Consider the following 55,835-nt stretch of genomic DNA (forward strand, 5'->3'; position numbering starts at 1 on the left):
AGCTCGGCCAGGGGAGCGTACTGGAGGTTGGTCAGGCCGGCGCCGTAGCGCGGGTCGGGCAGGAAGAGGTTCCACAGGCCACGCTTGCGGGCCTCCGCCTTCAGCTCGGCCAACACCGGGGTACGCGACCACGGGTCCCCGGCGGCCACCTGCTCAGCGTGCACGGCCTCGGCCGGGTAGACGTGCTCGGTCAGGAACCGGGTCAGCTCGGCGCGCAGTTCCTCGGTCCGGCTGTCGTATGAGAAGTCCATCACCGCTCCCTGGCGGCGGTCAGCCCGTGCGCGACCAGCGGTGCCACCATCTCGCCGATCCGGTCGAAGCCCTCGCCGAGCGTCTGCCCGAGCGTGTGGCGGTAGTGGATTCCCTCGCAGATGACAGCGAGCTTGAAACAGCCCAGCGCCACGTGCCAGTGCAGCGGCCCGACGTCGACATCGCTGCGTCCGGCGTACCTGTCGATCAGCTCGCTGCCGGTGGGGAAGCCGGCGCGCGGGCCGAGCCCGTCGGCGACGGGGTTGCCGGCGGCGGTGTCGCTGCCGCCGAGCACGTCCCAGTACGTCAGCAGCAGCCCCAGGTCGGCGAGGGGGTCGCCGAGGGTTGCCATCTCCCAGTCGAGCACCGCGTGCACGGCGACCGGGTCGGCCGAGGCGAGGAGGTTGTCCAGCCGGTAGTCGCCGTGCACGATCCGGCCGGCGTTCGCGCCCTCCGGGGCGGTCGCCGCGAGCAGGTCACGCAGCTCGTCGATGCCGGGCAGCGGGCGGCTGCGGGAGCGGTCGAGCTGGCCGGCCCAGCGGCGGACCTGCCGGGCGAGGTAGCCCTCGGGGCGGCCGAAGTCAGCCAACCCGACGCTGGAAGGGTCGACGCTGTGCAACGCGGCGAGCGTGTCCATCATCGCCATGGCGAGGGCCCGGCGGCGTTCGTCGCCCAGCGGGTCGGTCTGCGCGCGGCTGCGGAACACCTCGCCGGGCATCCGCTCCATGAGGTAGAACGGCGCGCCGATCACCTCGGGGTCGGTGCAGAGCAGCAGCGCGCCCGGGACCGGCACCTCGGTCGGTGCCAGTGCCGAGATGACCCGGAACTCGCGCGCCATGTCGTGCGCGGTCGCCAGCACGTGCCCCAGCGGTGGGCGGCGCAGCACCACCTCGCGGTCGCCGAGGCGCAGCAGGTAGGTGAGGTTGGACTTGCCGCCCGCGATCAGCTGGGCACGCAGCGGCCCGACGGCCAGCTCGGGTCGGTGCGTTGCCAGGTGGTCGGCGAGACGGTCCAGGGCCAGCCCCGCCGGGGAGACGGGAACGGCCCCCGGCCGTGACTCGTCGACGGCCGGATCGCTCATCCGACTAGTTGATGGCAGCCCGCTCACGTTGTCAAGGTCAGAATTTCCGCTCGGGACATGCCCCTGCAACAGGGACGAAATGGTCAACTACCAGGCTGGGGTCAGCCTGCCGGCCGCTCTTTTGCCGGCCCGCCGAGCGGAGGGACAGACATGTTGCTGCGAGTTCGGGTCACCCTGCCGGACCGTCCGGGCACCCTCGGTCAGGTCGCCCGCACCTTGGGCGTCTCCGGGGCGGACATCGTCCAGGTGGTGGTCCTCGAACGGCTCGGCGGGCGCGCGGTGGACGACTTCACTGTCGTCTGGCCGGGCGCGGCGCGGGTGGAGCGGCTGCTGGCTGGCCTCGCGGCGATACCGGGGGTGCGGGTGGACGGTGTGTGGCGGGCGATCGGCGCGCCCACCACCACCGGCCAGGACGCGGAGCTGTTGGCCCAGGTCGCGGCCAACCCGGCGGACGGGTTGGCCACCCTGGTCGACGCGGTACCGGGCCTGCTGGCCGCCGACTGGGCAGTGGGCGCCGTGGTGCCGGTCGACTGGGCCTCGCGCAACGGGGGCGGCGGGGCGACAGTGGGGCACGCGAGCTGGCGTGCTCCCGTTCCCCTGCGGTTGCCGGAGGTGACGCCGCTGCGCGGACGGTCGATGACCACGCCCGACGGCACCCACCACGCGATCGCGCCGTTCGGCCGGGCGGGCCTGGTGCTGGTGGTGGCCCGCGAGCGCAGCGAGACCCTCTCCGCCGCGGCGTTCCACAGCACCGAGGTGGACCGGCTCACCCAGCTCGTCCGCGCCTGCGCGGTGATCCTCGGCGACCGACTCGATCTCGTCGGCGCGCCGCCGGTGGTCGCCGGCCCCTGAGCGGCCCGAGGAGTTCCCGGGCCGACACCGCCGGGCAACCGGGTGGCAACAGGCGGGGGTGAGGCTCTTACCGGGGAAGGGAGCCAACCATGACGTTGTGGCGGATCCGAGCGACTGTGGACGACCGACCGGGCTACCTGTCGGTGCTCACGGCGAGCCTCGCGCTGCGTGGGGTCAACATCCTCACCGTGCAGGTGCAGCCCACCGTGCAGGGCGCGGTGGACGATTTCCTGGTCGACGCGCCGGACGCGCTCGACGAGGCCGAGCTGATCGCCGCCGTCGAGCGGGGTCGGGGCCGGGACTGCTGGGTGGCGCGCAGCGAGGCGCGTGGTCTGGCCGACCAGCCCACCCGAGTGCTCGGGCTGGCCAACCGGCTGGTGCGTGACCCGGACGCGACGGGCGAGGCGTTGCGGACCCTGCTCGCCGTCGACGTCGTCAGGTGGCGACCAGCGTCGGTCGGCGTGGAACGGGGGATAACCGGCGCCAGCATGCTGTTGGCCGACCCGGCGGGTGGTTCGTTCGCGCTGCGCCGGGCCGCGCCCGACTTCACCCCGGCGGAGTACGCGCGGGCGCAGGCCCTGGTCGAGCTGGCCGCCACAGTGGCGCGCCGGGCCGCCGAACAGGTCACAGTGGTGCTGCCCGACGGCGCTGAGGTGGCCGTCCGGCCGGCCAGCGCCCACGACCTGTCCGGCGTGCTGGAGCTGCACGAGGCGTGCTCACCGCGCAGCCGGCAGCGGCGTTACCTGGGCGGGGCGGCGCTGCCGCAGCCGGCCCGGCTGCGTCGACTGCTGGAGCCGAGCCGAGGGCTGACGCTGATCGCCAGTACCACCGGCTCCGACGGCACGGCCGAGTCGGTGGTCGCCATGGCCAATCTGCTCGGCGAGGGCGACGAGGCCGAGGTGGCGCTGCTGGTGCGCGACGACTGGCAGCGGCGTGGGCTCGGCTCGGCGTTGCTGCGCCGGGTGGTTCAGCACGCCGACCGCGCCGGGTACGCGGCGCTGGTCCTGCACGTCCAGGCCACAAACGACCCGATGCTGCGTACGCTGCACCGGCTGGGCCGGCCCACTGTGGTGGAGCGCGACGGCGGGCTACTCACCCTCACCGTCCCGCTCGCCGTGGCCGCCGCGGCGGACCGGAAGGGCGCGCTGTCCACGCCGGGCGTCTAGGGGCCCGGCTCAGGGCCGGGACGGCTCTCGGCGGCCCGAGACGCAGAACCGGTTGCCCTCCGGGTCGGCGAGCACCACGTACGGCGGCTCGGTGGGGTGTGGATCGGTGGGATAGTGCCGCCAGTTGACGATCCGCGCACCGAGGGCGAGCAGTCGGTCGAGTTCCTCGTCGAGGGGTCGGTCGCCGGCGTCCAGATCCAGGTGGAGCCGGGGGAACTCCCGCACGGGGCTCTCGCTGAGGTCCATCGCGAGGGCCGCGCCCGACACCCCGGGCGGCGGCTCCAGCACGATCCACTCGTCGCCGGCGAATCGGGGCTCGCGGCGACGGTAGTTGAGGGCCGCGGCCCAGAACGTTCCTGCCCGCTCGGCGTCGGACACGCCCAGGGAGAGCTGCGCGATCAGTGCCATCTCCCGACGGTACGCGTCGACGGGGGCCCCTTGTGCGCGTCGCGCGTCCACAAGGGGGCCTCTCCCGCTCCGGTGCTCAGGTGGTGGGGTAGCTGTTGTAGTCGGGGAAGTTGCCGTAGAGCCGCCTGTCGCCGCCGACGGTGACGGCCTGCACCAGCAGGTCGCCGCCGACGAAGGCGCCCTTCCAGGAGGCGCCCCGGCCGCCGAACGGTTCGTCCCGGTCACCGCGTGAGCGCGGTTTGTTGATGCCCACCTTGAACGCCTGAAGGTCCACGGCGAGCTTGCCGGCCTCGTCGGTGTCGTCGCAGGCCAGCGAGGCCACCAGCGCGCCGTTGGAGGCGTTCATCGCGGCCAGCAGCTCGTCGGTGGTGTCCACCACGACGATCGTGTCGACCGGACCGAACGGCTCGGCGTGCATCAGCCGGGACCGCCCGGGCGGGGCGAGCAGCACCGATGGCGCCACGTACGCCGAGGTGTCCTGTCCGGGCAGGAACGGCGCGCCGGTGAGCTTGCCCCGGTGCAATGGGATCGCGCCGCCGCGGACCGCCTCGTCGACGGTGCGGCGTAGCTCGTCGGCCTTGGCCGCGCTGATCAGCGGCCCGAAGTCCAGCTCGGGCAGCGGGTCACCGGCGGCCCAGTCGTCGCCGACGGCGAGCGGGTGACCGAAGCGGACCGAGCGGACCACCGGCAGGTACATGTCGAGGAACTCGTCGACCAGGTCGCGCTGCACCACGAACCGGGGGTACGCGGTGCAGCGCTGCTTGCCGTACTCGAAGCCCTTCCTGAGGTGGGTGGCGAGCAGGTCCCACTGGGAGAAGTTCCAGATGCCCCAGGCGTTGAGACCCTCCTGCTCGATGAAGTGCCGCTTGTCGCTGTCGAGCAGCGCGGCGGCCACCTTGCCGCCGTTGGACCGGCCGCCGACAAACGCCACCGCGCCGATCTCGGGTGCCCGGACCAGCACCTCGGACAGCTCCCCGCCGCTGCCGGAGACGAGCGTGGCGGGCAGCCCGGCCCGGCGCATCAGCGCGTGCGCGACGGTCAGGCACACCGCGCCGCCCTGGGACGGTGTCTTGGCGATGACCGCGTTGCCGGCCAGGAGCTGCACCAGTTCGGCGTGCACCAGCACGCTCATCGGGTAGTTCCACGACGCGATGTTGCTGACCGGGCCGGGCAGCGGCTCGCGGCCGTCGGCGAGCATCCGGTCGATCTCGCCGGCGTACCAGCGGACGCCGTCGAGCGCCCGGTCCACGTCGGCGCAGGCCAGCCGCCACGGCTTGCCGATCTCCCAGACCAGCAGCAGGGCGAGCAGGTCGCGGTGGGCGGTGAGCGAGTCCACTGCCTCGGCGACCCGGGCCTTGCGGTCGGCCAGCGGGGTCCGGGCCCAGGTCCGGTGCGCGGCGGCGGCGTGGGCGACAGCGGTGCGCGCGGTGGTCGCGTCGAGGCGAGGCAGGTTGATGAGGACTGTGTTGTCCACCGGGGTGCGGACCGCGGTGGGCTGGCCGACCGCCCGCCATTCGCCCTCGACCAGGTTGTGCAGTGTGGTGACGCCGTCGACCTCGGCGCCGAACGCCTCCGGGGTGACGGCCACCGCGCGGGCCAGGATGTCGGTCCAGGCGGTGTCGTCGGCGAGTCGTAGTGCCATCGCTTCTCCTCAGGGTTGACCAGGGAGCGGCGGCGTCGACGGCACCGCTGGTGAGCGGTACTGTCTCGCGCTTCGTAGCGGGTCAGCAACAGTACGTTTGTCTGGCTGGCCGCCGAAGCGCTCGATCAGCGCGAGCATTTTTCCGGAGGCCTCCGCAGTGAGCTGCGCAAACGCCGGACATTGATCGAAGCATGTCGATGGTGTGAAATGCTCCGCATTGTTACTCATGAGTACGGGAGCGGGTCCCGCGCGCGTCGGCCCCGGGCGGCAGGCTTCCCAACCGACGACCCGGCCATTACATTGTCGTTTATCCATGGGAGCGCTTCCACGGCCCGTGGTCACACCGCCACCCCGCTGTCGCCGGTGGCCGTGCCGCCCGTACGCCGTCCCGCGTCGGTGCGACCGCCGGCGGCGCCTCCGACAGGAGTCCGCCATGCGTCACCTGACCCGGCCGTTCAGCGGCCAGCCCGGCCGGTCGCCGGCCGCCGACCAGCCCTGGCCGCGGCGGCTGCTGGCCCTCGGCGTCGCGCTGCTCACCGGCGCGTCCCTCGCGGTGACCGCGCCACCGTCCGCGCCCGCCTCCGCCGCGCCGGCGGCGACCTACAACTACGCCGAGGCGTTGCAGAAGTCGCTGCTCTTCTACGAGGCGCAGCAGTCCGGTCGACTGCCCGACTGGAACCGGGTCTCCTGGCGCGGCGACAGCGCGCTCGCCGACGGCGCCAGCGCGGGCGTGGACCTCACCGGCGGCTGGTACGACGCCGGCGACCACGTCAAGTTCGGTTTCCCGATGGCGTTCAGCGCCACAATGCTCGCCTGGGGCGCTGTCGAGTACCGCAGCGGCTACACCTCGTCCGGGCAACTGCCGCACCTGCTCAACAACCTGCGCTTCGTCAACGACTACTTCATCAAGGCGCACCCGTCGGCCAACGTCCTCTACGGACAGGTCGGCAAGGGCGACGACGACCACAAGTGGTGGGGTCCGGCCGAGGTGATGCCGATGGCGCGGCCCGCGTACAAGATCGATGCGAGCTGTGGCGGCGCGGACCTGGCGGGGGAGACGGCGGCCGCGATGGCCGCCTCCTCAATGGTGTTCCGGCCCACCGACGCGACCTACGCGGACAAGCTGCTCGGGCACGCCCGGCAGCTCTACACCTTCGCCGACACGGTGCGGAAGGCCTACCACGAGTGCATCACCGACGCCACGAGCTTCTACCGCTCGTGGAGCGGCTGGCAGGACGAGCTGGTCTGGGCCGCGATCTGGCTGCACCGGGCCACCGGCGAGGCCAGCTACCTGGCCAAGGCCGAGAGTGAGTACGACAAGCTCGGCACCGAAAACCAGTCCACCACCCGCTCCTACAAGTGGACGATCGCCTGGGACAACAAGCAGTTCGGCGCGTACGTGCTGCTGGCCAACCTGACCGGCAAGCAGAAGTACGTCGACGACGCCAACCGGTGGCTGGACTACTGGACCGTCGGGGTGAACGGGCAGCGGGTGCCGTACTCGCCGGGCGGGATGGCGGTGCTCGACTCCTGGGGCGCGCTGCGCTACGCCGCGAACACCTCCTTCGCCGCGCTGGTGTACAGCGACAAGACCACCGACACCACACGCAAGGCGCGCTACCACGACTTCGCCGTCCGACAGATCAACTACGCGCTCGGCGACAACCCCCGCAACTCCAGCTACGTCATCGGGTTCGGCGCCAACGCACCGAAGAACCCGCACCACCGCACCGCGCACGGCTCCTGGTGGGACAGCCAGACCGTGCCGGTGGAGACTCGGCACACCCTCTACGGCGCGCTGGTGGGCGGCCCGTCCTCGGCCAACGACGCGTACAGCGACAGCCGGTCGGACTACGTGATGAACGAGGTGGCCACCGACTACAACGCCGGCTTCACGTCCGCGCTGGTCCGGCTGACCTCCGAGTACGGCGGCACGCCACTGGCGAACTTCCCGGTCGCCGAGACGCCGGACATCGACGAGCTGACCGTCGAGACCACTGTGACGCAGGCCGAACCTCGGGCCACCGGGCTCAAGGTGATGGTCTACAACAAGTCCGCGTTCCCGGCCCGCGCGCTGACCGACGGCCGGTTCCGGTACTACTTCCGGCCCGACGGCACCGGCCCGGTGCAGGTCACCGCCGGCTACACCCAGGGCTGCCCGTCCCCGACCACCGCTAAGCAGTTCAGCGGCGACATCTGGTACGTCGAGGTGGACTGCGCCGGGCACACCATCGCCCCGGCGGGTCAGTCGCAGCACCGGATGGAGGTGCAGTTCAAGATCGGCGTGCCGGAGGGTGGCACCTGGGACCCGACCAACGACCCGTCGTACCAGACCACCGCCGGGCCCAACCGGAAGGTGCCGCTCTACTCCGGCGCCACCCGCGTCTGGGGCGAGGAGCCGGGCCCAGTCGTACCGGACACGACCCCGCCGACCGTCCCCGGTACCCCGGTGGCATCTGGCCTCACCCCCCGCGCGGTCACCTTGACCTGGGCGGCATCCACGGACAGCGGCGGCAGCGGCCTCGCCGGGTACGACGTCCGCGAGTTCATGGTCGGTAACGACGTGGTGGCGACCCGACGGGTCACCGAGAACTCGATCACCATCACCACGCTGTTGCCGGAGCGGACGTTCGAGTACACCATCGTGGCGCGCGACGGCGCGGGCAACGAGTCGGCCGCCTCGCCGAAGCTCAGCGTGACCACGCCACCGGCCGGCACCGCCGACACCACAGCGCCGAGCACCCCCGGCACGCCGGTCGCCTCGGCCGTCACCGCCACCGGGCTCACACTGGCCTGGACCCCGTCGACCGACAACGTGGGCGTCACCGGTTACCGGGTCTACCGCGAGGCCGGCGCCACCGACGTGCTGGTCGGCTCGCCGACCGGCACCACCCAGGCGGTGTCCGGGTTGACCGCCTCGACGGCGTACCAGTTCTACGTGGTGGCGGTGGACGCGGCGGGCAACACCTCCGCGGCGTCCACGCCGGTCGCGGTGACCACAGCGGCCCCGCCGGTCGGCGGCGCCTGCACCGTGGGGTACGCCACCACCGACTGGGGCAGCGGCTTCACCGCCAACGTGTCGATCACCAACACCGGCACCACAGCGATCAACGGCTGGACCCTGCGGTTCAGCTTCCCCGGTGGGCAGAGCGTCAGTCAGGGCTGGTCGGCGACGATCAGCCAGAGCGGTGCGGCGGTCACCGCCACGAACCTGTCCTACAACGGCACGATCGCGGCGGGCGCGTCGGTGAGCTTCGGCTTCAACGGCACGTACAGCGGCACCAACCCGAAACCGACAGCCTTCACCGTCAACAACACCCAGTGCACCATCGCCTGACCGGCACCGCGACGAGATCTTGGACAGTTGCCGTTCCGCGCGGACGGTAACTGTCCAAGATCTGCGGTGACCCAGGTGGAGCCGTGTCGAGCCGGGTGAGCCGCCCGCTCACTCCACGAGATCGTCGGCGAGCAGGTCCATCAGCAGGCCGTCGTGCCAGCGGCCGTCCGCGCCGCGCTCGTAGCGGCGCAGCACCCCGACCGGGCGGAAACCAACCTTCGCGTACGCCCGGATGGCGGCGCTGTTCGCCGCAGCCGGGTCGATGGTGAAGCGGTGGTGGCCGTACTCGTCGATCAGGTGTCGGGCCAGGGTGCGGATGGCGTCACCGCCGAGGCCGGCACCGCGCTCCGCCGGGTCGAGGAAGACGTCCAGGCTGGCGTGCCGGTAGTCCGGGTCCGCCTCGGCGTACCACTGGATCGCGCCGATCACCCTGCCGTCGTGCTCGATCGCGTACACGTGCAGGTCGTCGTCGGCGAGGTCGGCCCGCACGGAGTCGGCCAGGTCGTCGCCGCCCCGCCACCACCGGCGTACCTCCGGGTCGGCCCGGATCGCGGCGAGGGCCGGCACGTCCGCGACCGTCGCCGGTCGTAGTGACACCGCCCGCCCTCGCAGCACCGGCTCAGCCCCTGATCTCGCCGTGCTCGACGCAGACCGCCGACCAACCCACCGGCAGCACCTGCACCTTCATTCGGCGACGGCAGCGGGGGCAGAACCGGGGCGGCTCCAACTGGCGGGCCGACGCGCAGGCCGGGTGGGCGGTGGCCGTCGCCGACTCACCGCACCTGTCGCACCACAGCTCCGTCGTCGTCATGGTCGTCACAGCGTGGCGGAGAGCGCCTTGACCGGCATCTTCAACTCGTCCAGCAGCTCCAGGTCGGCCGTCGCCGGTCGACCCAGGGTGGTCAGGTAGTTGCCGACGATCACCGCGTTGATGCCGCCGAGCAGACCAGCGCGGGTGCCAAGGTCGCCGAGGGTGATCTCGCGACCACCGGCGTACCGCAGGATGGTGCGCGGCATGGCCAGCCGGAACGCGGCGATGGCCCGCAGCGCGTCCTTGCCCTCCACCACCGGACGGTCACCCAGCGGGGTGCCGGGACGCGGGTTGAGGAAGTTGAGCGGCACCTCGTGCGGGTTCAGCTCGGCGAGCTGCGCGGCGAACTCGGCCCGCTGCTCGACGGTCTCGCCGAGGCCGAGGATGCCGCCGCAGCACACCTCCATGCCGGAGTCGCGCACCATCCGCAGCGTCTCCCAGCGCTCCTCCCACGAGTGCGTGGTGACCACGTTGGGGAAGTACGACTTGCAGGTCTCCAGGTTGTGGTTGTAGCGGTGCACGCCCATGTCGACCAGGTCGTCGACCTGCTCCTTGCTGAGCATGCCCAGCGACGCGGCGACCTGGATGTCGACAGCCGCCTTGATGGCGGCGACGCCCTCGCGCATCTGCTTCATCAGCCGGTCGTCCGGACCGCGGACCGCGGCGACGATGCAGAACTCGGTCGCCCCGGTCGCGGCGGTCTGCTTCGCCGCCTCGACCAGCGACGGGATGTCCAGCCAGACCGAGCGAACCGGCGAGGTGAACAGGCCCGACTGCGAGCAGAAGTGGCAGTCTTCCGGGCAGCCGCCGGTCTTGAGCGAGACGATCCCCTCGACCTCGACCTCCGGGCCGCACCAGCGCATCCGCACGTCGTGAGCGAGCTGGAGGGCGGCGGGCAGGTGCTCGTCGGGCAGGTTCAGCACGGCGAGGATGCCGGCCTGATCGAGGCCGACACCGTCACCCAGGACCTGGGTCCGGGCCTGGTCGAGGATCTCTGGCATGGCTCGTACCCTACAAGGCCGCCCGATCAGCTGGAATGCCCTGGCAGTTCGTGGACAGCTCGCACCGAGTGGAATCGTCGGGCCGGTGGCGGCGGGTGGTAATTTCGCCCGGCGGGTGTCGGGCTGACCGGCACGCACAGCGGGGGAGGGTGACGGTGGCGGACTGGCTGGCGGCGCTCGACCGCCGCGCGGAGCTGCGGGCGAAGGCCGGGTTGACCAGGCGACTGCATCCGCGTCCGGCCGACGATCAGATGACCGATCTGGCCGGCAACGACTACCTCGGCCTGGCCACCCATCCGGATGTCATCGCCGCGGCCACGGCGGCCCTGTCGGCGTACGGGCTGGGGGCGACCGGGTCGCGCCTGGTTCGGGGCTCCACCGACGCGCACCGGGCCCTGGAGGAGGACCTGGCCCGCTGGCTGGGCACCGACGGCGCGCTGGTCTTCTCCTCCGGCTACCTGGCCAACCTCGGCGCGCTGCGGGCGCTCGTCCAACCTCGGACGCTGCTCGTCTCCGACGCGCACAACCACGCGTCGCTGATCGACGGCTGCCGCATCTCCGGTGCGGAGACGGTGGTCACCCCGCACGCCGACGTCGACGCGGTGGCCACCGCGCTCGCGGCCGCTCCCGGCCGCCCGGCGGTGGTGGTGACCGAGTCGGTCTTCTCGGTCGACGGTGACCTCGCCCCATTGGCTCGGCTGCACGCCGTGGCCCGCCGTCACGGCGCGCTGCTGCTTGTCGACGACGCGCACGCGCTCGGCCTGACCGGCCCGGCCGGCGCGGGCGCGGTGGCGGCCACCGGGCTGGCCGGCGAGCCGGACGTGGTGGTCACCGCCACCCTGTCCAAGGCCCTCGGTGGCGCGGGTGGCGTTGTCGCCGGCCCGGCCGAGTTCGTCCGGCACCTGGTCGAGACCGGGCGCACGTTCATCTTCGACACGGCACTGCCGCCGGCGGTCGCCGCCGGTGTGCACGCCGCGCTGCGGCTTGCCCAGGCCGGCGACGACCTGCGCGCCGAGCTGTCCGACCGGGTGGGGCTGGCGGTCGGTCGACTGCGGGCGGCCGGGTTGACCGTCTCCGCACCGGACGCGGCGGTGATCTCGGTGACCGCCCCGGGGCCGGAGGCGGCGACCGCCTGGGCCGCGGACTGCCGGGACCGGGGCGTCGCGGTGGGCTGTTTCCGTCCACCATCCACCCCGGACAGCCGCTCCCGCCTGCGCCTCACGGTCAGCGCGGGGGTGCCCCGGGCGGCGTTCGAGCGGGCGCTGGACGTCATCGTGGACTGCGCGCCGTGAGCGCGAGGAGTGAGCCGGGGTTGCGAGCCCCGCAGTCGCGAACCAAGGTGGCGCCGTGAGCGGGTGGGCGGGGTCGGTGCTGGTTACCGGGACGGACACCGAGGTCGGCAAGACGGTGGTGACCGCGGCGATCGCGGCCGCCGCGCAGGCGGCCGGGCTGCGGGTGGCGGTGGTCAAACCGGGCCAGACGGGTACGGCCGGGGGTGAGCCCGGCGACGTGGACGCGGTCAACCGGCTGGCTGCGCCGCTGACCGGTCGGACCTTGGCCAGCTATCCGGATCCGCTCGCCCCGTTGGCCGCCGCGCGGGTCGCCGACCTGCCGCCGCTGGAGTTGTACGCGGCGGTGGACGCCGTCCGGGCGGAGGCCGACAAGCACGACCTCGTGTTGATCGAGGGCGCGGGTGGGTTGCTGGTTCCGATGGGGCTGCGGCCGTCGGGGGAGCCGTGGACGATGGCCGACCTGGCGGTGTCGCTCGGCGCGCCCGCTGTGGTGGTCGCCCGCGCCGGGTTGGGCACGCTCAACCACACCGCGTTGACCCTGGAGGCGTTGGACCGTCGGGCGGTGCCGGCCGGTGTGGTGATTGGTGCCTGGCCGGCCCGGCCGGAGCTGGTGCACTGGACGAACCTCACCGATCTGGTGCCGAACCTGCTCGGCGCGTTGCCCGACGGTGCCGGCGCGATGGATCCGGGTGTTTTCCGGCGGTCCGCGCCGGGTTGGCTCACTCCGGCCCTGCACGGCGTGCTCGACGACTGGCGGGTCTGGGCCGAGGAGAGCGGCTGAACACCTGACTTTCGTCGGTGTCCGCGCAGGTCGGGCGTGGGTAGCCTGACCGCCGTGCGGATTCTCGACTTCGCGCCGCCGGATTGGCTGCACCGGCGGCGTCGCCTGCTGCTGGACGTGCTGCTCTGGGCGGTGGTGGCCGCCCCGGTGGGCTACGCCGAGGTCAGCCCGCCCTATTCGCGGTACACGTTGCCGCTGCTGGTCGGCAAGCTGCTGGTGCTGAGTGCGGCGGTGGTGGCGAGTCGACGGCAGCCGTTGGTCGCCCTGGTGCTGGCGGTGCTCGGGTCGTTGGTCGATGGCAACTTCGTGTTCGCCATTCCGGTGTTCAGTTATCTCGCCGGGCGGCGCAGCGCCACAGTGGGTCCGGCGATCATGGTCTTCGTGCTGATCACGGCCGGTGGTACGGCGCTCAACCTGGGGTTGCTCGGCGCCGGCGCGGCCACCTGGTTCCTGCTCGCCTCGGTGCTGCTCTTCGCCGCCGTGTTCCCCTGGTTGGTCGGCCGGTACCGCCGCCAGCAGCAGGAGTTGGCCGACGCCGGTCGTCGGCACGTCGACGCGCTGACCCGCGAACAGCGGGGTGCCGCCGAGCGGATCCGGCTGCGTGAGCGGGCCCGGATCGCCGGGGAGATGCACGACTCGCTTGGTCACGACCTCAGCCTGATCGCGTTGCGCGCCGCCGCCTTGGAGGTCGCCGCCGACCTGGACGACCGGCACCGGGCCGCGGCGGGGGAGTTGCGGGCCAGCGTCTCCGCCGCCACCGAGCGACTGCACGAGATCATCGGGGTGCTCCGCGAGGAGGCGGGCGCGTCGATGCGTCCGAGCGGGGAGAGCGTGGCCGACCTGGTCGACGGTGCCCGGGAGGCCGGCATGGCGGTACGGCTGGACGCCGCCCCGGCGGTCGCGGACCTGTCGGCGATGACCGGTCACGCGGCGCACCGGATCGTTCGGGAGGCGCTGACCAACGCGGCCCGGTACGCGCCGGGCGCCCCGGTCGATGTGCGCCTCACCCGCGACGGTGACCGGGTCGAGGTGGCCGTCGTCAACGACGCTCCGCCGGCCGGGCCGCTGCCCGCCCCGCCGTCGCAGGGCAGTGGGCTGCTCGCCCTCGCCGAACGGGTCCGCCTCGCCGGTGGGACGCTCGACGCCGGCCACCGGGCCGACGGCGGGTTCGCGGTACGGGCGGTGTTGCCGGCCACCGCGCCGCCGCCCGAGGCGATCGGGTCGGCGGCCGAGGCCGGGCCGACGCCTTGGTCCGACGAGCGGCCCGATCCGGCGGAGCGGCCGGTGGACGCCGAGCGGCGGCTGCACGACGCCCGGCGGCGGGTTCGGCGCAGCCTGCTGGTGGCGCTCGTCGCACCGGTCGGGTTCGCCCTGGTGCTCTCGTTCGTCTACTACCCGGTGGCGACAGCCGGGACGGTGCTGGACCGGGCCACCTTCGACCAAATGCGCGTCGGCACGGCCAGATCGGAGTTGACCGGCCTCCCCCGGCGGCAGCTGGAGCGCCCCAGCGTGGTCGACCGGGCCGACTGCGAGTACTACACCGACGGCAACTTTCCCCTCGCCGCGCCGACCTGGCGGCTCTGTTTCACCGATGGCCGGCTGGTCAGCAAGGAGTGGATCGCGTAATGAACACCGACATGGCCGGGGTACCGCCGATCCGGGTCGTCCTGGCCGACGACGAGGCGATGATCCGGGCCGGCGTCCGGGCCATCCTCGCCAGCGACCCCGGCATCGAGGTGGTCGCCGAGGCCGGCGACGGGCACGCGGCGGTGGAACTGGTCCGTGCCCACCGACCCCGGGTCGCGCTGCTGGACATCCGGATGCCGCGGCTGGACGGGTTGGCCGCCGCAGCCGAGATCCGCCGGGTGGTGCCGGAGACCGCGACGATCATGCTGACCACGTTCGGCGAGGACGACCACGTGGCCCGGGCGCTCGGGCACGGCGCCAACGGGTTCCTGCTCAAGGCCGGCGACCCGCGTGAGCTGATCGCCGGTGTGCACGCCGTCGCCGACGGTGGGGCGTACCTGTCGCCGAGGGTGGCCCGCCGGGTGATCGAGCTGGGGGCCGGCCGCCTGGCCCGCCGACCCGCCGCCCGGGAGCGTACGGCCGGGCTGACCGAGCGGGAACGGGAGGTGCTGGCCCTGGTCGGGGCGGGGCTCTCCAACGCCGAGATCGCCCGCCGGCTGCACCTGGTGGAGGGCACAGTGAAGAGCTATCTGACCAGCATCTTCACCCGGCTGGACGTACGCAACCGGGTGCAGGCGGCGATCCTCGCGTACGAGGCGGGGCTGGTCGACGGCTGAGCGGGGGCCCCGACGGGCCCCCGCTCAGTGCACGCTCTACGCGTCGCGGCGGCGCAAGGCGGCCCGGCCCAGCAGCAGCGCGGCGCCCGCCCATCCGGCGAGCAGGAGCAGCCCGACCAGGCTCGGATACGGCTCGGTGTCGCCGGCCAGGAAGTGCCCGCCGGCCACGCCGGGGAACACGTCGGCGATCCGGTTCAGCACGTCGATGTCCGGCTGCTGCAACGACAGCGGCACGATCATCAGGGTGGCGAGGAGCACGGTGATCGTGAGCACCGCACTCCGTAGCGCGGCGCCGAGGCCCAGGGCGAGCACCCCGATCAGCGCCAGGTAGATCGCCACCGCCACGATGTCGCCGATCGTGCCGGCGGCCGGTGCGCTGCCCCACTCACCGAGCACCGGCCGGGCGACCAGGGCACCGACACCGCCGAGCAGCAGGCCGAGGACGAAGGTGACAACGCCGGTCACCACGGCCTTGGCCAGCAGTACGCGGCCACGGGACGGGGTGCACTGCAACGTGGTGCGGATGGTGCCACTCGTGAACTCCGCGGTGATCGCGAGCAGGCCGAGCGCCAGCACCACGTACTGGGTCATTTCGACCGAGTCGATCAGCACGCTGCCGACGGTGACGATTCCCAGGTCGTCGGTCGGGTCGTCGTTGGTGTTGTCGTTCGCCGCGTAGATGGCCAGTTGGCCGGCGCTGGCGGCCATCACCAGCAGCCCGGCCAGCGCCGTCCACCAGGTGCTCCGCACCGAGGAGAGCTTGGTCCACTCGGCGGCCACGGCACCCCGGAAGGCGCCCGGCGCACCTGCGGCCGGCGCGATGGCGGGACGGCTGTCCGTGTCGGTCTGCGCGCTCATCGTTGCCCACCCTCGGTCGTTCCGCCGGCGTACTCGACGCTGTCGGCGGTGAGTTCCATGAACGCCTGTTCCAGCGACGCGGCGTGCGGGCTCAGCTCGTGCAGTCGTACCCCCAGCTCGTGGGCCAGGTCGCCGACCCGGTCGGCGGTGGTGCCGACGACGGTCAGCTCGTTGCGGTCGGCCGCCTCCACCGTCGCGCCGGCGGCGGTGAGGCGCGCGGCGAGGGCGGCCAGCCCGTCCGGGTGTGGGCTGCGGACCCGGACCGCGACAGTGCTGCGGGCGATCACGTCGCCGATCGGCGCGTCGGCGAGCAGTCGCCCCCGGCCGATCACCACGAGCTGGTCGGCGGTGAGCTGCATCTCGCTCATCAGGTGGCTGGAGACGAAGACCGTCCGCCCCTCGTCGGCCAGCGACCGCGTCAGCTGCCGCACCCAGCGCACCCCGTCCGGGTCGAGGCCGTTCACCGGCTCATCGAACATCAGCACCGGTGGGTCGCCGAGCAGCGCGCCGGCGATGCCGAGCCGTTGGCCCATCCCGAGGGAGAGCGTCCGCCCCGGCTTACCGGCGGCCCGTCCGTCCAGCCCGACGGTGTCCAGCACCTCGTCGACCCGGCGGATCGGGATGCCGTTGCTGTGTGCCATGGCCCGCAGGTGCGCCCGGCCGGACCGGGCGGGGTGGATGGCCCGGGCGTCGAGCAGCGCACCCACCTCGTGCAGCGGCCGGCGCAACTCCCGGTACGCGCGCCCGGCGACCAGGGCCTGCCCGGCGGTGGGACGGTCCAGCCCGAGGATCATCCGCATGGTGGTGGACTTGCCGGCGCCGTTGGGGCCGAGGAAGCCGGTGACCCGGCCGGGCGCGATGTCGACGGTCAGGGCGTCGACAGCGACTGTCGACCCGAACCGTTTCGTCAACCCACGTAATGTGATCATGCGCTGACGCTAGGCGAGTGGCCTGCTGCCGCACCGCGCCCGAACGGCACCACCCACCCCTGACTTTCGTCAGGTCGGTGGCGGGTTGCTCACCGTACGTACTGCTCCAACAGCGCGGGGGTGAGCCCGGCCCGGTGAATCGCCTTCAACGCCGCGAGAAGGTCGTCCATCAGCGCCGGTCGGAAGTGCATCAGCAGCACGTCGCCGGGTTGGACCACCTTCTCCGGGGTCTGGTAGCGCACCTTTCCCTCGTGGACGGTCTCGGTCCAGTGGAAGACCGCCTTCGCGCCGCAGTCGTGCGCGGCCTTCAGCGTGGTGCTGTCATGCTCGCCGAACGGTGGCCGGAACAGGGTGGGGCGCTTACCGAACAGTTGCTCCAACCTGTCGGCGGCACCGCAGATCTCCTGCTTCTGGTAGTCGTACGACCGGCCGGCCAGCGAGTTGTGCGTGATGGTGTGGTTCTCCACGGCCCCTCCCACCGCCTCGATCTGCCGGAAGTAGTCGGTGTTCTCCGCCGCCGCCGGCGAGTTGAGGAACATCGTCACCGGGATGCGCGCCTCCCAGATGAAGTCGATCACTTCCGGCGGGCGGGCCAGCCCACCGTCGTCGATGGTGATGAAGGCGACCTTCTGGTCGGTCGGCAGGCGGTGCCAGAACGCCGCCGAACCGGTCGTGGGCAGCACTACCGGTTGCGGCTGCGGCGCCTCGGGGAACGTCGGCACCTGGGACACGTACCAGGCCAGGCTCTTGAACGCCGGTTTCGCGGTCGAGGACGGCGAGGCCGAGGGGGTCGGCGCCGGTGCGGACGGAGTCGGCTGGGCCACGGTGATCTGCCGAGCGTGCGCCGGGTGACTGGGGCCGACTGTGCAGGCACTCAACGCCAGCAGGGCCAGAAGCGTTACGACGGCAGGGATCCGACGGGTGGGGATGGCTGACACGCCCGGAAACATACCGAGCGGATGTCAGGATCCGGTCAGCCCGGTGACCCCGGGGAAACGGCGGACCACGAACGCGTCCGGCATCCGGAAGGTGAGGTTGTCGGGGCACCAGGGCGGACGGAGCACTGTCACCCCGTCCAGCAGCGGCGCGGCCTCGGCCACCACCACGGCCGCCTCCATCCGGGCCAGCACGTCCCCGACGCAACGGTGCGCGCCCGCCCCGAACGCCAGGTGTCGGCGTGACCCACGCTGGCCCGGACGGAACTCGTCGGGCGACTCCACGACCGCCGGGTCCCGACCGGCACGGCCCAGCCACAGCACGATGCTGCTGCCCGCCGGCACCGGCGTGCCGCCCAGCGTGCTCTCGGTCGTCGCCACCCGCCGCCAGGTGACGATCGGCGGCTCCAGCCGTAACCCCTCCTCCACGACGTCGGCCACCGCGACCTCGCCGGTGCGCAGGCCGGCCCGGACCGCGGGCTCGCCGGCCAGCCGGTGCAGCAGCAGGGTGAGGAACTGCGAGGTGGTCTCCTGCCCGGCGACCAACAGGAAGAAGAGCGCGCCGACCACCACGTCCGGCGGGTGCCCGGCCGCGCGCAGCTCGGCGGCCAACCCGCCACCGACGGCCGCGAAGTCACGCAGTACCCGGTGGAACCGGCCCACCTCGGCGGCGAGCGCCACCTGCCGGTCGGCGTCCAGTGGTGCCCAGAACAGCTCCAGGGCGGCGCGGGCGAACTCCTTGACCGCGCCGACCGGCGCGTCCGGCAGCTCGACCAGCCGGGCCAGCGCCAGCAGCGGCAGGTCGGCGGCGAGGTCCGCGTACAGGTCGACCGGTTTGCCGGCGTCGAGCGCGGCGCCGATCCGGGCGACCCGGTCCCGGACCAGCGCGGTGAGCCACTGCTGCTGCGCGGCCACCCGGGCGGGGTGCAACGCCTCCGCCACGATCGCCCGGATCTGCGGATGGCTGACGCCCGAGTTGTTCGCCAGAGTCGGCGGCAGCCGGAACCGGTGCCCGGCGAGCACCCGCAGCGCGGCCGCCGGCATCGGTGTCACCGCGTCCAGCGCGTTGTCCGGCCGGTAGGTGACCGCGTCGGCGAGGACCTGGCGGACCAGGGCGTGCCGGGTCACGACCAGGTGGGTGCCGCCGACGTGGTCCGGCACCCGGGCCACGTCCGGCCATGCGGGGTCGGCCACCTGCGCCCAGCTGCGGAACAGCACCCGGACACGCTAGCCGGCAGCCCTCGGCAGCCCGGCCCGCAGCCGCCAGACGGTGGTGCGCTTCACCCGCACACTCTCCAGCGCCTCCGGCACCGGCACGTCGTACCCGGCCACCTCGTCGAAGCGGTCCCGGGGCAGGAACGCCCGGCCGGGGTCACCGACCAGCGCCGGCGCGCCGGCCCGGGCCGCGCGCAGCAGGAACCGCAGGACCCGGCGGGCCATCGCCTCGCTGTAGAAGACGTCGCCGGCGAGAACCACCTCGGCGTCCCCGGCGTCGCCGTCGAGGATGTCGCCGAACTCTGCGTCGACGCGTACCCCGTTGGCCTCGGCGTTGAGGGCGACCGCCGCCACCGCCAGCTCGTCCACCTCGACGGCCCGCACGGACGCCGCGCCGGCGCGGGCAGCGGCGATGGCCACCAGGCCGGAGCCGGAGGCGAGGTCCAGCACCCGCCGGCCCGCGACCAGCTCCGGGTGGTCGGTGACGTGGCGGGCGAGGGCCTGCCCGCCGGCCCAGGCGAACGCCCAGAACGGCGGCGGCCGGTCGCTGGAGAATTCGCCCTCGGTCAGCTCCCACAGGCCGATCGGCTCGTCCGCCTGGTGCAGCCGCACCTCGGGAACGAAGGGGACCGGGGCCAGCCGGGCGTGCAGCCGGACGAACGTGCTGGAGAGCTCGGACACGGCGTGATTCTCCCAGCGGCCCGACTTCCGGCGTGTCGCGGGGGAGCGGTGACCGGTTCACCACGGTCGGTGAAAAGCCACCCCGTCCTTGCCGTCCGGTGCGAACACACCCGTCTGGTCGGCGCGGTGCCCCGCTTCTAGCGTTGCGGGGTGGAGGCAACCGAACGGAGGACGGCGGTGGTGACGGTGTGGCGGTATGCGCTGAGGGCAGGGGTGGTGCTGGCCTGTCTGAGCGGGGTGGAGCTGGCGGTGGCCGCCCCGGCACAGGCGGCCTTCACCACCGAGATGAGCGGCCTGCCGGGACGGTTCACCGCCGGTGAGCAGGTGCGGACGATCTCCGCGGTGGTCTCCCAGACGGACCGGCGCGCCAGGTGCGCGAAGGTGCGCTGGTCGATGGTGCTCAGCGTGCAGGGCGGCCTCCGGCTCGACCAGGTGAAGATGGACCGGGTGGAGGAGAACGGCGACTTTCCGCTGGAGATCCGCACCGAGGGTGACGTGGCCCGGTTGACCGACCGGCAGCTCGACCCGGGCACGCTCTGCCCGGGCCGCACTGTCACGGCCCGCTACCGGGTGGCTTTCGCCGAGGACGTCACCCAGGGGCGGGTCACCCTCGCCGCCGAGGCGTACGACGCCAACCTGCGCCTGCTGGCCCGGCAGACCGCCACCCGTTCGGTGGTGGGAGCGGGCGGCACCCCGACCAGTACGCCGAAGCCGACGGCGACCCCGCCGGAGCCCACCGAATCCGCGAGCGCGCCGGCCGAGGGCGACAGCACGGCGACGGAGGAGCCGGCCGTGGAGTATCCGGCCGAGGCCGTGCCACCGGCGGCCAACCGCCCTGTTTCGCAGTCCGGCGCGTTCGGCGTGGTGCAGGTCGCCTTCCTGCTCGGCGGGCTGCTGCTCTTCCTCGGGGTGGGGCTGCTGCTGCGGCTGCGGCACCTGACCCGGGCCGCGGCCGGGGACGCCGACGGGGGCGACGACCCCCCGGTGGACCGGCGCTGGGAGCGCCCGGCCGTCGCCGACCCCTGGCGTCGGGCGCACCGCTGATCGAGGGCAGTGGGGCCGGCGGATGATCGAGGGCAGTGGGGCCGGCGGACGTCCGCCGGCCCCACTGTGTCACTTCGAGAACGCCTGGAACTCGGCGATCCTGACCTGGCTCCGGGCCGGGCTGGCGGTCGCGCAGTCCGTCGTCGTGGCCGGGTCGTCGTCCTGCTCGCCCGCGTAGTTCGGGCCACCGGTGCACTGGCTCGCCAGCACCTCGACGCGCAGGTGGGTGGCGAGGGTGGTGGGCACCGCGAACGTCCGGAGGTTGATGTCGCGGCTGTACGCCCGGTACGCCCCGCCGGGGAACGCGTCCCCCGCGCTGGTGTAGATGCGCTGCCAACGCGTCGGATCCGCGCAGTCGGTGGTCGTCGCGTTGCAGGCGGACACCGCGAACGAACGCAGCGCACTGAGCGCGTTCTGGGCGCCGGTGTCGGCGTCGCCGGTGATCGCCGGCCGCAGCATCGCGCTGACGTTCACCCGCTTGACCGTCTGCGGGGCGTCGCCCGGCAGCGCCACGGTGAGCTGCCGGCCGGCGACCCCGTCCAGGGACGCCCAGTTCGTCGCCTCGGTGTCGTCGACGACACGGTCCAGGTTGACCCCGTCGCCGGTGACTGTGGCGCCGGACGCGCTGGAGGCGAGGTTGCGGCTCATCCGCAGGTCGACGTACCCGTCCTGACCGGCCTTGGCGACCGCGCTGAGCCGCTGGTGCCCGAAGCCGGGGGCCACGGCGAGCAGGTCGTACGTGCCGGCGACCATCTCGACGGTGTCCGGGATCGGCGTCGCCGGGTCGGTGTCGGCCACCGGCACGGCCCGCGCCTCGTACGCCCCCACGTACACCCGGATCGGCGCGTTGGCGCTGTCCCCGCGCGGGCGCAGGGTGAGCGTCGCGTTGCCACCGCTCGGCGAGGCGAAACTCGGCGTCGGGTCGGTGTCGCCGGCACCGTTGGTGGCGGCGTCCCGGCCCATCCCGGAGCGGGCGAACTCGGCCCAGATCAGGTCCTGGTTCGCCCCGCCGAAGCGGAGCAGGTCGGCGGTGAGCATGTTGTCGCGCATGTCGAGCATGCTGACCTGGCTGGCGGCCTGGAGCAGGAACGAGTCGAAGACAAGCTGTGACCAGCGCCGGTTGCCCGGGCACTGATCGGCCGCGACCTTGCCCAGCGCGCAGTCGAGCTGCCGTTGCGGGGTGCCGAGGCCGTACCGCTTCACCAGGGCGGAGCGGACCCGGAAGTTGGTGGCACCCCAGATCTCCCCGTCGGCGTGCACGGCCGGGCCGGCGGTGTTGTAGCCGATGTCGGAGTAGTTGAGCGGGCTGCGGCTCAGGTCGTAGTTGCGGATGCCGCTGACCAGGTTGCCGGTGACGTAGCCGCCGGTGATGAAGGGCGTCTCGCCGGGCGCGCGCAGCCCGTGCTGGAAGAGGTACTCGGCGGCGAGCAGATCGCCCCAGGACTCACCCATCGACCCGCCCTGGTGGCCGCTGATCCCGCTGTCCGGGCCGGCGATCATCCGGTTGGTGATCGCGTGGGTGTACTCGTGACCGATCACGGTCATGTCGTAGTCGCCGTCCACACACGGCGGGTACGGCCCACCGGCCTGCGGCTGCCAGAGGTACATGTTGGTGGTCGGCGGCAGCCCGTCGCGCGGGGTGCCCTGGTTGGCGTTGTTCCGGTTGCCGGTCAGCGCGCCCTGCTGGGCGCGGCCCTGCTCGGCGTCACCGCCCAGGCCGGACGGGGTGAGGTTGACCGCCTGGAGGTTCCACGCCGACTCGGTGAAGCCCAGTTGGTACGACCAGTCGTGCATCCGGTTGTGCATGGCGAAGAGGTTGGCGATCGACGCGTCCGCGTCGTTGCGCTGGGCGGAGGTGAACACCCCCGGGTTGCACCGGGCCTGGTGCCACTGGTCGGTGAAGGGGTACTCGTAGCGGCGTTCCGGGCTGGTGGGTGCCGGCACGACCGGGGTGTTCGCACCCCAGGACAGCACAGTGTTGGCCGAGTTGCCGCGCGAGGTGAAGGTCGGCGTGCCGGTTGCCGCGTCGACGTCCCACTGTTGGCCGGTGGCCGGGTCGCGGAAGGCGGCCTGGCAGCCGGGGGTCGGGTCGCCGCACCAGCGCACCCGGGGGTCCTGCCCGGGGCCGAGGTCGCGGGGCGGGGTGGCCGGGAAGACCGCCCAGCTCGGGTTGTCGGAGTCGAAGTCGACGAGGTCCTCGCGGACCAGCACCTGGCCGGTGCTGCCGTCCACGTAGCTGGTGAACGCGGCCGGGTGCTCGGTGTCCGCGCCGATCATGGTCACCTCGTAGGCGGCCCGTGGCCCGTCCAGCGGGGTGGGCACGGCCACCGACCGGATGGTGTGGCTGGCCACCGCGTCGGCGGTCAGCTTGGCGTCGGCGAGCGCGGCAACGTACGCCTGCTCGGCGGTGCGGGTGGCCGGCGCTGGCGTGCCGGTGTTGCGGGCCAGCGAGGAGCTGACCGAGAGCACCGCGCCGTCGGCGACCGCGAGGGTGACGAGGCCGTCCGGCCCGGCGGGCAGGTCGCCGAAGCGTTGCCGGAGGGTGACAACTGTGCCGCTGCCGATCGGCCGGACCAGTACCCGTTCCATGCTGGCCACCGTGGCGGCGTCCATGCCGAACAGGTAGTGGTTGGCGGCCAGGTAGGCGCGGGCGGCGGCCTCCGGATCGGCGGGCAGCCCGGTGGCCAGCGGAGTGCGGCCGGGGCCGAGCGCCTGCGGGGTGCCGAGCCGGTTCCACCGGACGTCGGGGTCGACGGCGCGGGCCAGGCCGCGTTGGCGGGCGTCGGGTGCCGCCGTACCGGTGCGATTGTCGGCGTCGGCGGGCGTGTGTCCCTCGGCGAACGGCCCGGACCGGCGCTCGGCGGACGCCGCGCCGCCGGTGGGGGCCGCGGTGCTCACGCCGGTGGGGAGCAGCGCGGCGGCCGTCGCCGTCGTCGCCAGGATGGCGATGAGCCGGCGTCGACGCCGGCTCATCGGGGGTGACCACTCCGGTTGTGGCACGGGACCTCCTCGTGGGAGCGGGATGGCCGGCGAGTCGCCGGCCACAGATGCGCGGTGACGCATGCGCATCTGTGGATATCAGCCTCCCGAGGTCACGGCAAGGTCCGGAGCCGCTATCGCACCAACAGATCGAGATTTGCTCAGTCGCCTGGCGCCCAGTCGGGGTCACGGCCGAACGCGGCCAGTAGGTGGTCCTGCTCGTCGGCGTCGTCGGGCACCTGTACCCCGGTGTGGACCAGGTTGTTGCGCCGGTAGGCGTCGAGCTGGCCGGCGAACCACTGGGCGGCGGCGTGCACCGCGTCCGGGTCGAGCCGTGGCTGCGCGCCGATCGCCACCGCCACGTCCCAGCCGTGCACGAGGTGCTCGGCGAGGAGTTGCTGGAGGTACTCGGTGGCCGGGGTGTCGCCGGCGGAGAGGTGCACGGTGCGGTCGATGGTGCCGGGGTGGGTGGCGGCGATCTCGGCCTGCGCGGCGGCCTCCCGGGCCGTCGCGATCGGGTCGGCCCCGAGTTGGTCACCGTCGAGCCGGTTGCCGACCTCGTCGATGGTCCGGCCGGCGAGCAGCGGAACGCTCCACCGGTCCTCGGTCACCACGTGGTTGACCAGCGTGCGGACGTCCCAGTCCGAGCATGGTGTCGGGTCGGACCACTGGCCGGGCTCGATCTGGTCGACCCGGTCGATGAATTCGGCCAGGCTCCGGCGGTACGCCTCCAGGAGATCCATGCTGCCGATTGTTCCGGTCGGCGGGGCGGGCCGAGTCCGTTTTGCCCGGCCTGGTGTGGCGGATTGGGTGCTGCTTGCCCAGCTCAGTCCAGGTCGGCCGGGTCCAGGCCGAGCTCTCGGGCGGTGACCAGCCGGACCCACTCGCCGAACTGCCGGCGGGAGATCACCCGGTCGTGCACGGCGAGTTGGACGGCGAGGCCGTCCATCACCGCGCTGATCCGCCAGGCGGCTCCGTCGGCGTCGGCGCACTGGAAGGTGCCGTCGGCCACCCCGGCGGTGATCACCGCCGCCAGGTCCTGCCGCCAGCGCAGGTCGAGCCGGCGGGAGACCTTCTCCAACTCGGGGGTACGCAGCGACTCGGACCAGCCGTCGATCCACATCGACCAGGAGGTCGCGCGCCCCGCGGGGGTGTAGAGCTTGAGGATCCGTCGGAGCTTGGTCAGCGGTGCGGCCGAGGAGCGGGTGACCGCGTCCAGCCGGGCCAGATCCTGCTCGACCGCGTACGCGAAGGCCTGCGCCAGCAACCGCTCCTTGGTGGCGAAGTGGTAGAAAACCAACGCCTGACTCACGCCCGCGGCATTCGCCACGTCCGCCGTCCGGGTGTTGGCCAAACCGCGCTCCACGATCACGTCGCAGGCGGTGCGCAGCAGGGCATCCAGGCGGATCTCGGCCGCACGTCTCGTCACGACCGTTACCGTAGCCCATCCGACTGAACACGAACAGTTACCACTGCGTGCCGATTTACGCGGCGACAGTCGGAAGCCGGACACTTCTTTCGGGTGTCGTCGGTCGTTCCACGGAGAGTGTTCGTCGAGGTCCGCTGCCCGGTGTCGGGTCGCGGAGACGTTGATGGTCGGGCATGCGACGCGATGATGACGATCATTGCCGAGGAAGGTCGGAGTGTGACGGTCCGTGCTGGATCCAGGCGCCGGGTCAGCCCCCTAGGAAGCCCGCCGACAGTGGCTCCGGCCCAGCCCCAGCCACCCCTGACGCGCCGAGGCGACCCCGAGTTGGCAGTCCAACACCGGCTCGGCTAAAGTTCTCATCCGTCACCCGGGAACGTCCGGGGGCGTGCGGACGTAGCGCAGCTGGTAGCGCATCACCTTGCCAAGGTGAGGGTCGCGGGTTCGAATCCCGTCGTCCGCTCGGAGCTGCCGCCACGCATGACGGGGGCAACCTCGGTGGGGTGGCCGAGAGGCGAGGCAACGGCCTGCAAAGCCGTGTACGCGGGTTCAAATCCCGTCCCCACCTCGGCAACAAGCACGGGCGATTGGCGCAGTGGGAGCGCGCTTCCTTGACACGGAAGAGGTCACTGGTTCAAACCCAGTATCGCCCACCAAGAGAACGGCTCGTTACCGGGAAACCCGGTAACGAGCCGTTTCGCTTGTGGCGCCACGGTCATCAGTCGACGCTGAGCCGGTAGCCGATGCCTCGCACCGTGTGCACGCGCAGGGCGTCGTCGACGGCGTGCAGCTTGCGACGTAACCGCTTCACCGCCGAGTGCAGGGTCGACGTGTCGCCGAGGAACGCGCAGCCCCAGACCGATTCGAAGAGCCGCTGGTACGTCCAGACTCCGACCGGTGCGGTGGCGAGTTGGGTGAGCAGGTTGCGCTCGAGTCGGGTCAGGGCCAGCGGCTCTCCGCGCCACGTCACCCGATGGTCGAGCGGGTCGATGGTGAGGTCACCGAGGTTGATCTGGCCGGCCACGGCCACGGCTGGAGCGGCTGCGGCCACGGCTGAAGCGGCTGCGGCAGCGGCCGGAGCGGGGGCGGACGCCGTGGTGGGGATGGGGAGTCGCGCCGGCCCGCTGATGACCGGCCCGCCGATCATTGCCTGCAACTCCGCGAGGTCGGTGCAGATCACCAGGGTCCCGAGACCGTCCAGGCGCCGCACCATCCGTTCGCGCACCGACACGTCGGCGGTCACGCAGAACACGAGGGACACATCGTCGATCACTGTCGTACCTCCCCAGGGCGCCAGTAAAAGACAACGCTGTCTGCACCCCGTAGTCAATGGTTTCGGGCGGGCGGCCGCCCCGTGGTCCACTCGGGCTCGCCGGGCCGTGCGTTCGCCTTCAGAAGGTCAACAGGCGGAACTCGCCCACCGGCCGGAAGCCGAGGCCGCGGTAGATCGACTCGCCGACGGCCGAGGAGGTGAGGGCGGCGGTGTGGGCCCCACGCTCGCCAGCCGACTCGAGGGCGGCCCTGGTCATGGCCGCGCCGATGCCCCGGCGGCGCTGCTCCGGCTGGGTGCCGACGAAGTAGAGAGTGACCAGACCGTGGCTGATCCAGGCGACGGCCGTCGCGACCACCCGGCCGTCCTCGAGGCGACCGGCCAGCCGGAGCACTGTGCCGTCGCCGGTGAACGCCTTCTCCCGTTCGATCGTCGCCGCGACGCCATCCGCCGGGAATCCGGACACCCGAGCATGGGCCGGGACGAACATGGCGAGGTCGGTGGTCTCGGCGATCCGCACGTTGGCCGGTGCCGGTACATCGGTCACCGCCCCGATCCCCACGTTCATGATCGGCATCCGGGCAACCTGCACCGCGCCGAGGGAGACCAGGCCGTCCGCGGTGCCGGCGTCGCTGTCCGGGCCAACCCACGGTTCGTTTCGGCGGCTGTGACCGGCGGTACTTTGTCGATCGTTCCAGATAGCGGGTAGCGTTCAGCCATGGCCCGCACCCGTGAGTTCGACCTCGACGCCGCGGTCGACGCTGCCATGGACGTGTTCCGGAGCAAGGGCTACGAGGGCACCTCCATGCGGGACCTCTCCGAGGCGACCGGCCTGGGCAGCGGTTCGCTCTACGCCGCGTTTGGCAGCAAGGACGGCCTCTACCTGGCGGTGCTCGACCTGTACCGGCAGCGCTACGCCACACCGATGGTCGATCTGCTGCGCTCGGGCAACGACGCGCGAGCGGTCATCCGTGAGGTGTTCATCGGCACCGTGGACGACATCACCGGCGACGGCCGGCACCTCTCCTGCCTCATCGTCGGCGCCTCGATGGAACGGGCGCACCAGGACGTGCGGGTCGCCGAGCGGCTTCGTTCGACCACCCAGTCCCTGGAGTTGGCGCTCTACGACCTGCTCGCCGAGGCGCAGTTGCGGGGTCAGATCACCACCGGCCGCAGCGCCACCGACCTGGCCGGCTTCCTGGTGACCAGCCTTCAGGGCCTGCGGGTCATGGGTGCCATCAACCCGGACCGGGCGGCGCTGACGCGGTACGCCGAGGTCGCGCTCACCTGCCTGGACTGACCGCCGGACAGGTGGTCGGCCGGTCATCCGAATGAGGGGTCGAGCATGAGAGCGGTCGGACTGCTGCGCTACGGCGGGCCCGAGGTGCTGCGGGTGGTCGAGCTTGCGACGCCGCACGCCGGCCCGGGCGAGGTCCGCATCCGGGTACGCGCCGCGGCGGTCAACCCTGCGGACACCCTGATCCGGGCCGGTATGACGCCGGTGCGACTGCGCGGCAGCGACCCGCTGCTGCCCGGCCAGGACATCGCCGGCACCATCGACGAGGTGGGCTCCGACACCAGTGGCGCACTCGCCCCGGGGGACCCGGTGATGGCCATGGTCAATCCGACCCGGGCGGCCGGCGGCGGGTACGCCGAGTGGGTAGTGCTTCCGGAGGCCTGGGTGGTGCCCGCTCCGGCGGGCGCGTCACCCGCCGAGGCGGCCACGCTGCCGTTGAACGGGTTGACCGCCCTGCACGCCCTGGACCAGTTGCGGCTGCCAGCCGGCAGCACCCTCGCGGTGACCGGCGCGGCCGGTGCCGTCGGCGGGTACGCGGTGCAGCTCGCCAAGGCCGCCGGTCACCGGGTGTTGGCCGACGCGGCGCCGGGTGACGTTGACCTGGTCGCCGCGCTCGGCGCCGACGTGACGGTGACCCGAGGTCCGGGTGTCGCTGACCGCTTCCGGGAGCACGCCCCGGACGGGGTGGACGCCGCTGTCGACACCGCGCTGCTCGGTGGCGCGTTGCTGCCCGCGGTGCGTGAGGGTGGCGCCGTCGCGCTGCTGCGTGGCGGGCCCGATCCGGTGCTGCGGGCGCAGGCCGACCGGCGGGGGATCGACATGGTGTCCGCGTACGTGCACGAGTACGACGGGCGCCGCGACAAGCTCGACCTGCTTCGGCGGCTCGCCGAGGAGGGTGCGCTGACCCTGCGGGTCGCCGGCCGGTTCCCGCCGCAGGACGCGGCCCGCGCGCATCAGCTCCTGGAAGCCGGAGGGGTGCGCGGCCGGTTGGTCATCGAGTTCTGATTCCGCCGCCAGGGCATGCCGGCCACTCACTGGCGGCGACGTCTACCCGGCGTCTGCTGCGGAGCGGGGTCGCGGGTGCGACGGGCCGGCTGCCTTCGGCGAGGCGGCCGGCCCGGAATCACGTTGATCTGGCGGCTTCGCCAGCGATGGAGGTGGTCCTGTCACAGCGGCGGAGCGATGTCCCGCCGCTCCTCGACCTGGCGGTACTCCACCGGCTGCTCCGTGGTGGTGACCACCTGGCGGCGGCGACCCCAGATCAGCGTGGTCATGATCAGGCCGAGCACTCCGGCGCCCATCAGGATCCAGCCGACCACGTCGAGGTTGATGCCGCCGACGCTCGCGTCCAGTGCGAAGGTGAGGATCGCGCCGAGCGCGATCAGGAAGATGCTGGTGCCGATACCCACGACAGCCTCCTTAAGGGGGTGTGGTGCGCTGTCGAGTCCTTAACTACCCCGGCAGGGACCAGCGCAACCGCGACCGGCCAGGGTGCCGCGCCAAGCGATCTTGGCATCGGGTAGAGTTCACCTGTCACCGGCGCTTGTCGGAGACGTGCGGACGTAGCGCAGCTGGTAGCGCATCACCTTGCCAAGGTGAGGGTCGCGGGTTCGAATCCCGTCGTCCGCTCGCGACGCGCCCCACGGGGCCGCCACGGGCGATTGGCGCAGTGGGAGCGTGCTTCCTTGACACGGAAGAGGTCACTGGTTCAAACCCAGTATCGCCCACCATCCATGCAGCAGATCAGATGACCCGTTTACCGGATGACCGGTAGCGGGTCTCTGCGTTTCTGCTCCCTGCCTTGGAAGATCGCCCGGTTCGCTCCTGCGTGGACATTCCGCCGGACACCGCCCGGCCCTGCCAGTAGCCGGTCACTCGCCGGCGCGGAGCACCTCGCTCAGCCGGTCGCGTCGCCGCAGCGCCGACTCGACAGGTACGACAGCGGCGGCCGTCGCCAGCAGCGCGACGCTCACCAGGCCCAGCAGCCACCACGGCAGGACCGCCGCCGGGTCGGCGGCTTGGCCGGTGAGCAGCCGCAGGTCGAGCGGGCCGAGCGTCAGGCGTGCGAGCAGAGCCCCGAGTAGCGGGCCACATACCGCGGTGACCACGACCGGCGGCAGCAGCTCTCCGGCGGCGACCCAGCGGGCGTCGCGTGGCCGCAGGCCGAGGGTCCGCAGCCGGGTCAGGGTCTGCCACCGCTGCGACGCGCCGGCGGCGGCGGCGAGCGCGAGGCCGAGCAACCCCAGCGCCAGCAGCACGGCGGCGGCCGTCCACGCCAGCCGTACCAGCCCTGCGGTCAGCGGAGCCACCCGCTGCGCCCGCAGCACGTCCGCCCGCAGCACGACGTCGACGGCGACGCCGGTGTTCGACACGGCCCGCGCCGCGCCGGACCCGGTCACCCAGACGGTATTCGGAGCGGCGGGCAGCCCGGCGTCGGCGAGGGCCGCGGCGTCCACGATGACGACGTCGTCGGCGCCGCCGACGGAGGGAGCGGTACCGACCGCGGTGAGACGGATCGCCGGGCCGCTCTCCCGGGGGAGCTGCAGCCGCGTGCCGGTCCGCAGCGCGCCGTCGCTCGATCGGATCAGCGCTGGCATGTCCCCGGGGCCAGGGCGGGGTGCCGTGAGCCGGGCCAGCGCCGGCGCGTCGGGCAGCGGAGTGGTGGCCAGCAGGCGCTGGAACGCGGCGGTGTCCACGACGACCAGGCGTGGGGTGAGCAGTGTCGACTCGGTGAAGACGCGTGCCGAGTCGGTCACCTGCGCGACGACAACCTGTTCCACCCCGGGTGCGGCGGCGATGCGCTCGGCGAGTGCCGGCGTGGCGGCCTCGGCGTCCGCGCCGACGTCGAGGCGGGCGTCGGCGCCGACTGTGCTCCACGCGCCGTCGGCCAAGCCCCGGGTGACGGTGGCGCCGAGGATGAGCGCGAACGACGCGAGCGCCGTGGTGCTGACCAGAACCAGCAGCGGCAGCGCGCGCGCTGCCGTTGTGGCCGCCTGGGCGGCACCGAACACGGCCAGCGGGCGGCGCGAGCGCAGGGCCTGTCGGAGCGCGAACCGCGCCCCGAGGGGTAGTAGCCGGAGCAGGGCGAGCGCGCCGACGAGCGCGCCCAGAGCGAGGGCGCTGATCGGCAGGATCAGGTCACCGGTCAGCTCAGCGCTGTCCCCGTCGGAGGCCTGGGGCAGGGGCCCGCGCTGGTGCAGTGTGACGAAGGCGGCGACCGCGGCGATCAGGACAGCGGCCTCCACGGCGGCGCGGCGCAGCTGGCCGGTGGCCCGGATCCAGCGCCGAGCGGCCTGGTTTGCGGGTTGGCGCCGGTCGCGGCTGGCGCGGGCGGCGGTGAGGGTGCCGAACGCCGGCCCGGCGACGGCACCGGCCAGGACCACGGGGACGGCCCAGGTCCAGGAGACGCCCGGAGCTGCCGCGCGGGCGAGCGCGAGCCCGACGGCGGCGGCCGACAGGGACACGACTGTGGACTCGATGATCAGTTCCGCACCGAGGTCGGGTAGCGCCGCTCCACGCTGTCGGGCGGCGCTCAGCGCCGGGGTCCGGCGGCCGACCAGCAGGTAGGCGGCGAGCAGGAGGACCAGCACCGTGGCGGTCAGCACCCCGGCGAGCAGGACGGCGGCCTGTGCGGACGCGGCGCTGTTCCGGGTACTGGCGTCGCGCAGGACGGTGTCGAGCTGCGACTGCCACTTTAGGGACTGGTCGCGGTCGATCGACGAGCCGGAGGCTGCCTTGAGCGTGACCACCTGGCTGGCGAGCGTCGCGGTGGCGTCCCAGGTGAGCGCCTCGGGTTCGGGCGCGAAGTGGACGGTGCGCTGCAGTTCGTCCTCGTCGATGGCGAGCCGGGCGTCCGGTAACGACTCGCGCGACAGCAGGCCGGCGAACCGGGTGGTCCCCGCGCCGTCGGCGCCGGGCACGGGGCGCAGTAGCGCCGGGGCGAGTCGCCAGGCCGGGTCGGCGCTGTCCGCGGGTCGGTAGATCCCGCTGATCCGGACGTCTCTGTCGCGACCCTGGCCGTCCTTGACCGGAATTCGATCGCCGGGGCCGAGGTTGAGTGCGGCGGCGTCCGCCTCGGAGAGGCCGACCTGCACCGGCCAGGGCGGTCCGTCGTAGTGGGTCTCGACGTACTCGTCGGAGACGGCGGGGCCGGGCGGGCTGCCGGCGAGCCAGGCCACGTCCGGGCCGCCGAGGTCACCGGCCAGGTAGGTGAAGTGGAAGGTACGCGGCACGCTGCCGTCGGTGATGGTGAGGATCGGGCCGTTGACAGCGGCGATGGGCGGGAGCAGCGCGGCGTCCAGGTCGGGCCCGAGCGCGGAGGCCGCCCGGGCGCGGAAGTTGTCGAGGTCCTCGGCGAGGCGGGGCATCCGGACCCGCCCGCCGGTCGGCCCGTCGTCACGTTCCCAGTTGGCGTGTACGAGGACGTTCGAGTCGGTGCCGGCGCGGCGGACCGTGTCCTGGACGGCCTTGTCGGCGGCGGCGCGGAGCAGCTCCGGCGCGGCCCCGGCGAGCAGCGCGACTGCCGCGATGACGGCGGCGGTGAGCAGCAGCGGTCCGGCGTCGGTACGGCCACGGCCACGAATGCTGGGCCAGTGCAGCGCCGGCCACCGGCGGATCAGCCACCGTCTCACGGCGCCACCCGCAGGTGCGCGGCGTCGGCCCGGCGGACCTGGACGGTGACCGCGACCGCGACCGCCAACACGCATCCGGCCAGCAGTACGGCGAGGAGTGCGGCCTCGGCTGGCCACGGCCAGTGTGGCTGGGTGGCCGGGATGGGCGTGGCGCCGGTGTCGGAGCGCACGAGCAGGGGAGCGACGACGCCGGTGGCGAGCGCGCCGACGACCGCGCCCGCCGCGAGTAGGGGCAGCAGAACGCCGGCGTGCTGGCCGAGCAGCACGGCCCGGATGTCGCGTCGGGACATCCCCAGGCCGCGCAGCCGCGCCACCTCGACGGCGCGGACCTGTAGGTCACAGGTGACGTGCAGGACGACGCCGGCGAGCAGCAGCAGGGCCGCGGCCGGGACGATGAGCCGGAGCGCGGCCGGCAGCCCGGCGCTCAGCGGGCCGCCGATGAGGCGGGCGGTTTCCGCCTCACGGGTGCGGACGGCGCCCAGGTGCAGGGCGGTGGCCCGCTCGGCGGCACCGGGACCGGCTGGGTGGCCGACCCACCAGGCGTCGACCGGGAACGTCAGGTCGCCGGCGACGGCGCGTGCCCGGGACAGCGTGTCCAGGTCGGCCAGGACGGCGACGGCGCCGGGGGCGGACGGTACGGTCGGCACGACCTCGGTGACGACGACCGGGACGGGCGTGATGCCGACAGTGACGCTGAGCTGGCTGCCGCTCTCGGCACCGACCTCGCTGGCGAAGCGGGCGGAGACGGCGACGGGCACCGGGCCGGGGTCCGGGAAGGCAGTGGCGACGAGGGTCCGGGCGGCATCCTCGGCGCCGTCGAGGTCGACGGTCGCGGCCATCCGCAGCGCGGTTCCCGTCGGCGTGGCGGACACCCCGACAGTCAGGTCGCGCAACTTGCTCGGGATCGGCGGCGCCGACGTGGCGGTCCAATCCAATCCGTCAGTGGACCTCTGCGCCGACCCGGCGGGCGGCACGGTGAGTGTGACGGCTACGGCGACGGGTCCGCCGACCTCGTCGGTGGTGACCGGCAGGGCGACCGCGACGAGGCGCAGCCCGTCAGCCGTCGCGCAGGCGGGCAGCCGGAACTCCTGGCCGTCGAGCGGTACGGCGGGACCGGTGCAGGACGTGCGTAGGCCGCTGGCGTCCTGCAGCAGCAGCCGGGGCGTCACGGCCAGCGGGGTGCCGCCGGAGGCGGTCCCGCTCAGGACGAGCGGGGCGCCACTCGGAATGGCGAGGCCGGTGACCCGGGTGCGTGGCGCCAGCGCGGCGCCCACGTCCGCCCAGCCGCGGTCGCTGTCCAGCCGCCCGCGCAGCAGCGCGTCGGCGCGGGTGGTGTCGACGGCGATCAGGCGCGGCGCATCGCCGGCGTTGCCGAGCCACTGACCGACGGCGGTACCACGGTGGAGGACCGGACTCACTGCTCCCCCGGTGGCCGCGCTGACGACAGCGCCCTCTCCGGACACCGGCGCCGTGCTGAGGGTGAGTGCCAGGTCGGTGCCGACGGAGAGCGCGGCCTGGTCGCGCTGCGACTGGTGCCACGTGTTGTCGAAGGCGAGGCCGAAGGTTCCGGCCGCGCAGGCCAGTCCGACGAGCAGCCCGGCGGCGACCGCCTGGGGCCGGCGGGCGGCCTCGGAGACCGCCAGCGGAAGCGCCAGCCCGCGGGCGCGGTACGCCAGCCGGTCCGCGCCGCGAAGGGCGGGCATCACCACCCGGAGCGCCAGGGCGGCGCCTGCGGTGAGCAGCAGCGCCGGCGCGAGCACCCGGACCGCGTCGGCGCGTGGGCTGGCGGTGGTGGGCTGCGCGTACAGCTGCCACCATCCGGCGGCGGCGAACAGCGCGAGCATCAGGTCGGCGCCGGATCGGGCCAGCAGTTCACGGCGGGTGCGCTGGTCGCCGGCCGCCGGGACGGGCCGGATCGCCAGGACGATGAGTACGACGGCGAGCACCAGCGCGCCGCCGGCCACCGCGAGGACCTGGGCACCGGTGATGGCCGGCAGGACGCTCAGGCCGGCGCCGTCCAGCGGCGGCAGGTGGGTCAGGCCGGCGTGCAGTGCCGACGAGGCCGGTATCGCGAGCGCGGCGGCGACGGCGGCGACGAGCCCGGCCTCGAGTGTCGCGGTGGCGGCGAGTTGGCGACGGCTGGCGCCCAGGGCGGACCGCAGGGCGGTCTCGTCGGCTCGGATGCCAGTGGTCAGCCGGCCGGCGAGGACCAGTGCCGTCGCGGCCAGGACACCGCCGAGCGCGGCGATGGCGAGCACGACCGCGGCGGTGACGTGCCGTTGGTCGTCAGCGGACCGCAGGGTCGCCGGCAGCTCGGAGGAGACACGTGCGAGTCGGACGCGGTCGCCGAGGGTGCCCGCCAGCCGGCGGTCGGCGTCGCGGACGGCCCCGGCCACGGTCTCCAGGTCGTGGCGGTCGGGGTGGGACAGGTCCGGATGGGCGGTGACCTCCATCCGGTCGACTGTGGCGCCGGTGGTGACCAGGTCGGCGAGGTCGACGAGGAACGGGCCGTAGGCGTTGACCGGCTGCATGAAGCGGCCGTCCCGGTAGCCGGCGGCGGAGCCGGCCGCGGCCAGCGGGTCCCGGTCCCAGCCGCGCCCCGGCAGCGGGCGGACCACACCGACGACGATCACGTCGATGGCCGGGACGGGCGCGTGGGCCAGCTCGGCGCCGAGGCGCACCCGGCGACCGGGGGTGAGGCCGAGCAGTTGTGCGGTGGACTCCAACAACACCGCGTCGCCAGGGTGCTGTGGCCAGCGCCCGGTCACCCGCTCGCCTCGGGCCGGCAGGTCGTCCAGCCCCGACAGGTACGCCTGGGCTCCGACTGTGGTGCCCTCGGCGAGCCCGGGCGGCAGCGCCCGCAGCACTGTCGACGCCCGCGCGGTTGTCGTCACCGGGAACGGCGCGAGCGTGGAGACCACAGCGGTGCGGGTGTCGGCGGCGACGGACGGCATGTCCGGGCCCTCGACGGTGCCGGTGTAGACGGTTACGTCGACGGCGGCGGGGGCGGCGCGGGCCATGGCGACCTCGAGCGCCCGTTCGGCGGTGCGGGTGACCAGCAGGGTGCAGGTACCCAGCAGGGTCGCGCCGATCGTGACGACCCCGAGGAGGGCTGCCAGCAACGGCCACTGCGCGCGGGCGCGCCGGCTGACCAGCCTCATCGTCGTGTCACCCGGCGTCCGGCGCGGGCGGCTGCCCGGCTGCCTGTTCGTCGAGGTGCCCGTCGTGGATGCGGATCACCCGGTCGGCCAGGGCCATCATCACCGCGTCGTGCGTCGACACCAGGACGGTGACGCCTTCGGATTCGACTATCCCGCGCAGCAGGGCCATCACCGACAGGCCTGTCTCGGCGTCCAGTTGCCCGGTGGGCTCGTCGGCGAGCAGGAGCTGGGGCGAGGCGGCCAACGCGCGGGCGATCGCCACCCGCTGCTGCTGGCCGCCGGACAGCTCGGCCGGCCGCTGCCGGGCGTGGTCGGCCAGGCCGATCAGCTCCAGCAGCAACTCGACCCGCCGCTCGCGCTCCGCCGGGGCGACGCGGGCCATCCGCAGCGGGGCCGCGACGTTTTCCGCGGCCGACAGCACCGGGATCAGCCCGAAGCTCTGAAAGACGTATGACACCTTCTCGCGCCGCAGGCGGGACAGCCCATCCTCGTCGAGCGTGGTGACGTCGGTGCCGTCGACGTGCACGGTGCCGGCGTCCGGGTGGTCCAGGCCGCCGATGACGTTGAGCAGGGTGGTCTTGCCCGAGCCGGACCGGCCGACGAGCGCCACCATCGAACCGGCGGCCACGTCGAACGACACACCGCGCAGGGCGTGTACGACGGTCGGCCCGGTGCGGAAGCGCCGGTGTACGCCGCGCACGCTGAGCAGCGGCTCGCTGCTCATTCGCCGGTTCCCGAGTCGGGGCGGATCGTGATGTGGTCGGGTTCCAGGGCCAGCCGGACCCGTCGGGTCAGCTCCAGCGCCTGGCGGAACTCGCGGGGCACCTGGACCCGCCCGGCCCGGTCCATCACGGCGTACTCCTCGGCGATCATGTGCGTGTCGCCCTCGGCGTCGGTGGTGGTGCGGCGCAGCACCTCGCTGCTGGTGCGCCCATCCCGGATCGCGACGGTCCGTTCGACCTGGCCGCTGACCTCCGGATCGTGGGTCACCACGACGACGGTGACGCCGTACCGCCGGTTGACGTCCCGCAGCACGCCGAAGACCTCCGCGGACGTGGCGGCGTCCAGCTCGCCGGTCGGCTCGTCGGCGAGCAGCACCCGTGGCTGGTTGGCCAGCGCCACCGCGATCGCGACCCGCATCTGCTGCCCTCCGGAGAGCTGGCCGGGGCGCCGATCGGCGCAGTCGGCGACACCGAGGCTGTCCAGCAGCTCGGCCGCGCGCTCCCGGCGCTCCTTCTTCGCGGTGCGGGCCGCCGTCATCGGCAGGTCCACCATCTCCCGTGCGGTCAGGTAGGGGATCAGGTTGCTCGCCGTCTGCTGCCGTACGAACCCGACGGTGCGCCGCCGGTAGTCCACCCGGTCGGCGCGGGACATCGTCAGCAGATTCCACCTGTCGACCCGGACCCGCCCGGCGGTGGGGGCGTCGATGCCGGCCAGGATGGAGAGCAGCGTCGACTTGCCCGACCCGGAGGCACCGACGACGGCGACCAGCTCGCCGCTCTCCACGGCCAGGTCCAGTCCTTGCAGTGCCTGCACCTCGATCGAACCGGTCTGGTAGATCCGCACCAGGTTCTCGCAGACGATGAGCGCGTCCCGGCCGAACTCGGGCGCCCGCGCGGATGGCTGCGGCAGGGACAGCGGGGTGCTGGACATGCCCTTCTCCATCCAGGTTGTGCCAACGTCGGTTGCCGTGCTGACGCAGATTGAAGCAGCTTCGCAATCGCCGGCTTCGTTGACCATGCCCTGGGCGGCTTTCCTGCATTCTGGGCGGGGGTCCACCGCGCGACCCTCCACCCGCCGAGGCCGGCTTTCGCTGTGGCGGGTCGTGAACCTGCCGGCGGCACCATCGCGGGGTTCTGCCACGAGCAGATTCGCTGCCGGTGAACAGGGGTGCCCTTCGCGGGCCGGTGCCAGCAGGGTGGAGCGCATGAGACTGCTGGTGCTGGGCGGTACGGGCTTCGTGGGCGGGACCACTGTCACCGAGGCGGTGCGTCGTGGCTGGTCGGTGACGGTGTTCAACCGGGGGCTGCACGGCGCGGTGCCCTCCGGCGTACACCGGTTGCGGGGTGACCGCACCGCGCCGGACGGCCTGGCGGCGCTGGCCGGCGGCGAGTGGGACGTCGTTGTGGACACCTGGGACGGTGCGCCGCGGGCCGCCGGCGACGCGGCCCGCGCCCTGGTCGACGCGGTCGGCCACTACGTGTACGTGTCCAGCGGCTCGGTCTACACCGACCATGCCGCGGCGGGGTTGCATGAGGAATCCCCGGTGGTGGACGCCGACGCGGGCTCCGTCGACGGCGACTACCCGCAGCTCAAGGCCGGCGCCGAGCGCGCCCTGCGGGAGGTGTTCGGTAAACGCTTGCTGGTCGCCCGGGCCGGCCTGATCCTGGGCCCGGGCGAGGACATCGGCCGGCTGCCCTGGTGGCTACGGCGCGTCGAGCGGGGCGGGGACGTGCTCGCCCCCGGGCCGGCCGACCTGCCGGTGCAGTACGTCGACGTCCGCGACCTGGCGGGGTGGATGCTGGACGCGGGCGCCCGACGGGTGCGCGGCACGTTCAACGCGGTCGGTCCTGCGGCGCAGACCACGATGGGCGAGTTGCTCGACGCGTGCGTGGCCGCCACCGGCGCTGACGCCCGGCTGCGCTGGACCGACCCGGCGTCGATCCTCGCCGCCGGTGTGCAGCCGTGGAGCGACCTGCCTATCTGGCTGCCGCGCGGCCACCCGTACCGGGGGTTGCTGGAGCAGGACGTGACCCGGGCGCTGGCCGCCGGGTTGACCTGCCGGCCGGTGGCCGAGACCGTCGGCGACACCTGGCGCTGGCTCCGCGAGGTCGGTACGGTTCCGCCGCGCGCCGGACGACCGCAGCGCAGCTCGATCGGGCTGGACCCGGCCCTGGAAGCCGCCGTGCTCGCCGCCTGACAGTGCCCGGCGGGTCAGGCGGGCACCACCGGCAGGTCCAACACCTCGTCGATGCCACGTCGGGGGGTCGGTCGACCCGGCTGGCCGTACCCGATCCGCAGCACCATCTGCGGTGTGCCGAAGCGGCCCAGGGACAGCCGCAGTTGCTCCCGCGCCGTGGGCACCTCGATCGGCTGGGAGAGCATCGACACGCTGAGTCCGGCGTCCGTGGCGGTGAGCAGCAGACGTTGCAGGGCCTGCCCGGCGATCACCTGGTCCACTGCGGTGTTGCCCACCGAGCCCAGCACCCCCACCAGGGGTTCCGGTTCGAAGTCCCGCCCGGGGGCGCGGTCGCGCCCACCGTAGCCGCGTGTCGGCAGGACGTCCTGCGGCTCGCCCCGCGGACCTGCGGCCGAGTTGGGCACGCCGTCCGGGGTGGACTCCCGGCGCAGCCACCGTTCCCGTTCGGCCCGGTACGCGGGGTCGCGCTCCAGCACCCGGTGCGCGCTGCGCGCGATCTCTCCGAACGCGGAGACCGCGCTCACCCCGATCAGCAGCTCCAACCAGCACTGCTCGGCATGGGCCGCCTCGCCGAGGCGCCACCGGGCGTCGGCCGGCACCGGGTCCGGCCAGAACGGCAGGCGGTTGCTGAACCGGCGGGGGATGGCCGCGGACAGGCTCTGCTCGGCGGGGGTGGGTCGGCGTGGGAGGTCCGGTGCCAGCCGAGCCAGCAGGTCCGGCTCGGCCGGGTCGGGGCGCAGCCGCACCCGGGCCGGGATGCCGGCCACGGCCAGGGCGATCCGCAGGTTGAACAACGCCGCGCCGCAGGCGATCCGGAGACCCCACCCGCTCGGGTCGGTCGACGGAAGCCGGCGGGTCGGGTCGGTCAGCACCTCGATGCCGCCGTCGCGCAGCCGTAGCCGCCACGGCTGGGTGTTGTGCAACGACGGTGCCCGGACCGCGTCCACGGCGGCGGTCCGCAGCTGGGCTGCGGTATAGCCGATGTCCATGGCGGTGCTCCTCTCCCGCTGGGCCGGCGGCGGGTGGTGCCGCGGTGGCCGGCGTGCCTTCACGGTCCATCGTCCGGAGGTCGCCGTGCAGGGCCGGACGTCCCGACCGGTCGGGTCCGAGCGCCCGCTCGCTGCGTGCCGATCGGGACCTTCGGCCCGTGCGGTGTGCCGTGGGCAGCGGGTAGAAACGAGGGATGATCCGTGTGTTCCTCCTCGACGACCATGAGGTCGTCCGCCGTGGCCTGACCGACCTGTTGCAGAGCAGCGGCGACATCGAGGTGGTCGGCGAGTCCGGCTCGGCGCAGGAGGCGGCCCGGCGCATCCCGGCGTTGCGGCCCGACGTGGCGATCCTCGACGCCCGGCTGCCCGACGGCAACGGCATCGACGTGTGCCGTGACGTTCGCGCCGTCGACTCGTCCATCAAGGGACTGATCCTCACCTCGTACGAGGACGACGAGGCGCTGTTCGCGGCGATCATGGCTGGTGCCGCCGGGTATGTGCTCAAGCAGATCCGTGGCACCGACCTGGTCGACGCGGTGCGCCGCGTCGCGGCCGGGCAGTCGCTGCTCGACCCGGCGGTCACCACCCGGGTGCTGGAGCGCATCCGCAACGGCGTCGAGCAGCCGCGCGAGCTGAGGTCGCTCACCGAGCAGGAGCGGCGGATCCTGGAGTACGTGGCCGAGGGGCTGACCAACCGGGAGATCGCCGGGCGGATGTTCCTGGCGGAGAAGACGGTGAAGAACTACGTCTCCAGCGTGCTGGCCAAGCTGGGCCTGGAGCGCCGCACGCAGGCCGCCGTCCTGGCCACGCGTCTGCTGGGCAAGGCGCCCTGACCCGGGTCGCGGGAGTCAGTCGCGCAGCGGCACGGCCCAGCGCACCTCGGTGCCGTGCGGCTCGGCCGGGGCGATCGTGAAGGTGCCGTCGAGGCGGCTGGCGCGTTCACGCAGGTTGACCAGGCCACCCCGGGCGGCGCCCGGGTCGCAGCCCACCCCGTCATCGGTGACCGTCACGGTGACCTGGCCGGCGTCGACGCGTACGACGACGTCGACGCGGGTGCACCGCGCGTGGCGGACCACGTTCGACAGGGCCTCGCGCAGCACGGCGGTGAGGTCCGGGCGGATGGCGTCCGGCACGGCGCTGTCCACCGGCCCGGTCAGCTCCAGGTGCGGCTTGAAGCCCAGCGGTTCGGCGGCCGCCTCGATCGCCGTACGGATCTCGGTGCGCAGCTCCGAGGTCATCGGCGTACGCAGCTCGAAGATGGTCCGGCGGATGTCCCGGATGGTGGCGTCCAGGTCGTCGACGGCCGCGTTGATCCGCTTTGCCATCTCCGGGCGGGCCATCGGCGCGGCGCTCTGTAGTTGCAGGCCGGTGGCGAAGAGTCGTTGGATCACCACGTCGTGCAGGTCGCGGGCGATCCGCTCGCGGTCCTCGAGAACGACCAGCTGTTCCCGTTCTTCCTGGCCTCGGGCCCGTTCCATCGCCAGCGCGGCCTGCCCGGCGAAACTGCCCAGCAGCGTCAGATCCTCCTCGCTGGCGCCCCCGCCGCGCTCCGGGCGGTGTGCCACGATCAGCACGCCGTGCAGGCTCTCGGCGGTGGTGAGTGGTGAGATCATCGCCGGGCCGGTGTGCAGCAGTGCCGGCCACGGTGCGGCGTGCGCCAGGTCGTCCACCTGGTCGTGCCTGCCCTCGGCGGCCGCCGCGCCGAAGCTGGTGTCGGCGGCGGGCAGGACCGCGCCGACGAGCGCGTGGGCCTGCTCGTCGGCGCCGTCGACCACCTCCACGGAGAACTGGTCGGCGTCGCTGTCGTAGAGCAGCACCAGCGTCAGCTCTGCCTCGGCGACCTCGCGGGCTCGGCGGGCGACCAGCGCCAACGCGTCGGTGCGACGTACCTCGCCGAGCAGCACCGTGGTGATCTCGGCGGTGGCGGCGAGCCAGCGTTCCCGCCGGTGCGCCACGGCGTACAGGCGGGCGTTCTCGATGGCCACGCCGGCGGCGGCGGCGAGCGCGACGACGATCTCCTCGTCGTCCTCGGTGAACTCCGCGCCGCCCTGCTTCTCCGCCAGGTAGAGGTTGCCGAAGATCTGGTCGCGGATGAGGACCGGCACGCCCAGGAAGCTGTGCATGGGCGGGTGGTTGGCCGGGAACCCGTAGGAGCGGGGGTGCTGGGTGATGTCGGGCATCCGCAGCGGCCGGGGATCGTCGATGAGCAGCCCGAGCACGCCTCGCCCGTGCGGCAGGTCGCCGATCTGCTCATGCTGCTCGGGCGTGATGCCGTGGACGATGAAGTCGTGCAGCAGCCGGTCCGGGCCGACCACGCCGAGCGCGCCGTACCGGGCGCCGACCAACTCGCAGGCCGCCTGCACGATGCGTTGCAGGGTGGTGCGCAGATCCAGGTTGGTGCCGATGCCGACGACCGCGTCGAGCAGGGCCCGCAGGCGCTCCCGGCTGGTCATCACCTCACCGACCCGGACCAGCATCTCCTGTAGCAGCTCGTCGAGACGGACCCGGGACAGCGGCGTCAGCCCGAGCGACGGTGCCGGGGAAGGTTCCTGGCGGGGCGACGGCGCGCTGCTGGTCACCGGGGGATGGTAGCGCCGGTGCCGTTCGTCGCCGGGCCCGTCAACGGACGGCGGAGGTGTCGACCACCTGCGCGGTGGTCAGCCGCGGCGTGTGCGGCGGGCCGGAGTGTGCCGGGTCCGCGATGCCCAACCGCAGCACGAGGTACGGGAAGCCGATCCCGGCGAGCAGTTGCCGCAGGGTCTGCCGGGTGCCCGGGACCTCCACCACCGCGCTGAGCGGCACCACGGACACACCGAGTCGGGTGGCGGTCAGCCAGCCGGCGGAGAGCGCCTCGCCCGCGCGCAACCAGCTGTCCCGTTCGTCCTCGTCGCCGTGCAGCATCGCGTACACCGCCATCCGGTCGTGGCCCGGACCCACCGGCAGGCTGCCGGGACGACCGAAGTCCCGGCCCGGCACTGTGGTCTGCGCGGGCTGCTCGGGCAGCACCTCCGCCGGCAGGCCGGTGCCCGAGCCAGCCCGGCTGGTCCAGTACGCCAGCTCGGTGCGCAGCTCCGGGTCCTCGGCCTCGACCGTGTCGGCGTGCGCGGCGGTGGCGGCCAGTTCCAGCACCTGGTCACGGTCGAGGATCTGCAACCGGCAGCCTTCCGTGCTGACCGTCCGGGTGATCTGCTCGATCGCCGTGGGCGGGACCGGCTCGTCGCTGACCGGCCGCCGGTCGGTGTGTCGCACCTGCATGCACTGCACGGTCCGCATGGCGTCCGGGTCGGCCCCGGTGTGCCTGAGGTCGGTCAGCCGGGCCAGCAGCTCGTTGTCGTTTGGGTCGGGCAGCCGTTGCACCACCGCGCGCCACCCTTCGGCGGCCAGCGCCAGTCGGGCGTGGTGCAGGGCGGTGCCGCAGCTGATCGCGAGCAGTCGCCCCTCGGGGTCGGTGGCGGCGAGCTGCCGGTCGGCAACGGAGCGCAGCTCCAACGCGTCGGGCAGTACCCGCCAGCGCCACGGCTGGGTGTTGTGCAGCGAGGGAGCGTGGCCGGCGGTGGCGGCGGCCTCCGCCAGCGCGGTGGTCAGCTGACTTTCCTGACTCATGGTCACGACCTTTCCGTTTCTGCGCGGCGATCCGTACAGCGGTTCGCCGTGCCGTGGGTTGCCGCCTCATCCTGTGGCCTTCGGCGGTGTGCCCGCAGGGCCACAGGTCCCGACCCCGCCGGGTCGTTGTGCCTACGGTGGTCAGCGTTCGCGGACCACCGCGACCGGGCAGGCGGCGTGTTGGATGAGCTGTTGACTCACCGAGCCGAGCAGCATTCCGGCCAGCCCGCCCCGGCCCCGGCTGCCGACCACTACCAGCCGCGCGTCCCGACTCGCCTCGATCAGCATCGCCGACGGGCTTGTCGACTCCAGGTCGACGGTCACCGCCAGTTGGGGGAACGTTCGCCGCCACGGCTCCAGCGCCTGCTCCACGGCGGCCCGCTCGTCGGGCACCCCGGCCGCACCGCCGGGGCCCGGTGTCCAGGCGTGCAGGACGCGCAGCGGCAACTGCCGTTGCGCCGCCCGTTCGGCCGCGAAGCCGAGCGCCACCAGCGACGGTTCCGAGCCGTCCACCCCGACCGCCACCGGGCGGTTCGACGTGTCGATCGCGGCGCTGCCGGCGCCGTCCCGGACCACCACGACCGGGCAGTGGGCGTGCGCGGCGACCGAGACCGCCGTCGACCCTGCCAGCAGGCCGCCGAAGCCGCCGTGACCCCGGCTGCCGAGCACCAGCATCCCGGCCTCGGCCGAGCGTTCCTGCAACACCAGCGCGGGCGGCCCGTCGTACACCTCGCCGGTGATCCGCAGCCCGGGGTTGGCCGCGGTGGCGTCCGCCGCGGCGCTGCGGACCAGGTCCTCGACCTGCCGGCGGGCGGTGTCGTCAGGCCACACACCGGGGGCGACGCCCGGGCCGACCCAGCTGGCCACTGTCAGCCATTCGAAGACGTACGCCAGCCGCACCGGCTGGCCGCTGTGCCGCGCCTCCTCCATGGCCCAGTTCAGGGCCACCGAGGCGTCGGTCGAGCCGTCGTAGCCGACCAGGATCTCCGCGTCGCGCACGGCGTCCTCCTTCAGGGGGTGGTGGGGTCGGTTCCGCGGATCCAGCGCCACTCGGCGACCTGGGGGTCGTCCTCGCCGTACTGGCGGGTGTAGTCGCGGGCCGCCTGCCGGGCGTCGACCATCCGTTGACGCAGGTGCGCGGCGCTGGCGGCCAGCCCGGGCACCCGGTCGATGACGTCGATGACAAGGTGGAAGCGGTCCAGGTCGTTGAGCATCACCATGTCGAACGGGGTGGTGGTGGTGCCCTCCTCCTTGTAACCGCGCACGTGCAGGTTGTCGTGGTTGCTGCGGCGGTAGGTGAGTCGGTGGATCAGCCACGGATAACCGTGGTAGGCGAAGATGATCGGCCGGTCCTCAGTGAAGATGGTGTCGAACTCGTTGTCGGTCAGGCCGTGTGGATGCTCGGTGTCCGGCTGGAGTCGCATCAGGTCGACCACGTTGACCAGGCGCACCTTCAACGTCGGCAGGTTCTGCCGCAGCAGCTCGACGGCGGCCAACGTCTCCAGGGTGGGCACGTCTCCGCAGCAGGCGAGCACCACGTCCGGTACGGTGCCGCCGTCGTTGCTGGCCCACTCCCAGATGCCCAGGCCACGCCGGGTGTGCTGGATCGCCTCGGTCATCGTCAGCCAGTTCGGGGCGGCCTGCTTACCGGCCACCACCACGTTGATGTAGTGCCGGCTGCGCAGGCAGTGGTCCATCGTGGCGAGCAGCGTGTTGGCGTCCGGCGGCAGGTAGACCCGCACCACCTCGGCCTTCTTGTTGACGACGTGGTCGATAAAGCCCGGGTCCTGGTGGGAGAAGCCGTTGTGGTCCTGCCGCCAGACGTGGCTGGAGAGCAGGTAGTTCAGCGAGGCGATCGGCTGCCGCCAGGGGATGGCACGGGTCACCTTCAGCCACTTCGCGTGCTGGTTGAGCATCGAGTCGACGATGTGGATGAACGCCTCGTAGCTGGTGAACACGCCGTGCCTGCCGGTCAGCAGGTAGCCCTCCAGCCAGCCCTGGCACAGGTGCTCGGAGAGCACCTCCATCACCCGCCCGTCGGGGGAGAGGTGGTCGTCGCCGGGCACTGTGGCGGCCACCCAGGCCCGGTCGGTCGCCTCGAACGCCGCACCCAGCCGGTTGGACGCGACCTCGTCCGGGCCGAACAGCCGGAACGTCCGGGGGTTGGCGTTGATGACGTCGCGGATCCACGGGCCGAGGACCCCTGTCGCGCCGGCGATCGGCGTACCCGGTTCGGGTACCTCCACGCCGTAGTCGCGGAAGTCCGGCAGGGTCAGGTCGCGCAGCACCAGACCGCCGTTGGTCACCGGGTTGGCGCTCATCCGCCGGTCACCGCGCGGCGGCAGCGTCAAAAGCTCCTCCACCGGTGCGCCGGTCGCGTCGAACAGCTCCTCCGGCCGGTAGCTGCGCAGCCAGTGCTCCAACTCGGCCCGGTGCGCCGGGTTGTCGCGTACGCCCGACAGCGGCACCTGATGGGCGCGGTAGGTGCCCTCCACCCGGGTGCCGTCGACCTCACGCGGGCCGGTCCAGCCCTTCGGCGTCCGCAGGATGATCATCGGCCAGCGGGGACGTTCGACGACTCCTCCGGAGCGGGCCCGCCGCTGGATCTCGGCGATTTCGCTCAGCACGCGGTCCAGCGTCGCGGCGAGGGCCCGGTGCACCCGGGCGGGCTCGTCACCGGCCACCACGTACGGCTGGTAGCCCGACCCGCGCATGAGGTCGAGCAGGTCGGTCTCGGGGATCCGGGACAGCACGGTCGGGTTGGCGATCTTGTATCCGTTGAGGTGCAGGATGGGCAGCACCGCGCCGTCGCGCGCCGGGTTGAGGAACACGTCGGAGAGCCAACTGCCGGCCAACGGCCCGGTCTCCGCCTCCCCGTCGCCGATCACGCAGGCCACCAGCAGGTCCGGGTTGTCGAACGCGGCGCCGTAGGCGTGGCTCAACGCGTACCCGAGCTCGCCGCCCTCGTGGATCGAACCCGGCACGTCCGCCGCGACATGGCTGGGGATGCCGCCCGGGAAGGAGAACTGGCGGAAGAGCCGGGACATCCCGGCCTCGTCGCGGGCCACGTCGTGATAGCGCTCCGACCAGGTGCCCTCCAACCAGGTGTTGGCCACGATGGCCGGACCGCCGTGACCGGGGCCGGTGACCAGCATGGCGTTGAGGTCGCGCGCCACGATCACCCGGTTGAGGTGCGCGTAGATCAGGTTGAGGCCAGGGCTGGTGCCCCAGTGCCCGAGCAGCCGGGGTTTGATGTCGTCGGGGGTCAGCGGCTCGCGCAGCAGCGGATTGTCCAGCAGGTAGATCTGCCCGACGGTGAGGTAGTTCGCGGCGCGCCAGTAGGCGTCCAGCCGACGCAGCTCGTCGTCGGTGAGGGCGCGGTGCACGTCGAGAGCGGTCTCCATCATGCTGCCTCTCGCGGGTAGGAGTGGGGCGTCCGGCGTCCAGCCTGGCCGCTGCGGACGCCCGGGGTCAGGGCCGTTGGTCCCGCGCCGGGCGGGCACCACGCCCGGTCAGCGGCGCCTCGGCCAGGCCGCGGACGACGACCACCGGGGCCGGAGAGTGGTAGAGCAGGGACTGGGCGACCGCGCCCAGCATGGCCCGGCCCGGTTCGTCGCCGCGGGCGGCCACCAGCGCCACCTGCGCGTTGCGGGAGGTGCCGATCAGCACCTCGGCGGGGTCGCCGCGTACCACGCGACACTCGGTCGGCACTGTGTTGTCGCGGCCTGCGTGCCGGGCCAGTGCCTCGGTGAGCTGCTCGGCGACCGCGTCGGTGTCCTCGTCGTACTCCACCGCCCGCAGCGCCAACAGCCGCGCGCCCCGGCGGGCCGCGCACTCCAAGGCCCACTGGAGGGCGAGGTGTGAGCTGGGAGAGCCGTCCACGCCCACCAGCACCGGGCCCTGCGGCGGCGGCTCACGCCGGACCACCAACAGGGGGCAGCCGGCTCGTGCGGCCAACTGCACGGCGGTCGTCTCGGCCGGAACGCACTGGCCGCTGCCCGCCATGCCGCTGTCACCGACGGCCAGCAGGAAGGTGCCCTCCGAGCGGCGGATGAGGGTCGGCAGCGTGGCGCTCTCGACGATCTCCCCGCGTACGGTCAGCCCCGGCTCGGTCTGGTGGGCGAGCTGCGCGGCGCGGGTGATCAGTTTCTCTGCCTGGTCGCGGGGTGCGGCGACGGTGTCCGCGGCGAAGGCCGCGCGCCAGTCGAAGGTGTGCAGCAGGTGCAGTGGCCGGCCGTGTCCGGCGGCCTCCTGCGCGGCCTGTTCGACGACCGGGAGGTCGAGTTCCGACCCGAGGCCGACCAGCACCGCTGCGTCGGCGGGTGCGGCCATCCGATATCACCTCCCGGGCGTCGCGCCCGGCACGACCAAGCTATCCCTGACCGAGGGTAGTCGGATGAGCACGCTGGCGTTGCGTCGTTGCGTTATCGCCCGCTCGCCCGGCTGGAGAGGACTCGGTCCCAGTCGACAGTGCGGGCCCAGTCGGCGTAGCGGTGCCAGGCGACGTCGGGGTGCGCGGCGTGCAGCGCGTCGACGTCGACGAAGTCGGTGTTGGTCTCGAAGCGCTGGAACATGTCGGCGATCTCGTCGCCGGCCCATTGCCGGACCTGGTCCAACGGCAGCTGCTGGTACGGAATCTCGCGGCCGAGGACGTCGCTGAGGATGCCAGCCGCCTCCTCACCGGTCACCCGGTCGGAGACGACGTCGATCCGCTCGCCGACGAACCGCTCGGGGTGCTCGATGGCATGCACGGCGAGGCCGGCGATGTCCCGGACGGTGACCTGTTCCAGCGGCTTGCCCCCGGAGAGCGGGTTGGCCAGGACACCGTTGGTGAGGCGGCTGAACCCGGTGTTCAGGACGTTCTCCATGAAGTAGACCGGCGCGAGGACTGTCGCGCGTACCTGCTGCTTGCGCAGGTACGCCTCGATGTGCTGTTTGCTGTCGGCGTGGTCGATGTCCGTCTCGACCATCCGGTCGGCGCCGCGTACCGAGGAGTAGACGAGGTGCGCCTCGGCCGCCGCATCGACCAGGAGGCGACCCTGGGCGACCTCCTCGTCCTTCCCGCCGGGCCCGAACGGCACGGACAGCCCGAAGACCGCGTCGACGCCGTGGGCGGCGTCGGCGAGCGCCACCGGGTCGCCCAGGTCACCGGTGACCAGCCGTGCTCCCGCGGCGGACAGCGCCTGGGCGGGCGGCGACTCGGGTGAGCGGACATAGGCGGTGACCTCGTGGCCGTGCTGGAGCAGCAGGTCGGCGACGGCGCCGCCCTGCTGCCCGGTGGCGCCGATGACGAGAACTGTGGTCACAGGAAGGCTCCTTGCTCGCGGTTCGGGGACGCCGCTGATCCTCTGGCCTCAACCATGGTTGAGGTCAAGCAGTACTGTCGATCCATGCCAAGGCCCCGCACCACGTTTCATGAACTCACCGTCGGGCAGGTCGCCGACCGCAGCGGTGTCGCCATCTCGGCGTTGCACTTCTACGAGCGCAAGGGCCTCATCCGCAGCACGCGGACGGCGAGCAACCAGCGCCGGTACAGCCGCGACACCCTGCGGCGGGTCGCGTTCATCCGGGCCTCCCAGCACGTCGGCATCTCGCTGACGGCGATTCGCGAAGCCCTGGACCAGCTACCCAGCGAACGCACCCCGACCCCCGACGACTGGGCCCGACTGTCGGCGGCCTGGCGTACCGAGCTCGACGCGCGCATCGCGCAGTTGCAGACGCTCCGCGACGACCTCAGTGAGTGCATCGGCTGTGGCTGCTTGTCGCTGCGGGTCTGCCATCTGACCAACCCCCGCGACGTGCTCGGCCGTGAGGGTTCCGGTGCGCGCCGGTTGCTGGCGCCACGAACAGATCATGTCAACCAGGGTTGACAGGCGAGGAGTTGTCAACGTATGTTGACGGCATGAGTCAGGCGACAGAACTCGCGGCGGCAGCCGGCAGCACCGACCCCCGGGTCGGGCTGCGCGCCGTCCGCGCGCTGAGCCGGCTGCTCGAGCGGCTCGAGGTGGTCCAGGTCGACAACGCCCGACGACAGGGCTGGTCCTGGCAGGAGATCGCCGACGCGCTCGAGGTCAGCCGGCAGGCAGTGCACAAGAAGCACGCCGGGCGACCGGCGGTCAACTCATCCTGGGAGGCGTGATGTTCGAACGATTCACCGACCGGGCGCGCGGCGTGGTGCGACGGGCTCTGGAGGAGGCGCGGGTCGAGGGCCAGCGGCCGGTCGGCACGGAGCATCTGCTGCTCGCCCTGCTCGCCGACGACGCCGGGCTGGCCAGCCGGGTGCTCGCCGACGCCGGCGTACGCGCCGACGACCTTCGCGAACGCGTCCGGCGACACACCGCCAGCGGCGGCGCCGGCCTCGGCGACGCGGACGCGGCGGCCCTGCGGGAGATCGGCATCGACCTGGCCGCGATCGTGGCCCGCATCGAGCAGTCCTTCGGCCCGGACGCGCTACGGGAGGCGGTGCCGGCACCGCGCCGCCGCTGGGGGCGTAAGCGGTACCTTGGCGGCCCGTTCTCGCCCCGCTCGAAGAAGGCGCTGGAGCTGTCCCTGCGGGAGGCCATCCGGCTGCGCCACCGCCACATCGGCACCGAGCACATCCTGCTCGGGGTGCTCCGGGAGGGCAACGGGCTGGGCGCGTTGGTGCTCACCGAGTCCGGGGTCGACCTCGACGATCTGCGCCGGCGGGTGGAGCTCGCACTGCGGGCGGCGGCCTGACGGGTGGGGCCGGGTTGAAACCTGTCTGTGGCACTTCCGACGCGCGCCGGTCGCCGGGTCGCTGAAGCTGTCCGAGTGCTGCACACTGGCGCCGTGGATGCTGGACAGGACAGGCGGCCCTCGGGCGGCGACGGCGGGTTGCGCTCCGCTGTGGTGGTCAACCCGGTCAAGGTCGACGATCTCGACGAGTTGCGCCGTACCGTCGACGACGCCCTGACCGCGGCCGGCTGGCCCGCGCCGCAGTGGTACGAGACGACAGTCGACGACCCGGGTCGCGGCCAGACCGAGCAGGCCGTCAAGGACGGCGTCGACCTGGTCTTCGCCTGCGGGGGCGACGGCACAGTGATGTCCTGCGTCAGCGGGTTGGTCGGCACCGACGTGGCCCTCGCCGTGCTGCCGCAGGGCACCGGCAACCTGCTCGCCGCCAACCTGGGGCTCTCCACCGACCTGGCCGCCGGGTTGCAGGTCGCCGTCGAACGCGGCCGACGGCTGCTCGACGTCGGCGCTGTCGAGGACAAGTACTTCACAGTGATGGCCGGCATGGGCTTCGACGCCCAGATGCTCGAGGCCACCAACGAGACCACCAAGGCCCGCATCGGCTGGCCGGCGTACGTGATGGGTGCCGCCCGTCACCTACGGGACCGGCCGATGCGGGTGCAGATCCGCATCGACGACCGGCCGCCGGTGCGCCGCCGGGCCCGTTCGGTCCTGATCGCCAACGTCGGTCGGCTGCAGGGCGGCGTGACCCTGCTGACCGAGGCCGAGCCGGACGACGGCTGGCTCGACGTCGCCGTGCTCACCCCGCACACCCTGCGGCACTGGCTCGCGCTCGGCTGGGCGGTGATCCGCCGCAGCGGCCAGGTGCCGCGGATGGAGGTCTTCCGGGGTCGGCGTGTGGTGGTCACCAGCAACCGGGCCCAACCCCGGCAGTTGGACGGCGACCTCATTGCCCCGGACCGCCAGTTGCAGGCGGAAGTCCGGCCCGAGGCGCTCTGGCTCTGCGTCCCCCAACCCGAGGACGCTCCTGACCTGGCCGACGATGCGCGAAGCGCCGGGGAGCGGGGCGAGCAGCTGATCGAGGAAGCGCGCCGTGAGTAGCACCCGGATCGTGCCGGAGACCCGGCTGATGGCGGACGAGGAGCTGTCCGCCGACGACGCCTGGCACACACTGCGCGGGCAGGGTGGCTGGCACCTGCTGCGGGACGCGTTCATCCGGTTCCGCTACGGCGACGGGTTCAGCCACTCCCGCGCCTTCGGCTTGCAACTCTGCCTCGCCGTGGTGCCGTTCCTGATCGCCCTCACCGGCCTGATCAGCGAGCTGGGCGTCGAGGAGGGCGGCCGGTTGGTCGCCGACACCGTCCTGGCGCTCACCCCCGGCCAGAGCGCGCAGATGGTCGGCGAGCTGCTCGGTGAGGGTGAACGCGTCGAGGACGCCGGGGAGTTGGCGCTCACCCTCGGTCTGCTCACCGGTCTGTTCGCGCTCACCACAACGATGGCCCAGATCGAGCGGGGCGCCAATCGCATCTACGGCGTCGAGCGGGACCGCCCGGCGCTGCGCAAATACCTGCGGGCCGCCGTGCTGGCCGTCACCGCCGGTCTGCCCGCGCTCGCCGGCTTCCTGATCCTGGTCGGCGGCGGCGCGATGGGCGACTCGGTCCGCGAACATTACGAGTGGGGTGCGCTCGCCAACGGCATCTGGGACGTGATCCGCTTTCCGCTGAGTCTCGGGCTGACCGTCGTCGCCGTCGCCGTGCTGTTCCGACACGCGCCGCGCCGCAACCAGCCCGGCCTGTCCTGGCTGCTGTTCGGCGCCGGCATCGCCACCGCGCTGTGGTGGCTGGCCAGCCTGCTGCTCGCCGCCTACGTGCGGTTCTCTGACGGTTTCGGGCAGACCTACGGCGCCCTCACCGGCATGATGGCGCTGCTGCTCTGGGCCAACCTGACCGGGATGGCGCTCTTCGGTGGGCTCTCCTTTGCCGCCCAACTGGAGGCGCTGCGCATCGGTGCGCGGGAGCCCGCCCAACCGGACCTGTGGGAGCCCGACCCGGACCGCGCCGAGCTGTACGACACCGGGGACATGTCGGCGCTCTAGCGCCACCTCGCGTGTACGACGGACGCGGATCGGGTAATGCGCCTCGCCAGACAGGAAAGGGAGGTGCGGGGTGACCGCGGTCAAAGAGGTGGCTCGCCGTCCGATCGGTCATTTCGCCGAACGGAGCATTGCCGGTCTGGTGGCCGTCACCGGTGCCGGAGTGGCCTTCGGGCTGCTGTTGTTGCTAGTCCGGGTGCAGTGGAGCCCGCTCCAGAATGTCGACCACGGGCTCGCCGAGTGGTTCAACGGGCTCGTTGCCCCGCACCACGCGCTGGTCACAGTGCTCCAGGCGGTGACGGACCTGGGCGGCCGACCGATCCTCATCTGGCTGGTCACCATCGCCGTGGTCGGGCTGCTGATCCGGCGGCAGCCCCGACTCGCCGTCTACCTGATCATCACGGGGGTCGGTGGCCTGATCCTCGACCCGTCGCTGAAGACGCTTGTCGGCCGGCTCCGCCCGGTCGTGGACGTGCCGATCGCCAGCGCGCCCGGCAACAGCTTCCCGAGCGGCCACGCGCTCGGCTCGTTCGTCGCGTACGGCGCGCTGCTGCTGGTGTTCCTGCCGGCGATGGCGCCCCGCTGGCGCAAGCCGGCCATCGTCGGCGTCGGTGTGCTGGTGGCACTGGTCGGGCTGACCCGGATCGCGCTGGGCGTGCACTTCGTCTCCGACGTGCTGGCCGCCTGGCTGCTCGGAGCCGCCTGGCTGGGTGTCACCGCGTACGCCTTCCGACTGTGGCGGCGGGAGCGGGGGCGGCCGGTGCCGCCGCTGACCGAGGGCCTGGAGCCGGAGGCGGGGCACGACATCGCCCCCGCCCCCGCCGAGGAACACGTGTTGGCCCACCCCCGCTCGGCGGTTGCCGAGCTGCTGGTCGGCTGGGTGATCGTGTTCGGGGCGCTGTACGGCTTCGGCACCTACGTCAGCTACCACGCCAAGGGCACCTTCTTCGACACCCTCGACACGGAGGTGCCGCGGTGGTTCGCCGAGCGGCACACCGAGGTGCTGACCGACGTCAGCTGGTGGTGGAGCAAGTTCGGTGACACCCATGCCATCCTGCTGATCTCCCTGGTGTTCTGCCCGCTGGTGTTGGCGGTGTGGCGGCGCTGGCGTCCGGTGCTCTTCGTGGCGCTGGCGATGGTGGGGGAGTTGACCCTCTTCCTCGCGTCGGCCCGCGCGATCGACCGGCCGCGTCCGCCGGTGGAGAACCTGGACGGCCAGATGCCCACCTCGTCGTTCCCGTCCGGGCACATCGCGGCCACGATCTGCGTCTGGCTGGCGATCACCCTGATCGTCTTCCCGCGTACCGACAGGTGGTGGCGTTGGATCTTCGTGGCGCTCGCCGTGCTCATGCCGGTCGGGGTGGCCACGTCCCGGATGTACCGGGGGATGCACCACCCGACCGACTTCATGGGCGCGATCCTGCTCTCCGCGCTCTGGATCGGCCTGCTCTACCTGGTGATCCGCCCGAACGAGGACCTGAAGGAAGGTAACCGACCGTCCATCGAGTCGGAGGACGTGGACACCCTCGACGACGAGCTGGCGCGGGCCGGCCGAGCCGACTAGGCGCCCCCGTCGTGCTGCGGGTGATGACCTGGAACATCCGCACCGGCGGCCGGGATCGCGGCGGCCTCGACCGGCTGGATCAGGTGGTCCAGGTCGTCGACGAACAGGCACCGGACGTGCTGGCCCTCCAGGAGTTGCGCGGCTTCGACCGGGACGGGTTGATGGCCACCGTGGCCGGCCGGGTGGGGATGATTCCCCACCTGGCCCGGTCCTGCTTCGGGCAGCCGGTGGCGGTGCTGGTCCGGCCGCCGTACCGGGTCGTCGACGCGGGTTCGGTGCGCCGTCCGTTCCACCACGCCGCCGCCCGCGTCGTAGTGGCCACTTCCGTCGGCCCGTTCACAGTGCTCGGCACCCACCTCTACCCGTACTCCGGGGGTCGACGGCGGATGGAGGTCGACTGGTTGGTCGCCGCGATGCGCCGCAACCAGGGGCCCCTGACGCTGGTCACCGGTGACCTCAACTCGCTCGACCCGACCGTCGACCACACGGCCCGGCTGGCCGGCATGCCCACCCTCTACCGGCGGCGGCACCTGCGTCGCTCCGGTGACGCCGTGGACACCCGGGCGATCGCCCGGCTGCTCGCCGCCGGCCTGGTCGACCTCTGGCCGTCAGCCAACGTCGACGTGCCGGAGGCCGCCGGCCACTCAGTGCCCACCCGACTCGGCGGGGCCGAGTTCGCCGGGATGCGATTGGACTACCTGCTCGGCAGCACGGCGGTGGCGCAGCGGGTCCTGGAGTGTCGGGTGATCCGCGACGGCGTGGCGGCCACCGCCTCCGACCACTATCCGCTGCTCGCCACGCTGGAGTTGTCTCCCGGCTGACGCCACGTCGGTCCACGCTGCCGGCGGCCCCCAGGGCGTGGCGCGGGCCGATTACCGTGCCACCGTGACCGACCGCCGCACTACCCGCTCGCCGCTGCCCGGTCCACCGAACGATCACCGGGCCGTGTCGGCGAGGGCGCGCCCAGCCGCCGACCCACTGGCCTCGGGCAGGGCGCAGCCGGCCGCCGTCGCGCCCCCGCTCGTCGCGGCCGTCGCGCGCGGTGTGGCGTTGGTCGTGGTGCTGCCGGTACGCCTGCTCTGGGAGCTGATCGTGGCTGCCGGCCGGCTGCTGCACCGGTACCTGCTCCGCCCGGCGGGCCGGTTCCTGCGCCGCTGGCTGCTGACCCCGCTGGCCTGGCTTCTGCACCGGCTGGTCTGGCTTCCCCTGGTCTGGTGCGCCCGGCACCTGCTGTGGCGCCCGCTGGTGTGGGTCGTCCGCACGATGATCTGGCCCGCGCTTGTCTGGTTGACCCGTCATGGGCTGCGCCCGGCCCTCGTGGTCCTCGGGCGCGTGCTGGTCTGGCTCGTCGAGCACCTGCTCCTGTGGCCGCTGCGATTGTTGGGCGCGGTGCTCACGCCCGTCGGTCGGCTGGTCGTCGCCGCGGTGGTCGGCGCGTGGCGGACGGCCGGCCGACTGCTACGACTGCTCCACCGACTGCTGCTGCGCCCGCTCGGGCGAGGATTGCGGTGGCTGTGGCGGGCCACCGTCGCGCCCGCCGCCCGCTGGGCCCGCCGTTCGGTGTTCGACCCGGCCCGGCTGGCCGTCCGCGAGGTGCTCAGCGCCCTGGGCCTGCCCTGATGAGACGTGCGGGGCTCAGAGCACCAGATTCAGCAGGACGGTCAGCACCACCGAGGCCACGATCGAGAAGAGGATCATCAGGAGGCAGCCGAGGCCCCCGCCGAGCGGGCGGATCTCCGTGTTGCCGAAGCGCATGATGTTCACCTGTCCGTGAGTGCGGGATGAGGGGCGAGCAACTGCCGGATCGCGTCCGCGACCGTCAGCGGGTCGGTCGTCGCCACGTTGTGCGGGGCGCCGGGAACGACCACGAGGTTGGCGTTCGGCACCAGCCTGGTCACCTGGTCCCGCCACCGTGGCGGGGCGATCGGGTCCCGCTCGCCGGTCAGGACCAGGGTCGGCGCGGTGATCCGGACCAGGTCCGCCTCGACGGCGTTGTGCACCGAGTGCGACAGCGTCGCGAGGACCCGCCAAGGCCGTGCGTTCCACACGTCCCGCGCCAGGACCGGCGCCTGTAGCGGTGCCTCGTCGAGGCTGTCCACCAGCCACCGGCCGAGCAGGGCCCGACGGGACCGGGCGGACGCATCGCTGGTCGGCCCGGCCAGCACCAGCGCGCGTACGGCGCCCGGGTGGTTCGCGGCGAGCGCGGCGGCCACCTCGGCGCCGAACGAGTGCCCCAGCAGGCAGACCGGCGGCAGTTGGTACGCGGCCAGCCAAGCGGCCAGGTGGTCGGCGTGCCGGCGGACGTCGTACGCGCCCCGGGGGCGTTGGGTCAGCCCGAAGCCGGGCAGGTCCGGCACGTACACCTGGTGGGTGGTGGCGAGCGCGACGGCCAGCGGGGTGAGATACCGATGCGATACCGCCAGGCCGTGCACGAGCACCACGGGTGGTGCCTCGGCGGTCGGGCCCGCAGCGCGCCGGGTGTGGGTTCGCAGCCCGTCGACGAGCCGCCACTCGCTGGTCAGCCCCCCGGCCGGCCGGGGCGCGGCCATGCCGAGCCGCAGTTCGGCCATCCCGAAGCGGCTGGTGCGAGCCGGTCGGGTCGGC

The 55,835-nt window shown here is 73.0% G+C and carries 50 protein-coding genes and 5 tRNA genes (1 of these 55 only partly in view); 25 read left to right on the forward strand and 30 right to left on the reverse strand.

Annotation, left to right across the window (positions count from 1 at the left end):
- Together ACLJOK_RS24465 and ACLJOK_RS24470 are read right to left on the reverse strand one after the other, a co-directional pair.
- A protein-coding gene (locus ACLJOK_RS24465; protein ID WP_410820943.1) for an acyl-CoA dehydrogenase family protein crosses the window boundary here: on the reverse strand, positions 1–251 show its 5' portion. The gene continues 961 nt to the left of window position 1, outside the view; the window shows 251 of its 1,212 coding nt (coding positions 1–251); its start codon is at positions 249–251; the stop codon falls past the left edge of the window.
- Positions 251–1,330, reverse strand: coding sequence for a phosphotransferase family protein (locus tag ACLJOK_RS24470; RefSeq protein WP_410820944.1), 1,080 nt, complete (start codon positions 1,328–1,330; stop codon positions 251–253). Before ACLJOK_RS24470 ends, ACLJOK_RS24465 begins: the two co-directional genes overlap by 1 nt.
- A 150-nt stretch (positions 1,331–1,480) precedes the next feature.
- On the opposite strand from ACLJOK_RS24470, the gene ACLJOK_RS24475 reads away from it, so the two are divergent.
- Complete coding sequence (locus ACLJOK_RS24475) at positions 1,481–2,182, forward strand: amino acid-binding protein (protein ID WP_410820945.1); 702 nt, start codon at positions 1,481–1,483, stop codon at positions 2,180–2,182.
- Positions 2,183–2,271: 89 nt separating this feature from the next.
- Positions 2,272–3,348: a GNAT family N-acetyltransferase gene (locus tag ACLJOK_RS24480; protein WP_410820946.1), complete on the forward strand. Its 1,077-nt coding sequence runs from the start codon at positions 2,272–2,274 to the stop codon at positions 3,346–3,348.
- A 9-nt stretch (positions 3,349–3,357) separates the two neighbouring features.
- Here the strand turns inward: ACLJOK_RS24480 and ACLJOK_RS24485 are convergent, their stop codons facing one another.
- Positions 3,358–3,756: a VOC family protein gene (locus ACLJOK_RS24485; protein WP_410820947.1), complete on the reverse strand. Its 399-nt coding sequence runs from the start codon at positions 3,754–3,756 to the stop codon at positions 3,358–3,360.
- Positions 3,757–3,832: 76 nt separating this feature from the next.
- Positions 3,833–5,398 (reverse strand): aldehyde dehydrogenase family protein, encoded by a 1,566-nt coding sequence (locus tag ACLJOK_RS24490; RefSeq protein WP_410820948.1) that lies wholly within the window; start codon positions 5,396–5,398, stop codon positions 3,833–3,835.
- Between the two features lie 433 nt (positions 5,399–5,831).
- Here ACLJOK_RS24490 and ACLJOK_RS24495 point away from each other — a divergent pair, with 433 nt between their 5' ends.
- Positions 5,832–8,735 (forward strand): glycoside hydrolase family 9 protein, encoded by a 2,904-nt coding sequence (locus ACLJOK_RS24495; protein WP_410820949.1) that lies wholly within the window; start codon positions 5,832–5,834, stop codon positions 8,733–8,735.
- A 108-nt stretch (positions 8,736–8,843) separates the two neighbouring features.
- On the opposite strand, the gene ACLJOK_RS24500 is transcribed toward ACLJOK_RS24495, so the two are convergent.
- The 3 genes from ACLJOK_RS24500 to bioB are packed head-to-tail and all read right to left on the reverse strand — an operon-like array spanning position 8,844 to position 10,547.
- Positions 8,844–9,350 (reverse strand): GNAT family N-acetyltransferase, encoded by a 507-nt coding sequence (locus tag ACLJOK_RS24500; RefSeq protein WP_410820950.1) that lies wholly within the window; start codon positions 9,348–9,350, stop codon positions 8,844–8,846.
- Positions 9,351–9,354: 4 nt separating this feature from the next.
- Positions 9,355–9,555 carry a hypothetical protein gene (locus ACLJOK_RS24505; RefSeq protein ID WP_410820951.1) on the reverse strand — a complete coding sequence of 67 codons (201 nt, stop codon included), beginning with the start codon at positions 9,553–9,555 and terminating at the stop codon, positions 9,355–9,357.
- Positions 9,552–10,547 carry a biotin synthase BioB gene (gene bioB / locus ACLJOK_RS24510; RefSeq protein WP_238678841.1) on the reverse strand — a complete coding sequence of 332 codons (996 nt, stop codon included), beginning with the start codon at positions 10,545–10,547 and terminating at the stop codon, positions 9,552–9,554. The genes ACLJOK_RS24505 and bioB overlap by 4 nt, the downstream gene beginning before the upstream one ends.
- Positions 10,548–10,702: 155 nt before the next feature.
- Between bioB and ACLJOK_RS24515 the strand changes: the two genes are divergently transcribed.
- From ACLJOK_RS24515 to ACLJOK_RS24530, 4 genes are all read left to right on the forward strand, one after another.
- Complete coding sequence (locus tag ACLJOK_RS24515) at positions 10,703–11,839, forward strand: 8-amino-7-oxononanoate synthase (protein ID WP_410820952.1); 1,137 nt, start codon at positions 10,703–10,705, stop codon at positions 11,837–11,839.
- A gap of 76 nt (positions 11,840–11,915) precedes the next feature.
- Entirely contained in the window at positions 11,916–12,620 is a 705-nt protein-coding gene (gene bioD, locus ACLJOK_RS24520; protein WP_238678930.1) for a dethiobiotin synthase, read from the forward strand.
- Between the two features lie 54 nt (positions 12,621–12,674).
- Complete coding sequence (locus ACLJOK_RS24525) at positions 12,675–14,246, forward strand: sensor histidine kinase (RefSeq protein ID WP_410820953.1); 1,572 nt, start codon at positions 12,675–12,677, stop codon at positions 14,244–14,246.
- Positions 14,246–14,923, forward strand: a complete 678-nt coding sequence (locus ACLJOK_RS24530) for a response regulator (protein ID WP_410820954.1) — start codon at positions 14,246–14,248, stop codon at positions 14,921–14,923. Before ACLJOK_RS24525 ends, ACLJOK_RS24530 begins: the two co-directional genes overlap by 1 nt.
- 36 nt (positions 14,924–14,959) lie before the next feature.
- Here the strand turns inward: ACLJOK_RS24530 and ACLJOK_RS24535 are convergent, their stop codons facing one another.
- From ACLJOK_RS24535 to ACLJOK_RS24555, 5 genes are all read right to left on the reverse strand, one after another.
- Positions 14,960–15,781, reverse strand: coding sequence for an ABC transporter permease subunit (locus ACLJOK_RS24535; protein WP_410820955.1), 822 nt, complete (start codon positions 15,779–15,781; stop codon positions 14,960–14,962).
- Positions 15,778–16,710 carry an ATP-binding cassette domain-containing protein gene (locus ACLJOK_RS24540; RefSeq protein WP_410820956.1) on the reverse strand — a complete coding sequence of 311 codons (933 nt, stop codon included), beginning with the start codon at positions 16,708–16,710 and terminating at the stop codon, positions 15,778–15,780. The genes ACLJOK_RS24535 and ACLJOK_RS24540 overlap by 4 nt, the downstream gene beginning before the upstream one ends.
- Positions 16,711–16,799: 89 nt before the next feature.
- A complete protein-coding gene (locus ACLJOK_RS24545; RefSeq protein ID WP_410820957.1) occupies positions 16,800–17,648 on the reverse strand; it encodes a polysaccharide deacetylase family protein in 849 nt (282 codons plus the stop codon).
- 24 nt (positions 17,649–17,672) lie between these two features.
- Positions 17,673–18,863 carry a cytochrome P450 gene (locus tag ACLJOK_RS24550; RefSeq protein WP_410820958.1) on the reverse strand — a complete coding sequence of 397 codons (1,191 nt, stop codon included), beginning with the start codon at positions 18,861–18,863 and terminating at the stop codon, positions 17,673–17,675.
- A 9-nt stretch (positions 18,864–18,872) separates the two neighbouring features.
- A complete protein-coding gene (locus tag ACLJOK_RS24555; RefSeq protein ID WP_410820959.1) occupies positions 18,873–19,541 on the reverse strand; it encodes a class I SAM-dependent methyltransferase in 669 nt (222 codons plus the stop codon).
- 150 nt (positions 19,542–19,691) lie between these two features.
- Between ACLJOK_RS24555 and ACLJOK_RS24560 the strand changes: the two genes are divergently transcribed.
- The gene (locus tag ACLJOK_RS24560) at positions 19,692–20,585 is read left to right on the forward strand and encodes a hypothetical protein (RefSeq protein ID WP_410820960.1); all 894 of its coding nucleotides are present in this window, start codon (positions 19,692–19,694) and stop codon (positions 20,583–20,585) included.
- Between the two features lie 69 nt (positions 20,586–20,654).
- Here ACLJOK_RS24560 and ACLJOK_RS24565 read toward each other — a convergent pair whose 3' ends face one another.
- The 3 genes from ACLJOK_RS24565 to ACLJOK_RS24575 all read right to left on the reverse strand — a co-directional run bounded on the left by ACLJOK_RS24565 (position 20,655) and on the right by ACLJOK_RS24575 (position 24,993).
- Complete coding sequence (locus ACLJOK_RS24565) at positions 20,655–23,585, reverse strand: M36 family metallopeptidase (protein ID WP_410820961.1); 2,931 nt, start codon at positions 23,583–23,585, stop codon at positions 20,655–20,657.
- 140 nt (positions 23,586–23,725) lie between these two features.
- A complete protein-coding gene (locus ACLJOK_RS24570) occupies positions 23,726–24,307 on the reverse strand; it encodes a TIGR03086 family metal-binding protein (protein ID WP_410820962.1) in 582 nt (193 codons plus the stop codon).
- 83 nt (positions 24,308–24,390) lie between these two features.
- On the reverse strand, positions 24,391–24,993 hold the full coding sequence (locus ACLJOK_RS24575; protein WP_355007060.1) for a TetR/AcrR family transcriptional regulator: 603 nt from the start codon (positions 24,991–24,993) through the stop codon (positions 24,391–24,393).
- 387 nt (positions 24,994–25,380) lie between these two features.
- Between ACLJOK_RS24575 and ACLJOK_RS24580 the strand changes: the two genes are divergently transcribed.
- The 3 genes from ACLJOK_RS24580 to ACLJOK_RS24590 all read left to right on the forward strand — a co-directional run bounded on the left by ACLJOK_RS24580 (position 25,381) and on the right by ACLJOK_RS24590 (position 25,646).
- Positions 25,381–25,453, forward strand: a tRNA-Gly gene (locus ACLJOK_RS24580).
- Between the two features lie 34 nt (positions 25,454–25,487).
- Positions 25,488–25,558, forward strand: a tRNA-Cys gene (locus ACLJOK_RS24585).
- A gap of 13 nt (positions 25,559–25,571) precedes the next feature.
- Positions 25,572–25,646, forward strand: a tRNA-Val gene (locus ACLJOK_RS24590).
- Between the two features lie 62 nt (positions 25,647–25,708).
- On the opposite strand, the gene ACLJOK_RS24595 is transcribed toward ACLJOK_RS24590, so the two are convergent.
- Both ACLJOK_RS24595 and ACLJOK_RS24600 read right to left on the reverse strand, forming a co-directional pair.
- Entirely contained in the window at positions 25,709–26,263 is a 555-nt protein-coding gene (locus tag ACLJOK_RS24595; protein ID WP_410820963.1) for a winged helix-turn-helix domain-containing protein, read from the reverse strand.
- A 118-nt stretch (positions 26,264–26,381) separates the two neighbouring features.
- Positions 26,382–26,837 carry a GNAT family N-acetyltransferase gene (locus tag ACLJOK_RS24600; protein WP_410820964.1) on the reverse strand — a complete coding sequence of 152 codons (456 nt, stop codon included), beginning with the start codon at positions 26,835–26,837 and terminating at the stop codon, positions 26,382–26,384.
- 141 nt (positions 26,838–26,978) lie between these two features.
- Between ACLJOK_RS24600 and ACLJOK_RS24605 the strand changes: the two genes are divergently transcribed.
- Positions 26,979–27,560, forward strand: coding sequence for a TetR/AcrR family transcriptional regulator (locus tag ACLJOK_RS24605; RefSeq protein WP_410820965.1), 582 nt, complete (start codon positions 26,979–26,981; stop codon positions 27,558–27,560).
- Positions 27,561–27,605: 45 nt separating this feature from the next.
- A complete protein-coding gene (locus tag ACLJOK_RS24610) occupies positions 27,606–28,562 on the forward strand; it encodes an NADP-dependent oxidoreductase (protein WP_410820966.1) in 957 nt (318 codons plus the stop codon).
- A gap of 161 nt (positions 28,563–28,723) precedes the next feature.
- On the opposite strand, the gene ACLJOK_RS24615 is transcribed toward ACLJOK_RS24610, so the two are convergent.
- Positions 28,724–28,966, reverse strand: coding sequence for a DUF6458 family protein (locus tag ACLJOK_RS24615; RefSeq protein ID WP_091400768.1), 243 nt, complete (start codon positions 28,964–28,966; stop codon positions 28,724–28,726).
- A gap of 147 nt (positions 28,967–29,113) precedes the next feature.
- On the opposite strand from ACLJOK_RS24615, the gene ACLJOK_RS24620 reads away from it, so the two are divergent.
- Positions 29,114–29,186, forward strand: a tRNA-Gly gene (locus ACLJOK_RS24620).
- A gap of 26 nt (positions 29,187–29,212) precedes the next feature.
- A tRNA-Val gene (locus ACLJOK_RS24625) sits at positions 29,213–29,287 on the forward strand.
- Between the two features lie 141 nt (positions 29,288–29,428).
- On the opposite strand, the gene ACLJOK_RS24630 is transcribed toward ACLJOK_RS24625, so the two are convergent.
- From ACLJOK_RS24630 to ACLJOK_RS24645, 4 genes are read right to left on the reverse strand one after another with little or no spacing between them, the layout of a single operon-like run.
- Complete coding sequence (locus ACLJOK_RS24630; protein ID WP_410820967.1) at positions 29,429–32,188, reverse strand: FtsX-like permease family protein; 2,760 nt, start codon at positions 32,186–32,188, stop codon at positions 29,429–29,431.
- Entirely contained in the window at positions 32,185–35,349 is a 3,165-nt protein-coding gene (locus tag ACLJOK_RS24635; RefSeq protein ID WP_410820968.1) for an FtsX-like permease family protein, read from the reverse strand. The genes ACLJOK_RS24630 and ACLJOK_RS24635 overlap by 4 nt, the downstream gene beginning before the upstream one ends.
- A 7-nt stretch (positions 35,350–35,356) precedes the next feature.
- Complete coding sequence (locus ACLJOK_RS24640) at positions 35,357–36,073, reverse strand: ABC transporter ATP-binding protein (RefSeq protein WP_410820969.1); 717 nt, start codon at positions 36,071–36,073, stop codon at positions 35,357–35,359.
- Positions 36,070–37,002, reverse strand: a complete 933-nt coding sequence (locus ACLJOK_RS24645) for an ABC transporter ATP-binding protein (RefSeq protein ID WP_410820970.1) — start codon at positions 37,000–37,002, stop codon at positions 36,070–36,072. Before ACLJOK_RS24645 ends, ACLJOK_RS24640 begins: the two co-directional genes overlap by 4 nt.
- Before the next feature lie 274 nt (positions 37,003–37,276).
- Between ACLJOK_RS24645 and ACLJOK_RS24650 the strand changes: the two genes are divergently transcribed.
- A complete protein-coding gene (locus tag ACLJOK_RS24650) occupies positions 37,277–38,269 on the forward strand; it encodes an NAD-dependent epimerase/dehydratase family protein (protein WP_410820971.1) in 993 nt (330 codons plus the stop codon).
- A gap of 14 nt (positions 38,270–38,283) precedes the next feature.
- Here ACLJOK_RS24650 and ACLJOK_RS24655 read toward each other — a convergent pair whose 3' ends face one another.
- Positions 38,284–39,258 carry an Acg family FMN-binding oxidoreductase gene (locus tag ACLJOK_RS24655; protein ID WP_410820972.1) on the reverse strand — a complete coding sequence of 325 codons (975 nt, stop codon included), beginning with the start codon at positions 39,256–39,258 and terminating at the stop codon, positions 38,284–38,286.
- A 194-nt stretch (positions 39,259–39,452) separates the two neighbouring features.
- Between ACLJOK_RS24655 and ACLJOK_RS24660 the strand changes: the two genes are divergently transcribed.
- Complete coding sequence (locus tag ACLJOK_RS24660; protein ID WP_410820973.1) at positions 39,453–40,091, forward strand: response regulator; 639 nt, start codon at positions 39,453–39,455, stop codon at positions 40,089–40,091.
- A gap of 15 nt (positions 40,092–40,106) precedes the next feature.
- Here ACLJOK_RS24660 and ACLJOK_RS24665 read toward each other — a convergent pair whose 3' ends face one another.
- From ACLJOK_RS24665 to ACLJOK_RS24690, 6 genes are all read right to left on the reverse strand, one after another.
- The gene (locus tag ACLJOK_RS24665; RefSeq protein ID WP_410821583.1) at positions 40,107–41,780 is read right to left on the reverse strand and encodes a GAF domain-containing protein; all 1,674 of its coding nucleotides are present in this window, start codon (positions 41,778–41,780) and stop codon (positions 40,107–40,109) included.
- A 97-nt stretch (positions 41,781–41,877) separates the two neighbouring features.
- Positions 41,878–42,861 (reverse strand): Acg family FMN-binding oxidoreductase, encoded by a 984-nt coding sequence (locus ACLJOK_RS24670; protein WP_410820974.1) that lies wholly within the window; start codon positions 42,859–42,861, stop codon positions 41,878–41,880.
- A 141-nt stretch (positions 42,862–43,002) separates the two neighbouring features.
- Positions 43,003–43,860 (reverse strand): universal stress protein, encoded by an 858-nt coding sequence (locus ACLJOK_RS24675; protein WP_410820975.1) that lies wholly within the window; start codon positions 43,858–43,860, stop codon positions 43,003–43,005.
- Between the two features lie 11 nt (positions 43,861–43,871).
- Positions 43,872–46,265: a phosphoketolase gene (locus ACLJOK_RS24680; RefSeq protein ID WP_410821584.1), complete on the reverse strand. Its 2,394-nt coding sequence runs from the start codon at positions 46,263–46,265 to the stop codon at positions 43,872–43,874.
- 67 nt (positions 46,266–46,332) lie between these two features.
- Positions 46,333–47,193, reverse strand: a complete 861-nt coding sequence (locus ACLJOK_RS24685) for a universal stress protein (RefSeq protein ID WP_410820976.1) — start codon at positions 47,191–47,193, stop codon at positions 46,333–46,335.
- A gap of 92 nt (positions 47,194–47,285) precedes the next feature.
- Entirely contained in the window at positions 47,286–48,167 is an 882-nt protein-coding gene (locus tag ACLJOK_RS24690; protein WP_410820977.1) for an NmrA/HSCARG family protein, read from the reverse strand.
- A gap of 84 nt (positions 48,168–48,251) precedes the next feature.
- Here ACLJOK_RS24690 and soxR point away from each other — a divergent pair, with 84 nt between their 5' ends.
- The 8 genes from soxR (at position 48,252) to ACLJOK_RS24730 (ending at position 54,851) form a co-directional block, all read left to right on the forward strand.
- The gene (soxR, locus tag ACLJOK_RS24695) at positions 48,252–48,731 is read left to right on the forward strand and encodes a redox-sensitive transcriptional activator SoxR (RefSeq protein WP_410820978.1); all 480 of its coding nucleotides are present in this window, start codon (positions 48,252–48,254) and stop codon (positions 48,729–48,731) included.
- Between the two features lie 32 nt (positions 48,732–48,763).
- Positions 48,764–49,000, forward strand: coding sequence for an HTH domain-containing protein (locus ACLJOK_RS24700; RefSeq protein WP_238678819.1), 237 nt, complete (start codon positions 48,764–48,766; stop codon positions 48,998–49,000).
- On the forward strand, positions 49,000–49,578 hold the full coding sequence (locus ACLJOK_RS24705) for a Clp protease N-terminal domain-containing protein (protein WP_410821585.1): 579 nt from the start codon (positions 49,000–49,002) through the stop codon (positions 49,576–49,578). The genes ACLJOK_RS24700 and ACLJOK_RS24705 overlap by 1 nt, the downstream gene beginning before the upstream one ends.
- 93 nt (positions 49,579–49,671) lie before the next feature.
- On the forward strand, positions 49,672–50,676 hold the full coding sequence (locus tag ACLJOK_RS24710) for a diacylglycerol/lipid kinase family protein (RefSeq protein ID WP_410820979.1): 1,005 nt from the start codon (positions 49,672–49,674) through the stop codon (positions 50,674–50,676).
- On the forward strand, positions 50,669–51,670 hold the full coding sequence (locus tag ACLJOK_RS24715) for a YihY/virulence factor BrkB family protein (RefSeq protein WP_410820980.1): 1,002 nt from the start codon (positions 50,669–50,671) through the stop codon (positions 51,668–51,670). Before ACLJOK_RS24710 ends, ACLJOK_RS24715 begins: the two co-directional genes overlap by 8 nt.
- Positions 51,671–51,740: 70 nt before the next feature.
- The gene (locus ACLJOK_RS24720; RefSeq protein WP_410820981.1) at positions 51,741–53,231 is read left to right on the forward strand and encodes a phosphatase PAP2 family protein; all 1,491 of its coding nucleotides are present in this window, start codon (positions 51,741–51,743) and stop codon (positions 53,229–53,231) included.
- Positions 53,232–53,242: 11 nt separating this feature from the next.
- Positions 53,243–54,052 (forward strand): endonuclease/exonuclease/phosphatase family protein, encoded by an 810-nt coding sequence (locus ACLJOK_RS24725; protein WP_410820982.1) that lies wholly within the window; start codon positions 53,243–53,245, stop codon positions 54,050–54,052.
- 64 nt (positions 54,053–54,116) lie between these two features.
- Positions 54,117–54,851, forward strand: coding sequence for a hypothetical protein (locus ACLJOK_RS24730; RefSeq protein WP_410820983.1), 735 nt, complete (start codon positions 54,117–54,119; stop codon positions 54,849–54,851).
- Positions 54,852–54,991: 140 nt separating this feature from the next.
- Here ACLJOK_RS24730 and ACLJOK_RS24735 read toward each other — a convergent pair whose 3' ends face one another.
- Positions 54,992–55,801: an alpha/beta fold hydrolase gene (locus ACLJOK_RS24735; protein WP_410820984.1), complete on the reverse strand. Its 810-nt coding sequence runs from the start codon at positions 55,799–55,801 to the stop codon at positions 54,992–54,994.
- Between the last annotated feature and the right edge of the window lie 34 nt (positions 55,802–55,835).

This window comes from Micromonospora sp. 050-3 (assembly GCF_046549335.1).
Classification (GTDB): domain Bacteria; phylum Actinomycetota; class Actinomycetes; order Mycobacteriales; family Micromonosporaceae; genus Micromonospora; species Micromonospora trifolii.

Excerpts from the sequence above, each read along its gene's own strand:
- ACLJOK_RS24470 (WP_410820944.1), bottom strand. The coding sequence starts at position 1,330 with ATGAGCGATCCGGCCGTCGACGAGTCACGGCCGGGGGCCGTTCCCGTC.
- ACLJOK_RS24475 (WP_410820945.1), top strand. The coding sequence starts at position 1,481 with ATGTTGCTGCGAGTTCGGGTCACCCTGCCGGACCGTCCGGGCACCCTC.
- ACLJOK_RS24480 (WP_410820946.1), top strand. The coding sequence starts at position 2,272 with ATGACGTTGTGGCGGATCCGAGCGACTGTGGACGACCGACCGGGCTAC.
- ACLJOK_RS24485 (WP_410820947.1), bottom strand. The coding sequence starts at position 3,756 with ATGGCACTGATCGCGCAGCTCTCCCTGGGCGTGTCCGACGCCGAGCGG.
- ACLJOK_RS24490 (WP_410820948.1), bottom strand. The coding sequence starts at position 5,398 with ATGGCACTACGACTCGCCGACGACACCGCCTGGACCGACATCCTGGCC.
- ACLJOK_RS24495 (WP_410820949.1), top strand. The coding sequence starts at position 5,832 with ATGCGTCACCTGACCCGGCCGTTCAGCGGCCAGCCCGGCCGGTCGCCG.
- bioB (WP_238678841.1), bottom strand. The coding sequence starts at position 10,547 with ATGCCAGAGATCCTCGACCAGGCCCGGACCCAGGTCCTGGGTGACGGT.
- ACLJOK_RS24530 (WP_410820954.1), top strand. The coding sequence starts at position 14,246 with ATGAACACCGACATGGCCGGGGTACCGCCGATCCGGGTCGTCCTGGCC.
- ACLJOK_RS24535 (WP_410820955.1), bottom strand. The coding sequence starts at position 15,781 with ATGAGCGCGCAGACCGACACGGACAGCCGTCCCGCCATCGCGCCGGCC.
- ACLJOK_RS24540 (WP_410820956.1), bottom strand. The coding sequence starts at position 16,710 with ATGATCACATTACGTGGGTTGACGAAACGGTTCGGGTCGACAGTCGCT.
- ACLJOK_RS24570 (WP_410820962.1), bottom strand. The coding sequence starts at position 24,307 with ATGGATCTCCTGGAGGCGTACCGCCGGAGCCTGGCCGAATTCATCGAC.
- ACLJOK_RS24600 (WP_410820964.1), bottom strand. The coding sequence starts at position 26,837 with ATGCCGATCATGAACGTGGGGATCGGGGCGGTGACCGATGTACCGGCA.
- ACLJOK_RS24605 (WP_410820965.1), top strand. The coding sequence starts at position 26,979 with ATGGCCCGCACCCGTGAGTTCGACCTCGACGCCGCGGTCGACGCTGCC.
- ACLJOK_RS24610 (WP_410820966.1), top strand. The coding sequence starts at position 27,606 with ATGAGAGCGGTCGGACTGCTGCGCTACGGCGGGCCCGAGGTGCTGCGG.
- ACLJOK_RS24635 (WP_410820968.1), bottom strand. The coding sequence starts at position 35,349 with ATGAGGCTGGTCAGCCGGCGCGCCCGCGCGCAGTGGCCGTTGCTGGCA.
- ACLJOK_RS24640 (WP_410820969.1), bottom strand. The coding sequence starts at position 36,073 with ATGAGCAGCGAGCCGCTGCTCAGCGTGCGCGGCGTACACCGGCGCTTC.
- ACLJOK_RS24645 (WP_410820970.1), bottom strand. The coding sequence starts at position 37,002 with ATGTCCAGCACCCCGCTGTCCCTGCCGCAGCCATCCGCGCGGGCGCCC.
- ACLJOK_RS24650 (WP_410820971.1), top strand. The coding sequence starts at position 37,277 with ATGAGACTGCTGGTGCTGGGCGGTACGGGCTTCGTGGGCGGGACCACT.
- ACLJOK_RS24655 (WP_410820972.1), bottom strand. The coding sequence starts at position 39,258 with ATGGACATCGGCTATACCGCAGCCCAGCTGCGGACCGCCGCCGTGGAC.
- ACLJOK_RS24660 (WP_410820973.1), top strand. The coding sequence starts at position 39,453 with ATGATCCGTGTGTTCCTCCTCGACGACCATGAGGTCGTCCGCCGTGGC.
- ACLJOK_RS24670 (WP_410820974.1), bottom strand. The coding sequence starts at position 42,861 with ATGAGTCAGGAAAGTCAGCTGACCACCGCGCTGGCGGAGGCCGCCGCC.
- ACLJOK_RS24680 (WP_410821584.1), bottom strand. The coding sequence starts at position 46,265 with ATGGAGACCGCTCTCGACGTGCACCGCGCCCTCACCGACGACGAGCTG.
- ACLJOK_RS24685 (WP_410820976.1), bottom strand. The coding sequence starts at position 47,193 with ATGGCCGCACCCGCCGACGCAGCGGTGCTGGTCGGCCTCGGGTCGGAA.
- soxR (WP_410820978.1), top strand. The coding sequence starts at position 48,252 with ATGCCAAGGCCCCGCACCACGTTTCATGAACTCACCGTCGGGCAGGTC.
- ACLJOK_RS24700 (WP_238678819.1), top strand. The coding sequence starts at position 48,764 with ATGAGTCAGGCGACAGAACTCGCGGCGGCAGCCGGCAGCACCGACCCC.
- ACLJOK_RS24705 (WP_410821585.1), top strand. The coding sequence starts at position 49,000 with ATGTTCGAACGATTCACCGACCGGGCGCGCGGCGTGGTGCGACGGGCT.
- ACLJOK_RS24735 (WP_410820984.1), bottom strand. The coding sequence starts at position 55,801 with ATGGCCGAACTGCGGCTCGGCATGGCCGCGCCCCGGCCGGCCGGGGGG.